Source organism: Sphingomonas aurantiaca (assembly GCF_003050705.1).
Classification (GTDB): Bacteria; Pseudomonadota; Alphaproteobacteria; order Sphingomonadales; family Sphingomonadaceae; genus Sphingomonas; species Sphingomonas aurantiaca.
The window spans coordinates 454,342-510,662 of record NZ_QAOG01000003.1 but is presented as its reverse complement, the minus strand read 5'-3'; the positions used below and the strand labels follow the sequence as shown (position 1 = coordinate 510,662).

At 67.6% G+C, this 56,321-nt stretch carries 52 protein-coding genes, 1 tRNA gene and 1 pseudogene (1 of these 54 running past the window's edge); 23 read left to right on the top strand and 31 right to left on the bottom strand.

Annotated features, from left to right (window positions below; translation table 11 throughout):
• Positions 1-41: 41 nt before the first annotated feature.
• The 4 genes and pseudogenes from C8J26_RS11305 to C8J26_RS11295 form a co-directional block, all read right to left on the bottom strand.
• Positions 42-635: pseudogene (locus tag C8J26_RS11305) on the bottom strand (M23 family metallopeptidase); the annotation flags it as partial.
• 295 nt (positions 636-930) lie between these two features.
• Positions 931-1,083 carry a hypothetical protein gene (locus C8J26_RS20465; RefSeq protein ID WP_167398824.1) on the bottom strand — a complete coding sequence of 51 codons (153 nt, stop codon included), beginning with the start codon at positions 1,081-1,083 and terminating at the stop codon, positions 931-933.
• Positions 1,084-1,100: 17 nt separating this feature from the next.
• Entirely contained in the window at positions 1,101-1,553 is a 453-nt protein-coding gene (locus tag C8J26_RS11300) for a peroxiredoxin (protein ID WP_107958041.1), read from the bottom strand.
• On the bottom strand, positions 1,546-4,221 hold the full coding sequence (locus C8J26_RS11295; protein ID WP_244185260.1) for a [protein-PII] uridylyltransferase family protein: 2,676 nt from the start codon (positions 4,219-4,221) through the stop codon (positions 1,546-1,548). The genes C8J26_RS11300 and C8J26_RS11295 overlap by 8 nt, the downstream gene beginning before the upstream one ends.
• Positions 4,222-4,306: 85 nt before the next feature.
• Here C8J26_RS11295 and C8J26_RS20460 point away from each other — a divergent pair, with 85 nt between their 5' ends.
• A complete protein-coding gene (locus tag C8J26_RS20460) occupies positions 4,307-4,480 on the top strand; it encodes a hypothetical protein (protein ID WP_167398823.1) in 174 nt (57 codons plus the stop codon).
• A 60-nt stretch (positions 4,481-4,540) separates the two neighbouring features.
• Here the strand turns inward: C8J26_RS20460 and C8J26_RS11290 are convergent, their stop codons facing one another.
• From C8J26_RS11290 to C8J26_RS11285, 3 genes are all read right to left on the bottom strand, one after another.
• Positions 4,541-5,194: a sigma-70 family RNA polymerase sigma factor gene (locus C8J26_RS11290; protein WP_056417352.1), complete on the bottom strand. Its 654-nt coding sequence runs from the start codon at positions 5,192-5,194 to the stop codon at positions 4,541-4,543.
• 130 nt (positions 5,195-5,324) lie between these two features.
• On the bottom strand, positions 5,325-5,462 hold the full coding sequence (locus C8J26_RS20455) for a hypothetical protein (RefSeq protein ID WP_167398822.1): 138 nt from the start codon (positions 5,460-5,462) through the stop codon (positions 5,325-5,327).
• A gap of 120 nt (positions 5,463-5,582) precedes the next feature.
• On the bottom strand, positions 5,583-6,386 hold the full coding sequence (locus tag C8J26_RS11285; protein WP_056416999.1) for a response regulator: 804 nt from the start codon (positions 6,384-6,386) through the stop codon (positions 5,583-5,585).
• A gap of 329 nt (positions 6,387-6,715) precedes the next feature.
• On the opposite strand from C8J26_RS11285, the gene C8J26_RS21080 reads away from it, so the two are divergent.
• The 3 genes from C8J26_RS21080 to C8J26_RS11275 all read left to right on the top strand — a co-directional run bounded on the left by C8J26_RS21080 (position 6,716) and on the right by C8J26_RS11275 (position 8,949).
• Complete coding sequence (locus C8J26_RS21080; RefSeq protein ID WP_279628943.1) at positions 6,716-6,850, top strand: NepR family anti-sigma factor; 135 nt, start codon at positions 6,716-6,718, stop codon at positions 6,848-6,850.
• A gap of 107 nt (positions 6,851-6,957) precedes the next feature.
• Positions 6,958-8,487, top strand: a complete 1,530-nt coding sequence (locus C8J26_RS11280; protein ID WP_167398821.1) for a sensor histidine kinase — start codon at positions 6,958-6,960, stop codon at positions 8,485-8,487.
• A gap of 327 nt (positions 8,488-8,814) precedes the next feature.
• Positions 8,815-8,949, top strand: a complete 135-nt coding sequence (locus tag C8J26_RS11275) for an entericidin A/B family lipoprotein (protein WP_056055798.1) — start codon at positions 8,815-8,817, stop codon at positions 8,947-8,949.
• Between the two features lie 63 nt (positions 8,950-9,012).
• Here the strand turns inward: C8J26_RS11275 and tatC are convergent, their stop codons facing one another.
• Genes tatC through C8J26_RS11245 form a run of 6 tightly spaced genes read right to left on the bottom strand, consistent with a single transcriptional unit; the run spans position 9,013 to position 13,242 of the window.
• Positions 9,013-9,807: a twin-arginine translocase subunit TatC gene (tatC, locus tag C8J26_RS11270; RefSeq protein WP_107958037.1), complete on the bottom strand. Its 795-nt coding sequence runs from the start codon at positions 9,805-9,807 to the stop codon at positions 9,013-9,015.
• Between the two features lie 43 nt (positions 9,808-9,850).
• Positions 9,851-10,366 carry a Sec-independent protein translocase protein TatB gene (gene tatB / locus C8J26_RS11265; protein ID WP_107958035.1) on the bottom strand — a complete coding sequence of 172 codons (516 nt, stop codon included), beginning with the start codon at positions 10,364-10,366 and terminating at the stop codon, positions 9,851-9,853.
• A 38-nt stretch (positions 10,367-10,404) separates the two neighbouring features.
• On the bottom strand, positions 10,405-10,650 hold the full coding sequence (locus tag C8J26_RS11260) for a Sec-independent protein translocase subunit TatA (protein ID WP_056416986.1): 246 nt from the start codon (positions 10,648-10,650) through the stop codon (positions 10,405-10,407).
• A 35-nt stretch (positions 10,651-10,685) separates the two neighbouring features.
• Positions 10,686-11,276, bottom strand: coding sequence for an SMC-Scp complex subunit ScpB (gene scpB / locus C8J26_RS11255; protein ID WP_107958033.1), 591 nt, complete (start codon positions 11,274-11,276; stop codon positions 10,686-10,688).
• Positions 11,273-11,998 carry a segregation and condensation protein A gene (locus C8J26_RS11250; protein ID WP_107958208.1) on the bottom strand — a complete coding sequence of 242 codons (726 nt, stop codon included), beginning with the start codon at positions 11,996-11,998 and terminating at the stop codon, positions 11,273-11,275. Before C8J26_RS11250 ends, scpB begins: the two co-directional genes overlap by 4 nt.
• Before the next feature lie 56 nt (positions 11,999-12,054).
• Positions 12,055-13,242 (bottom strand): carbohydrate porin, encoded by a 1,188-nt coding sequence (locus C8J26_RS11245; RefSeq protein WP_244185269.1) that lies wholly within the window; start codon positions 13,240-13,242, stop codon positions 12,055-12,057.
• Between the two features lie 119 nt (positions 13,243-13,361).
• On the opposite strand from C8J26_RS11245, the gene C8J26_RS11240 reads away from it, so the two are divergent.
• Complete coding sequence (locus C8J26_RS11240; protein WP_244185259.1) at positions 13,362-15,221, top strand: methyl-accepting chemotaxis protein; 1,860 nt, start codon at positions 13,362-13,364, stop codon at positions 15,219-15,221.
• Between the two features lie 18 nt (positions 15,222-15,239).
• Here C8J26_RS11240 and C8J26_RS11235 read toward each other — a convergent pair whose 3' ends face one another.
• From C8J26_RS11235 to C8J26_RS11225, 3 genes are all read right to left on the bottom strand, one after another.
• The gene (locus C8J26_RS11235) at positions 15,240-16,250 is read right to left on the bottom strand and encodes a glycoside hydrolase family 3 N-terminal domain-containing protein (RefSeq protein WP_107958028.1); all 1,011 of its coding nucleotides are present in this window, start codon (positions 16,248-16,250) and stop codon (positions 15,240-15,242) included.
• A 191-nt stretch (positions 16,251-16,441) separates the two neighbouring features.
• On the bottom strand, positions 16,442-20,587 hold the full coding sequence (locus C8J26_RS11230; protein ID WP_107958026.1) for a translocation/assembly module TamB domain-containing protein: 4,146 nt from the start codon (positions 20,585-20,587) through the stop codon (positions 16,442-16,444).
• The gene (locus C8J26_RS11225; RefSeq protein WP_107958024.1) at positions 20,584-22,578 is read right to left on the bottom strand and encodes an autotransporter assembly complex protein TamA; all 1,995 of its coding nucleotides are present in this window, start codon (positions 22,576-22,578) and stop codon (positions 20,584-20,586) included. Before C8J26_RS11225 ends, C8J26_RS11230 begins: the two co-directional genes overlap by 4 nt.
• A gap of 144 nt (positions 22,579-22,722) precedes the next feature.
• Here C8J26_RS11225 and C8J26_RS11220 point away from each other — a divergent pair, with 144 nt between their 5' ends.
• The gene (locus C8J26_RS11220; protein WP_107958204.1) at positions 22,723-22,920 is read left to right on the top strand and encodes a hypothetical protein; all 198 of its coding nucleotides are present in this window, start codon (positions 22,723-22,725) and stop codon (positions 22,918-22,920) included.
• Between the two features lie 180 nt (positions 22,921-23,100).
• On the opposite strand, the gene C8J26_RS11215 is transcribed toward C8J26_RS11220, so the two are convergent.
• On the bottom strand, positions 23,101-23,733 hold the full coding sequence (locus tag C8J26_RS11215; RefSeq protein ID WP_244185258.1) for a S24 family peptidase: 633 nt from the start codon (positions 23,731-23,733) through the stop codon (positions 23,101-23,103).
• 91 nt (positions 23,734-23,824) lie between these two features.
• On the opposite strand from C8J26_RS11215, the gene C8J26_RS20445 reads away from it, so the two are divergent.
• The 4 genes from C8J26_RS20445 to C8J26_RS11200 all read left to right on the top strand — a co-directional run bounded on the left by C8J26_RS20445 (position 23,825) and on the right by C8J26_RS11200 (position 26,866).
• The gene (locus tag C8J26_RS20445) at positions 23,825-24,001 is read left to right on the top strand and encodes a hypothetical protein (protein ID WP_165391799.1); all 177 of its coding nucleotides are present in this window, start codon (positions 23,825-23,827) and stop codon (positions 23,999-24,001) included.
• Positions 23,998-24,324, top strand: a complete 327-nt coding sequence (locus C8J26_RS11210; protein WP_208631378.1) for a hypothetical protein — start codon at positions 23,998-24,000, stop codon at positions 24,322-24,324. Before C8J26_RS20445 ends, C8J26_RS11210 begins: the two co-directional genes overlap by 4 nt.
• Before the next feature lie 78 nt (positions 24,325-24,402).
• Entirely contained in the window at positions 24,403-25,587 is a 1,185-nt protein-coding gene (locus C8J26_RS11205; RefSeq protein ID WP_107958020.1) for an acyl-CoA dehydrogenase, read from the top strand.
• 136 nt (positions 25,588-25,723) lie between these two features.
• Positions 25,724-26,866, top strand: coding sequence for a CaiB/BaiF CoA transferase family protein (locus C8J26_RS11200; RefSeq protein WP_208631377.1), 1,143 nt, complete (start codon positions 25,724-25,726; stop codon positions 26,864-26,866).
• Between the two features lie 78 nt (positions 26,867-26,944).
• Here C8J26_RS11200 and C8J26_RS11195 read toward each other — a convergent pair whose 3' ends face one another.
• Complete coding sequence (locus C8J26_RS11195) at positions 26,945-28,240, bottom strand: sugar MFS transporter (protein WP_107958200.1); 1,296 nt, start codon at positions 28,238-28,240, stop codon at positions 26,945-26,947.
• Between the two features lie 104 nt (positions 28,241-28,344).
• On the opposite strand from C8J26_RS11195, the gene C8J26_RS11190 reads away from it, so the two are divergent.
• The 5 genes from C8J26_RS11190 (at position 28,345) to C8J26_RS11170 (ending at position 33,307) form a co-directional block, all read left to right on the top strand.
• The gene (locus tag C8J26_RS11190) at positions 28,345-28,890 is read left to right on the top strand and encodes a (2Fe-2S)-binding protein (RefSeq protein WP_107958016.1); all 546 of its coding nucleotides are present in this window, start codon (positions 28,345-28,347) and stop codon (positions 28,888-28,890) included.
• 412 nt (positions 28,891-29,302) lie between these two features.
• Complete coding sequence (locus C8J26_RS11185) at positions 29,303-30,298, top strand: RcnB family protein (RefSeq protein WP_107958198.1); 996 nt, start codon at positions 29,303-29,305, stop codon at positions 30,296-30,298.
• Positions 30,299-30,438: 140 nt separating this feature from the next.
• On the top strand, positions 30,439-31,083 hold the full coding sequence (locus tag C8J26_RS11180; protein WP_107958014.1) for a prolyl hydroxylase family protein: 645 nt from the start codon (positions 30,439-30,441) through the stop codon (positions 31,081-31,083).
• A gap of 336 nt (positions 31,084-31,419) precedes the next feature.
• The gene (gene recJ / locus C8J26_RS11175; RefSeq protein ID WP_107958012.1) at positions 31,420-33,171 is read left to right on the top strand and encodes a single-stranded-DNA-specific exonuclease RecJ; all 1,752 of its coding nucleotides are present in this window, start codon (positions 31,420-31,422) and stop codon (positions 33,169-33,171) included.
• A gap of 61 nt (positions 33,172-33,232) precedes the next feature.
• Positions 33,233-33,307, top strand: a tRNA-Glu gene (locus C8J26_RS11170).
• Positions 33,308-33,452: 145 nt separating this feature from the next.
• Here C8J26_RS11170 and C8J26_RS11165 read toward each other — a convergent pair.
• The 6 genes from C8J26_RS11165 to C8J26_RS11140 are packed head-to-tail and all read right to left on the bottom strand — an operon-like array spanning position 33,453 to position 39,717.
• Positions 33,453-34,304 (bottom strand): HpcH/HpaI aldolase/citrate lyase family protein, encoded by an 852-nt coding sequence (locus C8J26_RS11165; protein ID WP_107958011.1) that lies wholly within the window; start codon positions 34,302-34,304, stop codon positions 33,453-33,455.
• A complete protein-coding gene (locus C8J26_RS11160; protein ID WP_107958195.1) occupies positions 34,301-34,753 on the bottom strand; it encodes a MaoC family dehydratase in 453 nt (150 codons plus the stop codon). The genes C8J26_RS11165 and C8J26_RS11160 overlap by 4 nt, the downstream gene beginning before the upstream one ends.
• Positions 34,753-36,642, bottom strand: coding sequence for an acetyl/propionyl/methylcrotonyl-CoA carboxylase subunit alpha (locus C8J26_RS11155; protein ID WP_107958010.1), 1,890 nt, complete (start codon positions 36,640-36,642; stop codon positions 34,753-34,755). The genes C8J26_RS11160 and C8J26_RS11155 overlap by 1 nt, the downstream gene beginning before the upstream one ends.
• Before the next feature lie 2 nt (positions 36,643-36,644).
• Positions 36,645-36,920, bottom strand: coding sequence for a barstar family protein (locus C8J26_RS11150; RefSeq protein ID WP_146168815.1), 276 nt, complete (start codon positions 36,918-36,920; stop codon positions 36,645-36,647).
• Positions 36,921-36,925: 5 nt separating this feature from the next.
• Positions 36,926-38,548 carry a carboxyl transferase domain-containing protein gene (locus C8J26_RS11145; RefSeq protein WP_107958008.1) on the bottom strand — a complete coding sequence of 541 codons (1,623 nt, stop codon included), beginning with the start codon at positions 38,546-38,548 and terminating at the stop codon, positions 36,926-36,928.
• Positions 38,548-39,717, bottom strand: a complete 1,170-nt coding sequence (locus tag C8J26_RS11140) for an isovaleryl-CoA dehydrogenase (protein WP_208631376.1) — start codon at positions 39,715-39,717, stop codon at positions 38,548-38,550. Before C8J26_RS11140 ends, C8J26_RS11145 begins: the two co-directional genes overlap by 1 nt.
• 93 nt (positions 39,718-39,810) lie before the next feature.
• On the opposite strand from C8J26_RS11140, the gene C8J26_RS11135 reads away from it, so the two are divergent.
• Positions 39,811-40,689: a LysR family transcriptional regulator gene (locus tag C8J26_RS11135; protein WP_107958007.1), complete on the top strand. Its 879-nt coding sequence runs from the start codon at positions 39,811-39,813 to the stop codon at positions 40,687-40,689.
• A gap of 33 nt (positions 40,690-40,722) precedes the next feature.
• Here the strand turns inward: C8J26_RS11135 and C8J26_RS11130 are convergent, their stop codons facing one another.
• Positions 40,723-42,012 (bottom strand): MFS transporter, encoded by a 1,290-nt coding sequence (locus C8J26_RS11130; protein ID WP_107958006.1) that lies wholly within the window; start codon positions 42,010-42,012, stop codon positions 40,723-40,725.
• Between the two features lie 261 nt (positions 42,013-42,273).
• Between C8J26_RS11130 and C8J26_RS11125 the strand changes: the two genes are divergently transcribed.
• Positions 42,274-43,431, top strand: a complete 1,158-nt coding sequence (locus tag C8J26_RS11125; RefSeq protein ID WP_107958004.1) for a metallophosphoesterase family protein — start codon at positions 42,274-42,276, stop codon at positions 43,429-43,431.
• A 91-nt stretch (positions 43,432-43,522) separates the two neighbouring features.
• On the top strand, positions 43,523-44,773 hold the full coding sequence (locus C8J26_RS11120) for an arsenic transporter (protein WP_107958191.1): 1,251 nt from the start codon (positions 43,523-43,525) through the stop codon (positions 44,771-44,773).
• A gap of 45 nt (positions 44,774-44,818) precedes the next feature.
• Here C8J26_RS11120 and wrbA read toward each other — a convergent pair whose 3' ends face one another.
• Together wrbA and C8J26_RS11110 are read right to left on the bottom strand one after the other, a co-directional pair.
• Positions 44,819-45,421, bottom strand: coding sequence for an NAD(P)H:quinone oxidoreductase (wrbA, locus tag C8J26_RS11115; RefSeq protein WP_056416931.1), 603 nt, complete (start codon positions 45,419-45,421; stop codon positions 44,819-44,821).
• Positions 45,422-45,540: 119 nt separating this feature from the next.
• Entirely contained in the window at positions 45,541-46,260 is a 720-nt protein-coding gene (locus C8J26_RS11110) for a pirin family protein (RefSeq protein WP_056416928.1), read from the bottom strand.
• Positions 46,261-46,381: 121 nt separating this feature from the next.
• Between C8J26_RS11110 and C8J26_RS11105 the strand changes: the two genes are divergently transcribed.
• The 3 genes from C8J26_RS11105 (at position 46,382) to ctrA (ending at position 48,516) form a co-directional block, all read left to right on the top strand.
• A complete protein-coding gene (locus tag C8J26_RS11105) occupies positions 46,382-47,281 on the top strand; it encodes a LysR family transcriptional regulator (RefSeq protein ID WP_107958002.1) in 900 nt (299 codons plus the stop codon).
• 178 nt (positions 47,282-47,459) lie between these two features.
• The gene (locus tag C8J26_RS11100) at positions 47,460-47,639 is read left to right on the top strand and encodes a hypothetical protein (RefSeq protein ID WP_107958000.1); all 180 of its coding nucleotides are present in this window, start codon (positions 47,460-47,462) and stop codon (positions 47,637-47,639) included.
• Between the two features lie 175 nt (positions 47,640-47,814).
• Positions 47,815-48,516: a response regulator transcription factor CtrA gene (gene ctrA / locus C8J26_RS11095; protein ID WP_056416917.1), complete on the top strand. Its 702-nt coding sequence runs from the start codon at positions 47,815-47,817 to the stop codon at positions 48,514-48,516.
• Between the two features lie 69 nt (positions 48,517-48,585).
• On the opposite strand, the gene C8J26_RS11090 is transcribed toward ctrA, so the two are convergent.
• Positions 48,586-50,013 (bottom strand): phospholipase D-like domain-containing protein, encoded by a 1,428-nt coding sequence (locus C8J26_RS11090; protein WP_107957999.1) that lies wholly within the window; start codon positions 50,011-50,013, stop codon positions 48,586-48,588.
• Between the two features lie 100 nt (positions 50,014-50,113).
• Here C8J26_RS11090 and dinB point away from each other — a divergent pair, with 100 nt between their 5' ends.
• A complete protein-coding gene (gene dinB, locus C8J26_RS11085) occupies positions 50,114-51,196 on the top strand; it encodes a DNA polymerase IV (protein ID WP_107957998.1) in 1,083 nt (360 codons plus the stop codon).
• A 24-nt stretch (positions 51,197-51,220) separates the two neighbouring features.
• On the opposite strand, the gene C8J26_RS11080 is transcribed toward dinB, so the two are convergent.
• The 3 genes from C8J26_RS11080 to C8J26_RS11070 form a co-directional block, all read right to left on the bottom strand.
• Positions 51,221-53,104, bottom strand: a complete 1,884-nt coding sequence (locus tag C8J26_RS11080) for a CHASE4 domain-containing protein (protein WP_244185257.1) — start codon at positions 53,102-53,104, stop codon at positions 51,221-51,223.
• Positions 53,105-53,129: 25 nt separating this feature from the next.
• Positions 53,130-55,031 carry a putative bifunctional diguanylate cyclase/phosphodiesterase gene (locus tag C8J26_RS11075; protein ID WP_056416906.1) on the bottom strand — a complete coding sequence of 634 codons (1,902 nt, stop codon included), beginning with the start codon at positions 55,029-55,031 and terminating at the stop codon, positions 53,130-53,132.
• 92 nt (positions 55,032-55,123) lie between these two features.
• On the bottom strand, positions 55,124-56,038 hold the full coding sequence (locus C8J26_RS11070; RefSeq protein ID WP_107957997.1) for an ROK family protein: 915 nt from the start codon (positions 56,036-56,038) through the stop codon (positions 55,124-55,126).
• A gap of 187 nt (positions 56,039-56,225) precedes the next feature.
• Between C8J26_RS11070 and C8J26_RS11065 the strand changes: the two genes are divergently transcribed.
• Positions 56,226-56,321 carry the beginning of a Dps family protein gene (locus C8J26_RS11065; protein WP_056416898.1) on the top strand. It continues 513 nt past the right edge of the window, so only the first 96 of its 609 coding nucleotides appear in the window; the start codon lies at positions 56,226-56,228; its stop codon lies beyond the right edge, outside the window.

Below are 56,321 nucleotides of genomic sequence, written 5' to 3'. Positions count from 1 at the left end.
ACGGGTCGGGCTTGGGGTGATTGGCTGGGCTTGTGCCCGTATCAGTCCTGCGCGGCGGGGCCGCCGGTCGAGACCGGGATCGCGTTGACCGAGCGATCCTGTGCCGCGAGCAGGTAATCCGCGGTCGTCAGGAACGGGATCGGGTTGACGGCGTGGCCGTCGATGCGGACTTCGTAGTGAAGATGCGAACCGGTCGAGCGGCCGGTCGAGCCCATCAATGCGATCAATTGCCCGCGGGTGACGCGCGTATTGTCGGCGACCAGGATCTTCGAGAGATGGCCGTAACGGGTGGCGATGCCCTTGCCGTGGCTCAGCTCGACCATGTTGCCATAGCCGCCCTGGCGACCCGCATGCGCCACGACGCCGTCGGCGGTCGCGTAGATCGGCGTGCCGATCGGGCCGGGAATGTCGACGCCGGCATGCATCGCCGCGGTGCCGCGGAACGGATCCGAGCGAATGCCGAAATTGCTGGTGAACGAGAGCGAGTGAACCGGCTGCACCGACGGGATCGCGATCACGCCCTGCTGCGTGGCGTCAAGCTTCTTCCAGGTCTGGAACAAGGTGCGGAACTGCGCATCGGCGCGCAGATCGGCGCTCGCCTCTTCGGTGTTGGCGGCGATCATCGGGCCACCCTTGCCCGTCTCGACCGTGCGGTACGCGAGCTTTTCCGCGGTGGCGTGCGGCGCGACCTGCGCCTCGGCCGTGGCGCCGAAAGCGGCCAGACCCATCACCGTCGCGGCCATTGCCAACCGGCGACCCGTAAACGCCTTATACACCACGATCACGCCCTTGAGACGGGTCACGATCGCTGCACCGGTAAAATCGACCATTGGTCCCCGACAAAAAAATGCAGGGCCGTTCGCTCTTGAAGCGGACGGCTCCGAAACTCTCTCCTGACTCGCAGCCCCTCCGCGCACCAGACATTGTGGGTTAGGCCGGATCCCACTGCCCCGAGCAATAGCATTGCGCCATCCGCGCGGCGGAGCGGCAGGTTGTTGCGGCGAGTTGAAGCGAATCGATACGATCGCTGTGGAACAGGATGAGACCGCGGATCTTCGGCGCGAAATGTCGGCGAATCTCCACGTGTTACTACCTAGTCTTCAGAGTGCCTTTGCGGCTGCCAGAACCGCCTCCGCATGGCCGGTAACGCGAACCTTGCGCCACGCCTTTACCAGCGTCCCGTCGGTGCCGAACAGGAAGGTCGCGCGCTCGATCCCCATATATTTGCGGCCGTACATCGCCTTCTCGACCCAGACGCCGAACGCCTCGCACGCGGCGCCCTCGACATCGCTGCCCAAGCGTACGGAAAGGCCATGCTTGGCGGTGAACTTCGCATGCGACGCGGGCGTATCCTTCGAGATTCCGACGACCGTCACGCCCGCGGCCCCGAACGCATCGGCCAGCGCGGAAAAGTCCTTCGCCTCAGTCGTGCAGCCCGCAGTGTCGTCCTTCGGATAGAAATACACCACCAACGGCCGGCCAAGCGTCGCCAGCGACAAGGCCGCATCGTCGATCGTCACCGTCACGTCGGGTATCGTCGACCCTTCATCCATCCTGCTCTCCCGTCGCCTGCATCCAGAAACCGCGAACCTCCTGCCGGGTCGATCCGAGCGTGGCAATAACCGCCGCCCAATCCGCCACGCCAATCGCGCGCGCGATCAACGCTTCGGTCGCATGGCCCGGCGGCGTCGCATCGGGCGCGACCAGCCGCAGCGTGACCAAAAGGCGGGTCAGCACGTCATGCGCGGCACGTAGTGCAGGCGGGGCCAGCCCCTGCTCGACCAGACGATCGATCGCAGCCCCCAGATTTGGGTCGAACCCGGTCCGGTTCACAAGCTGGACGACGTGCACCGCAAATTCGAGATCGACCAGGCCGCCCGGAAGCAGCTTGGCATCGAGCGGTCCCGCGGGCGCCTTGTGCGCGGCCATCTCGGCGCGCATCGACCTGGCATCGGCGACCACGTCCCGCACCGGCCGCTCCCCTTCAAGCACGCCGCGGATGATCGCAGCCACCGCGTCCCGCGCACCGGTCGATCCGAACACCGGACGCGCGCGGGTGAGCGCCATATGCTCCCACGTCCACGCATCGTCGCGCTGGTAGCGCGCAAAGCTGTCGAGCGTCACGACGAGCGGCCCCTGCCCGCCCGACGGCCGCAGCCGCGTGTCAATCTGATAAAGCGGGCCTGCCGCGGTCGCGACCGACAGCGCGGCGGTCACGCGCTGCGCGAGGCGGTTGTAATAGAGCGTCGCGCCGAGCGGTTTGGGACCATCCGATTCCGCGGCGAAATCGCCCGTAAACAGATAGATGAGATCCAGGTCGGACGCGTGCGTGAGCATCGCGCCGCCCATCCGGCCAAGCGCCAGGATGACGAGTTCGCTGCCCGGCACCGTCCCGTGCGCCTTGGCGAATTCAGCAATCGTAGCGCCCGCGAGCACGCCGATCGCCGCCTCCGCGACGCGCGCATAGCCGGCCGCGACGTGCAGCGGATCGGAGGCGCCCGCCACAATCTGTGCCCCGAGAGCGAACCGCAACTCGCCGACAACCCGGCGCACGTGATCAAGCCGCGCCTGGTAATCGCTGCCCGCATCGTCCGCACGCATTGCGGTCTCCAGCGCCGCGATATCGCCGACCGGCGCGAATGCGGTCGCATCGATCAGCCCGTCGAGCAACGTCGGGCGGCGCCCCAGATCATCGGCGAGCGTCGGCGCATGGCTGAGAATCGCGGCGAGCAAGGTCGCTAGTCCCGGCCGCGCTTCGAGCAGGCGGAAGATGTTGATCGCGCTGGGCAGACGTTCGAGCAACGCATCGAGCCGCAGCAGCGCCGATTGCGGAACGGGCGCGGTGGCAAAGGCTGTCACCAGCGTCGGCAGCACCGCCTCCAGCGCCTCGCGGGCAGCGGGACTGCGCAGGGCAGGATAGGCGCCGGCGCGCCACGCCTCGATCCGTTGCCGCGCAGGCTCGGGCGCATCGAACCCCGCAGCGGCGAGATCCGCCTCCAGCGTCACCGGATCATGCGAGAAGGCGGGCCGGACTGTGTCGTCGAGCGCATCGTAGATCCGCCCTGTCGCCGCCACCCGCGGCGCCAGCAGCGCGAGCAACGCGCCCGCATCCTCCACGCCGTGCAGCTTCGCCACGCGGTCGAGCGCGTCGCCTGTCGGCAGCGCATGCGTCTGCCGGTCGTCGATCATCTGGACCCGGTGCTCGATCGTCCGCAACAGCGTGTAGCCATCGGTCAGCGCACGCGCTTCGTCGCCGCCGATCCACCCCGCCTCCGCCAGCCGGGCAAGTGCGTCGCGCGTCGCGGGCGCTCGGACCGTCGGATCACGACCGCCATGGATCAGTTGGTGGATCTGCGCAAAGAACTCCGCCTCGCGAATACCGCCCCGCCCGCGCTTGAGGTCGTAGCCGGCGCCAAAGGCCTGGCCCTGCAGATGGTGATCACGGATACGCGCGGAGATCCCGCGAATCTCGCGGATCGCGCCGAAATCGAGCGTGCGCCGCCACACGAACGGCCGGATCGCATCGAGAAACCCCTGCCCGAACGCGATGTCGCCGGCAGCCGCGCGGGCGCGAATGAACGCCGCGCGCTCCCAGGGCAGCGCCTGCGCCTCGTAATAGCCGATCGCCGCCTCGACCGGCAGGACGATCGGCGTGATTTCGGGCGAGGGCCGCAGCCGCAGGTCGACGCGCAGTACATAGCCGTCGCCATCGCGCGCCTGGAGCAGTTCGACGACACGCTTGCCGATCCGCACCGCGGCCTGTTCGGGCTCTTCGCGCGGCTTGCGCGGCAGAGTCAGCGGATCGAACAGCAGGATCGGATCGATGTCGGACGAGTAATTGAGCTCGCCGCTCCCCTGTTTGCCGAGCGCGATCGCGGTGAAGCCGACCGGTTCTGCGCCCGGCGTCCGCTCATCGATCGCAGTCCGGATCGCGGTGTCGAGCGCATAGTCGGCAAAGCGCGTCAGCGCGCCGGTCACCGCGGTGAGATCGAGGATTCCCGCAAGGTCGCCGATCGCGACGTTGAGCGCCATCGCGCGGCGTTCGAGCCTCAGCCGCTTGGGAACCGGCATGTCGGGGGTCGCGCTCGACAGCGTCAAATCGAGCTGCCCGTCGGACAACGCCGAGGCCAGCGCGGTCTCGCGATCGAGAATCATCGACAGGAAGGGCGACCATTGCCGGGCGCGATCCACGGCGCTGTTTATCGCCTGTTCAGTATTCATGCCGGTCATTGCAGAATAGTATCGCAGTCAAGTGTTACTTGACATATGAAAGCAACGAATTCGCCATGAGCTCGTTATTAGCGGCATGACGTACTCGTTCCTCACCATCAAACCCGACACGGGCGGCCAACAGGTCGTTGGTCGTCCTCGTCCGACCGACGTCATCGGCCATTCGCTGCGCGACGCCTTCGGCCAGAGCGCGCGCTTGCCGCAGGATATCGACCGCTTGCTGCGCTCGCTTGACGGCGTCGCGCACTAGAACCGCGCGGTTACCTCACTAGTTGTAGCCAATCGGCGAGACGAGTGCTGCGCTAACAGATCAGCGACCGCGGCTCAGATGCTCGACGTCACCCATAATCGAATCAAGCGCCGTCTTGCTCGTATCCGTCTCATGATCACGACGCGACGGCAGTGACCCATCCGTAAGGATAGTCTCGAGCGCGACACGACCACGCGCGACACGGCTCTTGATCGTGCCGACCGCCACGTTGCAGATCTCGGCTGCCTCTTCATAGGCGAAGCCGCCTGCCCCGACGAGGATTAGCGCCTCGCGCTGCGGCTGCGGCAGGTGCATCAGCGCACGCTGCATATCACCGAGCTCGACATGACGATCCTGGCTCGCCGGTGCGGCGAGAATGCGATCGGCGACGAGATCGTCCCATTCGCCCTTGAAGCGCGCACGGCGCATCTGCGAGAGATACAGGTTGCGCAGGATGATGAAGGTCCATGCGCGCATGTTCGTGCCTGCCTGGAAGCGCAACCGCGCCGCCCAGGCCTTCAGCAACGTCTCCTGCACCAGATCGTCGGCAAGATCGCGGCTACCGGAGAGCGAGCGCCCGAACGCACGCAGATGCGGGATGACCTGCGCCAGCTGGACCTTGAACTCGGCGTCGGACAGCGAGACATGCTCCACCGGTGCGACGACTTCGTCGATATCGTCCTCGCCATCGGTATGGGGAGCAGGCTGAACCATGAAAATCCTGTCAGTTTCGATCATGATCTCGACGACATACCGTCAGGCATGGCCTCGATCACGCGTCGCCTTGTGTGGGCGAACATAAGCACTCGCGACGCCGAACCTATACGCCGGCGCTTAACTTATGTCAGCGTATAATAAGAAAGCCCAAAATCGCGATGATCAGCACGAGCGAGATGACGAGAATGTATCGCGTCATGTGCGGCGTCGAACCTGCGCGGGCCTCTTCGGTCGAGATATGAATACGTTCGTTCGGGTCAGCCATGTCGAGTTAAACCCCCGAAAACCGTTTTGGGTCCGCAACCATTTACGGAAGCGAACCCAAGATGCAGTGTTATGGCCGCGCGATCAACCCATTGGTTTCGCGAGGCAAGCCGCGCTGCGATCAGACGACGGGAACGGTCGCCTGATCGAAGAACAGCGCCTGGCTGATCGCGGCCTTCACCGTGGACCGCTGGAACGGCTTGGTGATCAGGAACGTCGGCTCGGGGCGCTCGCCGGTCAGTAGGCGCTCGGGGAACGCGGTGATGAAGATCACCGGGACCTCGAACTCGGCAAGGATGTCCTTGACCGCGTCGATACCCGAGCTGTCGTCGGCAAGCTGGATATCGGCGAGCACGAGGCCCGGGCGCGTTTCCATCGCCAGCGCGACTGCCTCGTCGCGCGTGACGGCAACGCCGGTAACGTCATGACCCAGGTCGCGAACGATCGTCTCGATATCCATCGCGATGATCGGCTCGTCCTCGATGATGAGGACCTTTGCGCGCGTCTGGCTTTCGATTTCCGATAGTGCCTCGGCGACCAAATCGTCGACTTCGCTCGAGTCCACCTCGATCAGATAGGCGGCGTCCTCAGGCGTGAAGCCTTCCATTGCGGTCAGCAGCAGCGCCTGGCGCGACAGCGGCGTCATACGGGCGAGACGCGCACGGGCAACCGCCTCGTGACCGCCCGACTCCTGAACACTCTCGTCGGCGACCTCGTCGAAATTGGCCGAGTTCCAGATGACCTGGAACATGCGGTACAGACCGAGCCGGGGATCGACGTCGCGCGGAAATTCTTCCGGTGCGGCTACGATCGCCTCGAGCGTCGCGCGCACATATTTGTCACCGTGCATCTGACTGCCGGTCAGGGCCCGGCCGTAGCGCCGCAAGAAGGGAAGATGCGGTGCGAGTTGCTGTCCAAGCGACATGGGTAACGAATACTCCCTGATCCTACGCGGCCCCTCATGTGTCGGGTGGCTCGCGTCATTGCAATGGCGGTAGCCGAAAAAGCACCCCCGCACCCGCTGCGCCGGCGGGTTGCGCGCGTCGTCGGAGTACGAAGGTTCGATTTTCGCTTGTACATGGAACTAACGAGAGCGAGTTTGGTTTCACCGACATCATTGGCGAATCCGCAACCAGTCAGACCTTTGTCTGGACAGGCGAGGATTTCGCCTATTTGTGACATGGTATACCAGATGATCAGCGTTGCGTCGTGCAGGGGGAAGTTTTGAGTTTGGGCCACGACACGGAAAAGACGGTGCCTGCCTCCAAGTCCGCCAAGGTGCCGGACAAGGATCAGCAAATGGGCTCGGCTCTTCGCTCGGTTTATCAGAAGACCGTCGATGAGGCGATTCCGGACGATCTGCTCGACCTCCTCGGCAAGCTCGACTGAGCGCGGGCCGGATGGCCTCGTCGCACACTCAAGAACCCGTCCCGATCCCCGCGACAGACGCCGACGGCACCCCCGTCGGATCTGCCGAGCCACGCCTGATCTCGGCGATGGGACGGCTGCCCACCGGCGCCAAGCTGTTCCTGATCCTGAGCGCAGCCCTGCTGCCGCTGGCGTTGATCGCCGTCTTCGCGACATTCCAGACGACCCGGCTTGCCGATACCGAGGCGCGTGCGCGCCTGCGCGTGACCGCTAACGAAAGCGCACGCGCGATCGCGATCGAACTCGTCGGCGACATGACCGCGCTTCGCGTGGCGGTAAACGCTTTGGGCAACGATCCTGCCGACGCGCCGAGTTGCGCACGCGCGCAAGGCGTGTTCGCGCAACAATCCTCCGCGGGCACGCGGTTCGTGATCACCGACCGCGAAGGCGCCGTCCTCTGCGGTACGCCGATCCCCATGTCCGCGGCGTTCCGCCAGGTGGACATGCCGATCACCGCGGACATCATCCCGCATCGCGGCCTCGTGCTCGCAATCTCGGGGCCGAGCGGCGACACCTTTGCCCGCGCCTATTTCCCTCAGTCCTTTCTCCGCAACATCGGTCGCCCCTCCAGCCGCGCGCTGACGTTCAGCAGCGCATTGGTGCTCGACGAGGACGCGCTGACGCTCGAGACGATCCCCGACGAACGCCCGCTCGATCGCATGGAGACGATGCGCACCGATCTCGGCGTCGCCGGGATCGGTCTGCGCACGAGCATTCGCAGCGCACCGGTAACCTCGTCGCTCGTGGTCGCGATGCTGCTCCCGCTGCTGATGTGGATCGCTGCGGCGAGCATCGCGTGGTTCGTGGTCGACCGCCTGCTGATCCGTCCTCTGCGTCGCCTGCGCGGTGCGGTCGCCGCGTTCACGCCCGGCGAGGCGCTCGATCTCGGCGCGGTCCGTACGCTGCCTGCGCAGGAGATTCGCGATCTCGGCGAGACCTTCCAGGCGATCAGCCAGACCGTTGCGCTCCACGAAGCCGGGCTGGCCGAAGGGCTGGTCCGCCAGACCAAGCTCACCCGCGAAGTCCATCACCGGGTGAAGAACAACCTGCAGGTCATCTCCAGCCTCATCAATTTTCACGCGCGCAGCGCACCAAGCGCGGACGCGACCGCGGCCTATGCGTCGATCCAGCGCCGCGTCGACGCGCTCGCGGTGGTCCATCGCAACCATTTCGCCGAGCTGGAGGAAAATCGCGGGCTCAACCTGCGGACGATGATCGGCGAATTGTCCGCGAACATTCGCGCGACCGCATCGGATCGCTCGCACGGACTTGGCATAACGCTCGATATCGACCCGTATCTGGTCAACCAGGACGTCGCCGTGGCGATCGCGTTCCTTGCGACCGAGACGATCGAGCTGGCGATGTCGTGCGACCCCGCGGCGCAGATCCGGATCGTGGTGAAGCCCGCCGACACGCCCGACCGCGCGCTGTTGCGCGTCGTCTCACGCGCGCTGGTCGAGAGCGACGCCCTGCGCGAAGCGGCAACGCGGTATGGCCGCGTCATGGAGGGCCTGTCACGCCAGTTGCGCTCGCCGCTGCATCACGATCCGCTAGTCGGGGCGTACGAGATCGCATTTGCCATCAAGGGTCGCGATTGATCTAGAGCAGGCGAATTACAGTTACTGTTTGTTTGACTCTAGTTTTTTTCAAATGATCATCGGAACCCCGGAACACTTTGACGCGATCGCCGTTGGATGTTTCGGACAGCGACTTTATGCCCCCCCGCTCTCGCTGTCCAAGTCATAGGCCCAGACGCATCACCCTTCCCCCCCCCGGTGATACGTCTGGGCCTTTATCGTTTCGTTGGCATTGCCGGGCGCCCTGCGCCGCAGCCACCGGAAATTGTGGCGGTTTGTCAGGAACGAACTGCTATCCCGATCATTTCACCCCCGGTGGCATTCGTGCCTTTTCTAGGAGGAATTATCATGCGTAAGTTGGTTGGTCTGGCGATTGTGGCCAGCGCTCTGATGGTGTCGGCATGCAACACGGTCGAGGGTGCAGGCAAGGACGTGGCTTCGGCAGGCAAGACTGTCGCCAAGACCGCGGATAACGCCAAGTAAGCCATTTGCGCTATTGGTAAGGACACGGGGTCCGGTGCACGCGCACCGGACCCCGTTTTCGTATCAGCGTTCGACGAGGTCGGTGGAGTCGCTCTCGCCGTCACCCTCATCGGCCTTGGCCTTGGCGCGGCTGCGTTCGGTGAACCAGATCCCGATCAGGGCGAGCTCGTACAGGATCACCAGCGGGATCGCGAGCAGCAGCTGCGAGCCGATATCGGGCGGCGTCAGCACCGCGGCAATCGCGAACGCCGCGACGATCGCATAGCGCCGCGCGCCGATCAGCTGCTTGCGCGTGACGATCCCGGCCCGCTCGAGCAGCATCAGCAGGACGGGCAGCAGGAACGATATGCCGAAGCCGAACAGGAACTGCATCGTGAACGACAGATAATTGCCAATCCCTGGCAGCGCCTCGCGGTGGATGCCGCCGACCATCCCGTCGAACCCGAGCAGGAAGTGCAGCGCCATCGGGATCGCGACGTAATAGGCCATTGCCGCGCCGGTCAGGAACAGCACCGGCGTTGCGAGGATGAACGGCAGGAGCGCGCGCTTCTCCTTCTTGTACAAACCGGGCGCGACGAACTGCCAAAGCTGGTTCGCGATCACCGGGAAGGACAGCATCATCGCGGCGAAGAACGCGACCTTGATCTGGACGAAGAACGCCTCGAAGATCTCGGTATAGATGACCTTGTTCTGCCCCGCCGCAAGCAGCGGGTGGACGAGGAAGCCGAAGATATCTTCGGCAAAGTACATCGCGATCCCGAACGTCACGACCAGCGCGGCGATGCAATAGAGCAATCGCCGCCGCAGCTCGATCAGATGGTCGAGCAACGGTGCCCGGCTTTCGTCGATCTCGCTCATGCTGTGCTTTCGGCGCTATGGGGGGCAATCACGCGGGGAGCGCTCACGATGACGCTACGTCGGATTTGCCGGTCTTGTCGTCGGGATGGGGTGCTGCCGGGGCAGCCGCCGGTGCCTCGACCGGGTCGGGACCGCGATCGCCGACGGACGTTTCCGCCGCCGCCGGCGATGCGTGCGTCGGTGCCGGGGCGACCACAGGCTTCTCGACCAACACCGGCTCGCTCGTATGATCGTCGACCTCGTCGATCGAGCGATAATCGCGGCGATGCTCCTCCGTCTCTGGCGAATGCACGACCTGCGTGGTGTCCACGGCCGCGCCCGTCTGCGGATGCTCACGCATGATGCGTTCGTTTTCCGACGCCCAGCGCTTTTCCATTTCCTCGAGTTCGGCCTCGCGGACCATCGAATCAAAACCCGAACGGAACTGCCGCGCGACGCCACGCGCCTTGCCGACCCAATAGCCGACCACGCGCATCGCCTTTGGCAGATCCTTCGGGCCGATCACGACCAACGCGACGAAAGCCACGAGCAGAAACTCGGAGGGCGCGATATCGAACATTCAGCCGCGCCTATCTAAAGTCTTCAAGTCCGCCGGCTTCAGGCAGGACGGTCGTCACGGACGCGATTGCCGTCGCGGTCGAACGCGGGATCGGCCGACTTCTGCGCTTCGATCCGTGCCGAAGGCTTGGCCGGCGTCTCGTCGTCGTTCTCGGACATGCCCTTCTTGAAGTTCTTCACGCCCTTGGCGACGTCGCCCATCAGGTTCGAGAATCGGCCACCGCCGAGAAGGAGGATCGCGACGACCGCGAGCACAAGCAAGTGAATCGGGCTAAAACCGCCCATGGCAATTCTCCTGGAAACTGAACCCTATCTAAGCCTCATCCCGCCGCATTGCCAGCCACCTCGCCATCTTCACCGTCGTCGAGCCGATCGAAGGCGAGATCGACCGGATCGAGCAGCCCCGCGGCGCGCAGATCGTCGATCCCCGGCAGGTCGCGGCGGCTGGTCAGCCCAAAATGGACGAGGAATTCGGGCGTCGTCGCGAACATCAGCGGTCGCCCCGGGACTTCGCGACGCCCTGCCGGTTTCGCCCAGCCCGCCTCCATCAGCACGTCGAGCGTCCCCTTCGAGATCTGCACCCCGCGAATCGCCTCGATCTCGGCGCGCGTCACCGGCTCGTGATAGGCGATGATCGCCAGCGTCTCGATCCCCGCGCGACTGAGCCGGCGCGGTTCCTCGCGGTCGCGGCGCAGCATGTGCGCCATGTCGGCTGCGGTCTGGAACTGCCACCGCTCGCCGCGCTGGACGATGACGATCCCGCGGCCCGCATAGTCGTCCGCCAGCCGGTTCAGCGCGGCGCGGACGTCCCCCGCCCCGACATGCGCGCGGATAGAGTCGATGGTGAGCGGCGTATCGGCGGCGAACAGCACCGCCTCGACCGCGCGGGTGAAGGCGTCGGGCGGAGTCACGACGCGCAGGCCCGCAGATAGAGCGGCGCGAACGGCGCGGCCTGGCGCAGCTCGATCCGGCCCTGCCGCGCGAGTTCGAGCGCCGCGACGAAGCTCGACGCGAGCGCCGAGCGTCGCAGCCTTTCGCCTGCCTCGGGCAGGAAACTCTCGATCACGCTCCAGTCGATCCGCGTGCCGACCAGCGTCGAGACGCGGTCGAGCGCCGCCTCCAGCGTCATCACCTCGCGATCGGCGACGACATGCATCACCGGCCGAGTCCGCGCCGAGATCCGGCCATAGGCGGCGATCAGGTCGAAGATCTCGGCCTGCCACACCGCCTTGCGCACCGTCCGCAAGCCCTCGGGTGCGCCGCGCGCGAACACGTCGCGGCCGCTGCGATCGCGCGCCATCAACCGCGCGCCGGCTTCACGCATCGCGCTCAGCCGCTCGAGCCGCCGTTGCAGCCTGAACGCCAGCGCCTCCGGATCGGGTTCGGCCAGCGGATCGCGGGGCAGCAGCAACGCCGATTTCAGATAGGCCAGCCACGCCGCCATCACGAGATAATCGGCGGCCAGCTCCAGCTTGAGCGCGCGCGCGGACTCGACATAGCCCAGATACTGCTCGACCAGCGCCAGGATCGAGATCCGCCGCAGATCCACCTTCTGCCCGCGCGCCAGCGTCAGCAACAGGTCGAGCGGCCCCTCCCACCCGTCCAGGTCCAGCGTCAATTGTGCGTCGTCCATCGCCCGACGGTACAGCATCGCACCCGATTGGGCAGCGGCGGATGTCGGCGCGATCGTCAGCGGGAAAAGGCAGCGATCAGGCGCAATCCGGCCACCAGGGTCGACTTGCGCCCACCATCGGCGAAGGCGCGACGGATATACTGGGCGTCGGGCTGGACCGACAGGAACGGCGCCACCTTGTCCTGATAGGTGAGTTCGACTCCCGTCTCGGCGGCATCGGCGGACTCACCCGAATCGCGGAGCATACGGCGGAACGCATTCGACAACCGGCCCTGCGCAAGACCGACCGACAGCTGGCCGTCGGGGCGCCCCGGAACCAGCCCGTTTGCGAGCAGCCCCAGCTGGAATCCGCCGCGGAACGGCGTCGTCCGCCCTTCCGACACGCCTGCGCGAAAGAACAGATCAATGCCGTGGTGCTCGTCGCCCGACAGATGCTGGTCGATCAGGACATAGGCCCCGGTCGCGGTCCGCCGGAGGGGCACGCCGCTGCCGTCGCACGCGGCCATGTCGTCCTGGTGCCGCGTATAGCGCCAGCCGCCGATCGCCAGCTTGCCGTTCGTGCGCGTCCCCGCCTCGGCGATCAGCAGCGCGCCGTCATGCATCCCGAAATCGATTCCCGCGGCATCGCCCAGCACGCCCGCACGCGCATTCACGACCGCCGCGCGGACATAGCCCAAGCTGGCGATCGCCACGTTTAGCCGCAGCGTCAACGCGGTCGAGGGAAAGATTGACGGTCCGTTGGGGCCTGTCGCCGCGAGTTCAGACCCGATGCCGAACGCCGGCGCGACCAACAGCCCCGCCGAATCATTCTGGTAGAAATCGACGTTCAGGTCGGACAGTCCGACCAGCAACGCCGCACGACCACCGGCAATGTCCTGCTCGACCCACGCCTCGTACAGTTTGGCGCGTCCCTTGGCGACTTCGATATTGTCGACGCCCTGCAACGTCCCCGCCAGCGTGTTGATCGCCCCGCCATGATTGCCCAGCAGATGCAGATGCGCGCGCGCGCCGCGCCAGCCCGCCAGCCGGTCCAGATCGCCGTCCGCGGTCAGCTCGGCATTGCCCAGCACGCGTGCGCCGCGCTTGTCCCCACCGGCGACGTTGCCCATGAGATCAAGGACGTACCGCCCCTCGACCGTGACGGCGCGGGGCGCGGATTCGGGTGCGCCGGACTGCGCGGCAGCAAGATGGGTCCAAGCCGCAGACAGTAAAAGTGCCGGCAGGGCAAATCGAGACACTGCCATAATATTCACGCGCCATCCTCCGGCCAATCGGCTTGTCCTATTATAGGAATGTAATTTTGCCCGAGTCCGGAAGAGGTCGCCGAAACATGTCACACTCAAAGTCCAGAGCGCGCGATGCGATGTCGCTGAACCGTGCCATCCGTATCGCAGGCGCGGCTCTGTTCGCGCTGATGCTGCTCTGCGGCGCGACCGGCATCGCCGCCGCCTGGATGCAGACCGCCGCGCAACACCGCCAGACGGCGGCGGCAGCGCTCTTCGCCAACCACGAAGGCGCGGACATGATGCACGACGCCATCCGCAGCGACGTGCTGGCTTCGTTCCAGGCCGCGGAGCCGGGCAGCACGCTCAAGAGCAGCGATATCCAGAACGACTTCCGCGGCCATCTCGCCGAGCTGCGCAAGGGCATAGCGGCGGACTCGGCCTATACCGGCGACGCCTCGGTCGCCGCGGTAACCTCGAAGCTGGCGGCGCCGATGGAGGCCTATGTCCAGTCCGCCGAACGGCTGATCGATCGCATCGGCACCGATCCCGGCGCCGCGCGCGCGATGCTGCCGGGATTCTTCGATCAGTTCCGCGGCCTCGAGGTCGCGATGGGTGCCGCGTCGGACGCGATCGAGGCGAATTCGCACCGGTCCGCGGACGATGCCGAGCGGGTCGGGCAGATCGCGATGATCCTTCTCGTCATCACGCTGGGGATCGGCATCGCAGGGACGATCGCGTTCGTGACGCTGGCCGTGCGCCGGGTCGTCAAGCCGATCATCGTGTTGGCGGAAACGATGCGCGAGCTCGGCGACGGGAATCTCGACGCCGAAGTGACGGGGGCGGATCGCGGCGACGAGCTGGGCGACATCGCCAAGGCGATGCTGGCGTTCCGCAACCAGCTACAGGCGGCCGAGGCGGCGAAACAGGCGCAGGCGGCGCTGATCGTCGACAGCCTGGGCACGGGCCTCACCGCGCTGGCGGATGGTGATTTGACCGCCAAGATCGATGCCGATCTCCACGCGCCGTTCACCGGACTCAAGGATAATTTCAACAGCGCTATCGACAGCCTGCGCGGATTGATCGGATCGGTCGCGCAAGGGACCACGATGATCAGCACCGGATCGCAGGAGATCGCGCAGGCGAGCGAGGATCTCGCCCGCCGCACCGAGGGCAATGCCGCCAGCCTGGAGGAGACCGCCGCCGCGATCGCGCAGATGGACCAGCGCCTGCAGGCGACCGCGGTCGCCGCCGGACGGACGGTCGAGCGCGCGGACGGCGCGATCACCACGGTCGCCGGCGGCCGCGAGATTGCCGACGAGGCGGTCCAGGCGATGACCCGGGTCAGCGAGAGTGCAAAGGGCATCGACAGCGTAATCGAGGGGCTCGACAAGATCGCGTTCCAGACGCGCGTGCTGGCGATGAACGCCGCGGTCGAGGCGGGGCGTGCAGGCGAGGCGGGACGCGGGTTCGCGGTCGTCGCCGACCTCGTATCCGCGCTGGCGATGCGCGCCGAGGAAGAGGCGGGGCGCGCGCGCGACCAACTGACCGCGACGCAGGCCGATATCGGCACCGCGGTGGAACGCGTGCAGCGCGTCGACGGTGCCTTGTCGGCGATCTCGGCGGATGTCCGCGGCGTGCACACGCTGCTCGCCGAGATCGCCGGCGACAACCGCGCGCAGTCGACCGCGATCACCGATATCAGCACCGCGGTCACCGCGATGGATCAGGCGACTCAGCAGAATGCAGCGATGGTCGAGCAGACCTCGGCCGCCGCGCGCAACCTCACCTCGGAGGTCGCTGCACTGACCGAACAGGCGGCGAAGTTCCGCATCGGCGCGCCGTCGGGACAGGCGGGCCGGTTCGCGAGCGGGTACGGGGGCGGCCGGGCCGCGCTTCGAGCGAACTCACCGCAGCGTGAGGCTCGGATGTCGACGGCGAAGGTCCCCGCCATGGCGGATGCCGGCGCGTTCGACGACGACGGGTTCGAGTCCTTCTAACGCCGCCCCGGCCGCCCGCTACGCCGCGCCCGACGCCTCTAGCAAGGCGTCGCGCGTGGCGATCAGCGCCGCGAGATCGCCGGTGGCGGTGCCGACCGACGCCATCGCGCGATCGAGCCGCGCGCGCGACACGGCGGACATCGGCGCGAGCCGGTCGGCGATCTCCACCATCTCGTCCATGCGCGCCCAGCAATCGAGCACCACGTCGCACCCCGCGGCGATCGCGCCGGCCGCCTTGTCGCCCGCCGTGCCCGACAGCGCCTTCATGTCGATATCGTCGGTCATCAACAGCCCGTCGAACCCGATCCGCTCGCGAATGATCCGATCGATCACGATCGGCGACAAGGTCGCGGGGCGATCGGCATCCCAGGCATCGAACACGATGTGCGACGTCATCCCCATCGGCGCCTGATTGAGCGTGCGGAACGGTTCGAGGTCGACCGCGAGCTCAGCATCGGTCGCGGTGACGGTCGGCAAGTGGTGATGCGTGTCGACCTTCGCACGACCATGGCCGGGCATGTGCTTGACGATCCCGACGACACCGCCCTCGGCCAGCCCCTCCAGCATAGCCCGCCCCAGTGCCGCGACGCGCATCGGGTCCGACCCGTAGGTGCGACAGGACACCGCCTCGGTCGTATCAGGCTGCGACACGTCGAGCAGCGGCGCGCAGTCGACGGTAATGCCGACCTCGCTGAGCATCACCCCCAGCGCCTGCCCGTTCGCGCGCGCCGCCTGGATAGCGGTCATCGGCGCGCGCTCATAAGCGGCATCGAACACCGGCCCCGCCGGAAACGCCGGCCATTCGGGCGGGCCCATCCGCGCGACGCGGCCGCCCTCCTGGTCGATCAGGATCGCCAGATCGTCGCGACCCGCCAATGCGCGCAGCGAATCCGTCAGCGCGCGAACCTGCGCGCGGTCGACGATGTTGCGCTTGAACAGGATATAGCCCGCGGGCTCGCAGTCGGCGAAGAACGCGCGCTCGGCGGCGGTAAGGACGGGGCCGGACAGGCCGAAGATGACGGGCTTCATGACTGGGTCCTAAACCGAAAGCCTGCCCTTACCGTGCAGCCGGGCAAGGGTCACCTCCCCGGCGCAGGCCGGGGCCCAGTTGGGGGACGAAAAAAACGAAGGATCGTCCGCCGTCACGACGGCCTTGCCACCTGGACCCCGGCCTTCGCCGGGGCGGCTTTGGCTCGCAGGCATAGGATCCGGGATATCGCTCAATAATCCTTCGACACGCGCACGTTCGCGCTCTGCCGCCCCAACGTCGAGATGCTCGACAGCAGCGACAGCCAGCGCGTGACCTGGAACTCGACCTGAGTCGCCGAATAGCCCTGCCCGTCGGTGACGATCTCCGCATACAGCCGGCGCGTGACGTATTTGCCCGCCGCGATCGACGTGCCCTGCCCAGTCTGCGGATCGGCGGGCAGGATTCGCAGCCGGTCGAGCCCGGCGGCGCGGCGCACCGCGTTGATCGGGTTCAGGCCGTTGCCGCCGCCCTGCAACGCCGCCACCGCCGCCGCCAGCTGCAACGCCTCGGGCGCGGACAGATTGGTGATCGAGGTGCCGAACAACAGCCGCGAGAGCAGCTCGTCCTCGGGCAGCGCGGGCGTGCTGGTGAAGCCGATCTCGGGTTTGAGCGCATAGCCCGTCACCCGGATTGACGCGCTCAGCCCCGTCGAATCCGCATTCGCCTCGATATCGAGCGCGGGGTTGGCGGGCACTTGCCCGTCGAAGCGGATGACGCCGCGCGCGAGTTCGAACTGGCGGCCGGCAAACTCGTAATCGCCGCGGATCAGCGTGGCGCGGCCGGTGATCGCGGGGTTTTCGGGCTGGCCAGCGATCTGGAGGTTGGCGGACCATTCGCTGGTCAGCCCCAAGCCGCTGACCATCACCTGGTTCGGCGCGCGCGCCTTGATCGCGAGTGCCCAGGGCTTGGCGGGCGTCGCGACTTCCTCGCCGCCGTCGGGCAGGTTGATCTCACGGATGTTGAGCTGCGGCACCGCGCTGGCGGCGGTCGCCTGGCCGAGGCGATAGCGGCTCTTGTTCAGCACCACGTCACCCGCAATCGTGCCGCCCGAGCCGTTCGACCTGAACGTCAGCGGCCCCGAGACGGTCGCGCCGATATCGTCGCGGTTGATCATCACCGCCTTGTCGGCCTGCAGCGTCAGGTCGAGCCCGATCCCCGCGGCGGCGGCGAATTCGAACTGGCCGCTGCCGGTGACTCGCCCGCCCTTGCCCGCGTCCGCGCCGAACCGGTCGATCACGAGCCGCGATCCGCCGAACCGGCCCGTTGCCTGCACGTTGGTGAGGACGGTGCCCGTGGTCGCGCTCTCGATCCGCGCGCCGTTCGCCTGGACGACCCCGCGCAGCGTCGGGTTGGCGAGCGTGCCAACGACGTCCGCGCCAATCGCGATCGGGCCGGACAGGTCAAACAATTCGACCCCGGTTAGGCGCCAAAGCGTGTCCGCCGGGCCGCTGTAGCGGAGTTGGCCGAACAACCGCGCGTTGCTGATGCGGGACGCAAAGTCCCCCTGACCGAGCGGCGCGAGCTGGGCCTGCGCGCGCCCGATCGTCTTGCCGCCCGACGCGATCACCGCGCGCAGGCCGAGCTTGTCGGGCGAGAGCACCGCCGCGACGCCGACGTCGATCGGTCGCGACGACAGGACGAGGCCGGCGCGCGCAAGACCGCGGATCGTCAGGTCGGCTTTGCCGGTCGGTGCCGCGCCGTTCGTGGTGGCAAGGTTAAACCGCCCCGACGCCGACCCGCTGAGCCCCAATCCGGGATAACCGATGTCGAGCACCGCGAGCGGCATCCGCGTCAGGCTCGCGTCGATCGCGGTGCTAGTCGCGGTGAAGCGGCCGCCGACCTGCGCCTCGCCGCCGCCGAAACTGAGCCTGGTCGGTGCGAGATGCCAGCCATCCTCCGCCTGGGTGACGACAGCCGGCGTCAGCAGCTTGAGCGGGCGACCATCCAGCGTGCCTTGCGCCGCGATCGCATAGCTGGTCGCGGTGACCTGCGTGACGCTCTGGATATCGAACGCGCGCCCGCGCGACCCCGCGATCGACGCGCGGATCGTGCCGACGCCGCCGCGCAGCGAGGCGCTGCCGTTGAAACGCGCAAGGCTGAGCGGACCGCGCCGCAGCCCAAGCCCCGTCGCGGTCGCCTCGATCGACGTGCCGGCAGGGTCGAGCAAGGTGACGAAATCGAGCTTGCCCTGGCGCAGCGCGACGGTGTCGAGCGTCGCGCTTTTGGCGGCGAGATGCCCCTCGATCCGCTGGATCTGGCCGACCGGGCGGAACAGGAGTTCGCCCGAGAGCCCCCCCCCGGAAACCACCAGCTGCCCGTTGAAGCCGCCATTGACGACCGCGACGCTGCCGCTCGCGCGCGTGCCGGCGACGTTCAGCGCGGCGATCTGGATCGTCGCCCCCGCGCCCGGTGGCAGCAGGATCGCGCCGTTGCTGGTGAACGGTCCAAGCCGCGATCCGCCCGCCGCGGTGAACGCGAAGCCCTGCGGCGTCGGGTCGAGATGCGCGCGGACGTTCGACAGCCCGAGCGTCGCGTTGGGGCTCGCGAACAGGAGGTCGAGCGTCGGCTTATCGATCTGGCCATCGAGCTTGAGCGTCACCGGACCGTAGGTGGCCTGCCGCCCGCCGCCCTCGAAGTGGAACGTCCCGTCACGACGGCGATAGCCGTTGCCGGTCAGCCGGATCTGCGGCGCGGTCAGCACCAGATTGGTGAAGTGCAGCACGCCGTCGGTCGTGCGTTCGAGATTGGTGGTGATCCGCGGCAACCCGCCCGCCAGGCTGCGGAAGAACGCGTTGTCGAGCCGCACCATCTGCGCGCTGCCCTGGCCGATCACGCGCGTGCCCTTGCGGTTTGGGCCTGGCACGACGCGCAACGTCGATTTCACGTCGACGATGCCGAGCCCGGGGATCAAATACCGGCCGAGCCCGCCATTGATGCCCACCTCGAACTGGCCGTTGCGCAGATCGACGATCAGGTTGATGCTGCCGGTGAGCTTGTCGGACCGCAGACGGAGCGCGTCGCCAGTGAGCAGCGTCGGCGTCACGCGAAGCCGCCCGTCGACCGACAGGTTGCGCAGGATCCCGCCCGCGACCGCGCCGACCCCGGTCACGCGCGCGGCGGTGAAGCGGATCGGCACCGTCACCGGCGCGGCGGACAGGCGCCCCTTGCCCGCGGCATGCGCATCCTCGAACCCGGTCTGGTCGAAGGCGAAACGGCGCGCGTCGATCCGGTAGTCGAACGCCGCGGTCGCGAACGGCCCGTCGAGGATCGCGCGGAGTTCGACCATCGCCCCGCTCATATTGTCGAACAGCGCGGGCGGCTTCAGCAACCGCGCCTTGATCCGCACCTCGCGATACGCGTTCGCCCCCAGGTCGACGATGCCCGTCGTATCGACCGCCAGCGCGGGCGTGCGCAGCGACAGCTGCCCCTCGAGCCGGCGGCTGGCGAACGTCGCGCTGCCCGCGACCAGCACGCGCGGTGCGGTCAGCCGCTGCAGCCGCCCTTTCAGCAGCGACGACGGCGCGAGCGTGCCCGACAGCGTGTAGCGCCCGGCGACCTGCGCCAGCGCGAGATCGACGACCCGGGTCGTGCCGATCATGCCGTTGGCGCGTCCGGTCCATTTGGCCCAGCTGCCATCGCCGGTCACCGCCAGCGCGACCGGGCCCTTGGCTTTGACCATCCGCGCGAGCACGCCGTTCGCGGCCCCGCGCGCCGCGACGTCGATATCGAAGCGATCGCGCGCCGGCTCGGCATCGATCCGCAGCTTCAGATCGTCGCTGCCCGCAACGCGCGCCTTCAGATCGACCAGAGCGCGACCCGAGCGGATGTCCGCGCGCCCCGCGACCTGCGCGACCCGCTCGGTCCCCAACACGCGCTTGGCCAGCGTCAGCCGCCCGACCGACAGCGTGCCGATATGGATGTCGAACTCGGGCAGGATGGGTCCGCGCGTCTTCGACGGCCGGGTGCGCGGCGTGTGCGTCAACACCGCGCGATCGACGATCAGCCGGCGGATCTCGAGCCGGTTCGAGAACCAGTCGAACGGCGACCAGTCGAGCGTGACGTTGGGCGCCGCAAACACGAGCCCCTCGAGATCATACACGCGCAGATCGACCAGCCGCGTATCGCCGTACAGCGATCCGTCGATCCGCCCGACCGTGAAGCGCAGCCCGTTGGCGGTCCTGATCGCCGCGATCCGGTCCGCGACGAAGCGGTGCCCGATATCGGTATCGACGATCAGCAGCGCCGCGCCCAGAATCGCGACCAGCCCCGCGACCGCGCCGACGATCCAGCGCCACCACCGCACGCCACGCTTGGGGGCGGGTGCCGCCTCGGTCAAAACGCCTGCCCCAGCGACACGTACACCGCGATACGGCTGTCGCCCGGCTGCGGATTGATTGGCGTGCCGACGTCGAGGCGGATCGGCCCGAAGTTCGAGTAATAGCGCACGCCGATCCCGGTGCCATATTGCAGCCCGGTGAACTTGGGCAGCGGCGAGGTATAGATGTTGCCCGCGTCGAGGAACGGCACGATGCCGAAATTGCCGAACGCCTTGATCCGCGCCTCGATCGAGAATTCGGTCAGGCTGCGGCCGCCGATCGGGTCGTTGTTGGGATCGCGCGGGCCGATCGACTGATAGCCATAGCCGCGCACCGACGCGCCGCCGCCCGCATAGAAGCGCCGCGACGGTGCCACCTGGTCGCGCGGCGCGCCGACGATCGTGCCGAGCCGGGTCCGCGCAGCGAGCACCACGCTGTCGCCGAACGGCTGGTAGACGCTGCCGTCGAACTGCGTGCGCGTATAGCCAAACACCGCGCCCTGCAGCGACACCTCGGGGCTGAGCCGCCCCCCGAGCCGGAAGCCCTTGGTCGGATTGAGCAGGTCGTCCGACCCGTCATAGTTCAGGCTGGTCGGCAACGCGCCGATAAAGAACGTCCGCCGCCGCGGATCGCCCGTCGACACGATGACGTCGCGCTCGTCCGACGCGATCAGCTCGGCCCCCGCCGACCAGGTCCAAGTCTTCTGGAAGAAGATGTTGGTCTGGCGCTCCAGGCTGCCGGCGAGCGAGAAGGTCTTGGCGTCATACGCATCGCGATTCGTGTGCACCCCCGACGCCTGGAGCGTGAGGACCCGGTCGCGCGCGTGGAAGTTGTTGCGCCGGAACACGATCGAGCCGAGCTGCTCCTGCGTCCCCAGCACGCCGCGCACCGTCAGCGCGCCCTCGGGCGGGAACAGGTTGCGGTGCGTCCAGCTGAGTTCCGCGCGCGCGCCCTCGCCGGTGCCATAGCCGAGCTCGCCCGCGACGGTATGCGGCGGCGCCCTGTCGAGCTTCACCGCGACATCGACGGTATCGGGCGTCGCGCCCTGCACCGGCTTCAGGTCGACCGCGGAGACGAGGCTGGTCTGGATCAGCGCGCGGCGAAGATCGTCGAGCTTGGCCGCATCATAGACGTCGCCGGGCGAGAAGCGCGCGATCTCCGCGACATGGTCCGCGCCGAACACGCGGTTGCCGGGCAGCGCGACGACCTGCCCGAACTTGCGCTGGCCGCCGGGCTGTACCGACAGGTCGAGCGTCGCGGTGCGAGTGGCGTGATCGACGACGATCGCCGGATCGCCGACCTTGGCGAACGGAAACCCCTCGCGGCCGATCTGCGTCGTCAGCTTGGCCTGCCCCGCGACGATCGCATCCGAATTGACCGGATCTGCGGGCTTCACGCCGAACGCGGTCACCAGCCCCGGCGCCTTGTCCCCCGCCGCGGCGATGCCGTCGATCGTCACGCCCTTGAAGGTGTAGAGCGTGCCCGGGCTCGCCGCGAGCACGACCATCGGTTTGGCGCCCGGCTCGACCCGCGTGACGACGGTGGCGTCGTAATAGCCCTCGGCGCGCAGCAGGCTGTTGAGCAGATCGGCATCCTCGCGCGCGCGGCGATCGAGTTGCGCGGCGTTGGCAGGCTGGCGATCGTTCGCGTCGAGCGTCGACAGCGCGGCAAAGCGCTGGCGCAGCAGCGTGTCGTTGATCCCGTCGATCCCGTCGATCCGCCACGCATAGCGGCTTTCGGTATTGGCATCGACCGCGGCGACCGTGGCGGCGGGATCGATCGGCGCAGACGCGAGATCGGGCCAGTCGACGCCGATATCGGGCAGCGCGGCGAGCGGCGAATTGGGGTCGAGCGACATCGGCGTGTCGGTGGGTGTGCGTGCCGGAGTCTGTGCCACCGCAGGCGCGGTTTGCGCGCCCGCGTCCGGAACGCCAACCGAGGACACGGCCCCGGCTGTTGTCAGAACGAAAAAGGCGGCGGCCGGCCCGGCTCGCCCGACGCGGAACACCATGTCCGGCTCCTAGCCGGGCTTGTCGTGGCGGAACAGTATGTAACGCCGTATTTCCGCCACGTTTCGTCGGCGCGACCGATTGCGCGCAGCAGGCGCCGATGGGTGTGGCTGGCATCGCAGGGTCGCCCGTGGCAGGACATGCCGATGGCCGATCCCACTTCCCGCGACACCCTCCCCCCCCACAAGGATCCCAGCGCCGCGGGCGGGTTCCTCGTCGCGCTCGGCATGCTGGGCGGCGTCGGCGTCGGCTTCGCGATCGGCCAGGCGACGCCGGGGTTCCTAATCGGGACCGCGATCGGCGTCGCGGCGGCGGTCTTGGTGTGGCTGAAGGATCGGCGGTAGGCCCCGGTACCTCCGCCCCCAGCCGTTCGTCCTGAGTAGCCGTCGAGTAGTCGCCGCAGGCGGCGTATCGAGACGGCGTATCGAAGGACAGGTTGGCGCATGAAACGCATGCTTCGATACGCGTCTTCGCAGCTACTCGGTCACTACTCAGCACGAACGGCGTGGGCTTAAGCCGCGGCCCTAACGCGGCTCGCGCATCTGCCAGACGACTCGGCCGATCACGACGATAGGCCCGTCGGGAACCGGCCCCGCCGCGCGATTGTCACTCGTCGCCACCAGCGTCCTGCCCGAGAGCGCCACCCGCTTCACCATCACCGCATCGTCAATCCGGATCACGTAAAGCCCGCCCTTGCTACGTGGCGTCCGGTCCGCCGTGTCGACCACGATGTGGTCGCCGTCGAACAGCCCTGGCTCCATCGACGTGCCGCGGACCCGGATGATCGCCGCCTGTCCGTCCTTCAGCCCGAGCCTGCGCGCGAGGCCGGGGTCGAGCGTATCGGTCCCCAGCACGATCTCGCCATCGACCTGCGCGCCCGGCCCCGCGGACGCCACGACGTCGAGCTTGCGGATCCGGAACGCTGCCACGCGATCGACCGGCGCGCCGAGAACGCCCTCGCTCACCCCGAGATACGCGGACAATAGTCGCCGATCGCGCTCGCCGAGCACCCGCGGCGACCCCCGCCGAACATATTGCTGGAGATAGGCGGCGTTGCGCCCGAGCATCGCCGACAGCGCCGCCAGACTGTCGCCGCGCGCCGCCGCCAGCGCGGCGAGCGCGGTTCTCGGATCGGGATCGGATGCGGTTTTCGACACCGCCGGATCGTAGCGTAGGAAATTTCCTAGACAAGTAGGATTTTCGGGAACAGATCAGGAACGCGAGACACAAGACTCGGGAGGAGCGACCGTGACGATTCTGGTGAAGATCGATCGATATCTGCGGCAGACAGGCATGCCGATGACCAAGTTCGGACGGCTGTCCGTCGGCGATCCGCGACTCGTCCACGATCTGCGCCGCGGCCGCCAGGCGCGCGCGCCGATGGTCGCGCGGATCGAATCGTTCATCGAAGGCACCGGAGCATGAGGATGGATACGCTCCGCGGCCCCGACGCCGGCACGCTGCTGATCCGCGGCCTGCGCGGCCATGCAGGCGCGGCCGGCGTGACGATGAACGTCGCGACGATCGCGTGCACGCCATGGGCGAGCGCGACGTTCGTCGGTACGCAGCACCAGCTGACAATCGTCGCCGAACCCGTACCCGGTCTTCGAGACTGGATCGGTTCGCTCCCCGATGCCGAGTTCTTACTACGCGGGCACATCGTCGCCGATCTGGCGATCGACCGCGTCGAGTCGATCGACGGCCGGCAGCATGCGACCCTCGCGATACTGACGCTGATCGATACGTAAACCGCTCGCGCGCTCGCCGTGGGGGGTGGACTTTCGACCGCAGAGACACGAAGTCGGCGGTCAACGAAGGAGATGACGATGGCCGGGATGGGCAAGTTCGACTGGGCAGATCCGTTCCTGCTCGACGATCAGTTGAGCGAGGACGAGCGGATGATCCGTGACAGCGCGAAGGCCTATGCCGACGACAAGCTCGCGCCACGGATCATCGACGCGTTCCAGCACGAGCATACCGATCCCGCGATTTTCCGCGAGATGGGCGCGCTCGGGTTGCTCGGGCCGACCATCCCCGAGGAATATGGCGGCGTCGGCGCGTCGTACGTGGCCTATGGTCTGGTCGCGCGCGAGGTGGAGCGGATCGACTCGGGCTATCGCTCGATGATGTCGGTGCAGTCGAGCCTCGTCATGTACCCGATCAACGCGTTCGGCTCCGAGGCGCAGAAGAAGAAATACCTGCCCAAGCTGGCGACCGGCGAGTGGATCGGCTGTTTCGGGCTGACCGAGCCCGATGCCGGCTCCGATCCGGGTGGCATGACGACGCGCGCGAAGAAGACGGCCAATGGCTATGTCATCTCGGGCGCCAAGACGTGGATTTCGAACTCGCCGATCGCCGACGTGTTCGTGATCTGGGCGAAGTCCGACGAGCATGGCGGCGGCATCCGCGGCTTCATTCTCGAACGCGGCATGAAGGGGCTGGAGACGCCCAAGATCGAGGGCAAGCTGTCGCTGCGCGCATCGATCACCGGCATGGTGATGATGGACGAGGTCGAGGTTGGCGAGGATGCGCTGCTCCCCGACGTGCAGGGGTTGAAGGGGCCGTTCGGCTGTCTCAACCGTGCGCGCTACGGGATTTCGTGGGGCGCACTCGGCGCCGCCGAATTCTGTTTCCACGCCGCGCGCCAATATGGCCTCGATCGCAACCAGTTCGGCACGCCACTCGCCGGACGCCAGCTGTTCCAGAAGAAGCTGGCAGACATGGAGACCGAGATCGCGCTCGGGTTGCAGGCAAGCTTGCGCGTCGGGCGGCTGATGGACGAGGGCCGGTTCGCGCCCGAGATGGTCTCGATCGTGAAACGCAACAACGTCGGCAAGGCGCTCGATATCGCGCGGATGAGCCGCGACATGCACGGCGGCAACGGCATTTCGGGCGAGTATCAGGTGATGCGCCACCTGATGAACCTCGAGACGGTCAACACCTACGAGGGCGCGCACGACGTCCACGCGCTGATCCTCGGCCGCGCGATCACGGGTATCGCGGCGTTCTAGTGATAGGCCGCCTGCTGGCTCACCACCCCGGCGAAGGCCGGGGCCCAATTGGGGGACGCACCTTGGCTGGTGCTGCGTCCAGTTACGCCGACCTTCCCAATTGGGCCCCGGCCTTCGCCGGGGTGGTGGTGTAATCGTGGAACGGAAGCCCACCCCCCTCGCCGGCCTCAAGGTCGTCGAACTAGCGCGCATCCTCGCCGGCCCCTGGGCGGGTCAAGTCCTCGCCGATCTCGGTGCCGACGTCGTCAAGATCGAGAGCCCCGCCGGCGACGACACGCGCAGCTGGGGCCCGCCGTTCATCGACAACCCCGACGGCACCCGCGACGCCGCCTATTTCCACGCTGCCAACCGCGGCAAGCGCTCGGTCGTCGCCGACTTCACCACCCCCGAAGGCCAGGCGATCGTCCGCGACCTGATCGCCGACGCAGACGTCGTCATCGAGAATTTCAAGGTCGGCGGGCTCGCCAAATACGGGCTCGACTACGCCAGCCTCGCCGCGCTCAACCCGCGCCTCGTCTATTGCTCGATCACCGGCTTCGGCCAAGACGGCCCCTATGCCCCCCGCGCCGGCTACGACTTCATCGTCCAAGGCATGAGCGGGATCATGGACCTAACCGGCGAGCCCGACGGCGCACCGCAGAAGATCGGCGTCGCCTTCGCCGACATCATGACCGGGCTCTATTCGGTGATTGCGATCCAGGCCGCGCTGGCGATGCGCAAACGCACCGGCCGCGGACAGCAGATCGACATGGCGCTGCTCGACACGATGACAGGCGTGCTTGCCAACCAGGCGATGAACTGGTTCGCCAGCGGCGTCTCGCCGACCCGCGTCGGCAACGCCCACATGAACGTGTGCCCCTACGCCGTCTTCCCGACCAGCGACGGCTGGTTCATCCTCGCGGTCGGCAATGACGGCCAGTTCCGCCGCTTCTGCGACGCGATGGACCTGCCCGACATGCGCGACGATCCGCGCTTTGCGACCAATGCCGGACGCCTCGCCTTCAAGGACATATTGTTCGCGGGGATCGAGGCGGCAACCTCGCAAGTGCCCAAGCTTGCGTTGCTCGCGCGGCTGGAGGCGGTCGGCGTGCCCGCCGGACCGATCAACACCGTCGCGCAGGCATTCGACGATCCGCAAGTGATTGCGCGAGGGATGCGGATAGATCCGGAGCGTCCGGATGGGTCAAGCGTGCCCGGCCTCCGCACGCCGATCCGCTTCTCCGACGCCGACCTCGCGACCGGCCGCGCGGCGCCGACCCTTCCGCGTCCGTCATCCTGACGAAAGTCAGGATCCAGAGCCACGAGCGTCATCCGCCGTGGCTCTGGATCCTGGGTCTATCCTAGGATGACGGAGGGTTCAGGCGACCGCTTCAGTCACCGGCTTCCGCGCATACAGCCCATAGGCCAGGATCAGCGCATAGCAGATCGCCGGGAGCAGCAGCGCGAAGTGCAGGCTGCCCGACGTATCCGCCAGCATCCCCGTCAGATACGGGATGATCGCACCACCGACGATCGCCGTGGCGATCACGCCCGACCCTTCGGCCGCGCGCTTGCCGAGGCCTTCGGACGCCAGCGAGAAGATCGTCGGGAACATCACCGCGTTCATCAGACCGATCGCCAGCAACGCCCAGCCCGAGATCGCACCCTCGGTGTTCGCCGAGATCAGGATCAGCGCGAGCGTCCCCGTCGCGACGCCCGCCAGCACCTTGCCCGGCGAGACCTTGTTCAGCACATACGCGCCGATGAACCGGCCGACGAGCGCGCCGCCCCAGTAGAACGGCACGTGCTTGCCCGCCGCGACGTCGCTCAGGCCCATCACGCTTGGCTGCATCAGATAGTTCACGATCAGCGATCCGACCGCGACCTCGGCCCCGACGTACAGGAAGATGCACGCCGCCCCCATCGCGAACCGCGGGCGTTTCAGCAGCGTGAACGCGTGGAAGATGCTGCCGGTCTGGTCCTGCTCCTCGTTGAGCCGGTTCCGCCTCGTCCACACGACCGCCGCGACGATCAGCAGCGCGATCGCGAGGCCGATATAGGTGTGCACCACGGTGCTCGACGATTCGCTGCGATACGCGTCGAGCGCGGCACCGTTGAGCTTGGACGAATCGACCGTGGCCAGCCCGCCGAGGATCAGTGCCGAGCCGACATACGGGAAGATCGTCGTGCCGAGCGAGTTGAACGCCTGCGCGAACGTCAGCCGGCTCGAGGCGGACTTGGGATGACCAAGCGCGGAGATCAGCGGGTTTGCGACCACCTGCACGACGGTGATCCCGGCACCGAGCACGAACAGCGCGAACAGGAACATGCCGAAGCTCGCCTGCCCGGCGGCGGGAATGAACAACAGACACCCCGCGGTCATCGTCACGAGGCCGATCGACGCGGTACGCATATAGCCCGCCTTGCGCACGATCGCCGCCGCGGGAATCGAGAACAGCGCATAGGCGAGGAAAAACGCCGACTGGACCAGCATCGCGGTCGCGTGGTCGAGCGTGAACAGCTCCTTCATCTTCGGAATGATGATGTCGTTGAGCGAGGTGATGCCACCGAAGATGAAGAACAGCGCGAACACGAACACGCGCAGATCGGGCGCGTCATAGCCGTGGCTGGCATCGCCCCCGGCTGCTGCGGTGGATTTGGTATCGACGTGCATCGTGTAGCGCCCTCTCGCGGTATTTGCGCGCGACATAAGCCGGGGTGGCGACGCGTGGCAATGCCGCGTGGTGCGATCCCGCCCCGCGGGCTAGGACGGCCGCCATGAGCCGCCTCACCGTCAACGACGAACCGATCGACTATAAGCTTGATCCCGACACGCCCCTGTTATGGGCGCTGCGGGACGCATCGAACCTGACCGGCACCAAATATGGCTGCGGCACCGGCCAGTGCGGCGCGTGCACGGTCGATATCGACGGTCACGCTGCGCGCAGTTGCCGAGTCCCGATCGGCTCGATCGAGGGCACCTACGTCACGACGATCGAGGGGCTGTCGCGCGAGCGCAATCATCCCGTGCAGCTCGCCTTCATCGCGGAGGCCGTCCCGCAATGCGGGTTCTGCATCCCCGGCATGGTCATGGCGGCCGCGGCGTTGCTGGCGCGGAATTCCGACCCAAGCGAGGAGCTGATCCGCGCGCAGATCACCAATTTGTGCCGGTGCGGCGTGTATCCGCGCGTCGTCGAGGCGATCCAGCGCGCCGGACGTGCGATGCGCGGGGAGGAAGTCATCCCCGCAGGACCGCGGCCGGGAATCGATCCGGCGGACTCCGCGCGACTGGTCCCAGCACTGGTGCCGCCACCTGCGCGGTAGCGCACGTAGTAGCGGGCGCCGCTCCGAACCAAGCCTGTTCTCCCGCGAAGGCGGGAGTGCAGTCTGGGCTCCCGCCTTCGCGGGAGAACAAGGAAGCACCGTCCGACGCGTTGCGCTGGGTACCACACCCGACTGCCACCAACGTACCCGGCGCCTCCACCGCCTTACCACCCCGGCGAAGGCCGGGGCCCAATTGGAACGTCCGCAGTCATGAATCGCGCGCGTCGTTACCTATCATCCCCAATTGGACCCCGGCCTTCGCCGTGGTGGATATTTTTGAACGGGTGCCAAGCATCCCAACCAAACCTGTCTGATCGCTGACGACCCCATTCAGCCTTCCCACACACCGCTTCGCCTAGACCGAACCCATCATAGGAGCCGGCTCGTGCGCCGGCAGTCGAGGACGACGGCGATGACGGGGAAGTTTCTCAAACTCTTGATGGCAGCGTCGGCATTGGTGCCGGCAACCACGATGGCGACCGCCGCCACCGCGCAGCAAATCGACCAGGATCGCGGCGATCGCGGCGACCGCGGTGACCGCGGCGGTAACGACGGTCCGCGTCAGGATCGCGGCCAGCGCCCCGATCGCGGACCGCGACCGGACGGCCAGGGCTTCCAGCAGCAGCGCCCGGACCGTCCCGCCGCGCCCAACGAAGGCCTGCGCCCGCAACGCGCCGATCTCGGCACGCAGCCGCAAGTCCGCAGCGGAGGCCCCGATGGCCACGGCCGTCCCGACTGGAACGGCCAGCGCGGCGACCGCCAGGGCTGGAACGGCCAGACGCGCGCCGATCGGCAGGCAGGCCAGCCGCGCAGCGACTGGAACCGCGGCCCGGGCCGCCCCGGCCCCGATCGCCCGGGTTTCGATCGCCCCGACTCAGGCCGCCCCGGTTTCGATCGTGGCGACCAGCAGGCGGATCGCGGCCGGTTCGATCGCGACGGCGACCGTTCGGATCCGCGCGGCAACGGATGGGACGGACGGGGCCGCGACAGCTACCAGAACCGCCAGCCCAACCGCGCCTATGGCAATGTCCAGGGCTATGGCCGCGGTGGCTATGACCAGGGCGGCTACGAGCAGCCCCGCTACAACCAGGGCGGCGCGTGGAATCGCGGCTGGCGCACCGACAACCGCTACGCGTGGAGCAACTACCGCGCGTCGAACCGGGGCGCCTATCGCCTCCCGCGCTACTATGCCCCGAGCGGCTGGGGGTCGGGCTATCGCCGCTTCGGGGTTGGCTTCTCGCTGAACCGGATCCTCTACAACCAGAATTACTGGATCCAGGACCCGTACACCTATCGCCTGCCCGAGGCGTACGGCCCGTATCGCTGGGTTCGCTATTACAACGACGCGTTGCTGGTCGATCTCGACAGCGGCCGCGTGGTCGACACGGTGTACGACATCTTCTGGTAGGCGCCGGCCTGCCCGTCACGCAGTAACAGGGGAGAGCCCCGCGGCGATACACTCGCCGCGGGGCTCTTGCGTTTCGGGCCCAGTTCGCCAAATCCTGCGGCGTGGGTATCTTTTCAAAAGCCAAGAAGGTCGATCCGGCCATGGCACTCCGCCAGGCCGCCGGATCGCAGGTCGCCGCCCGGCTCGACGCCAACCCGGCGGTGCAACGCATCGCGATGGCGACGGTCCAATTCTATTACCAGGCCGACTTCCTCGATCCCAAGACCTGCAAGCAGCTGATCGCGATGATCGATTCGAAGCGGCGGCCGTCGACCTTGCTGTCGGATCGGCCCAACAGCAGCTTCCGCACGTCGGAAAGCTGCGACATGGATCGCTGGTCCCCCGAGGTGCAGCCGACCGACGAGGCGATCGCGACCTTGCTCGGGATCGACTTGCTCCACGGCGAGACGATGCAGGGCCAGCGCTACGCCCCCGGCCAGCAATTCCGCGCGCATCACGACTATTTCCACGAGTCCGAAAGCTATTGGGCCAAGATGCAGGAGCAGGGCGGCCAGCGCACCTGGACCGCGATGGTGTTCCTCAACGACGTCCCCGAAGGCGGCGCGACCTGGTTCCCGCAGGCAGGCATCAAGATCGCCCCAAAGCGCGGCATGCTGCTCGCGTGGAACAACATGAACCCCGACGGCACCCCCAACGGCCTGACGCTGCACGAGGGCATGCCCGTCATGGAGGGCGTGAAGTACATCGTGACCAAGTGGTTCCGCGAGCGACCCTGGATCAAGTGACGTCCCCCTGATCCTCCCCCTGGCGGAGGAGGATCACGCCAGCGAATCCGTGGACCCGCTCCACACTTCCCCACCTACCCCGTTCGTCCTGAGTAGCCGTCGAGCAGCTGCAAAGCAGCGTATCGAGACGGCGTATCGAAGGACAGGTTGGCGCGTGGAACCCTGCTTCGATACGCGCCCTCGATACGCTTCTACGAAGCTACTCGGCCGCTACTCAGCACGAACGGGATTTGGGGACATGCCCTCTTCCGCCACCCTGTTCCCGCTCCGCCCCCACCCCCACGCTCCGCCGCCACCAAGGTCGACAAACCCAACACAACCACTACGTCAGGCCCCATGACAGTTCTCGGCGTAACCTCGTCCATCCTCGGCCAGTCCTGGCGCTGGCGCGCACTCGCCGCAGACGGGCGCGATGGCTTTACCGGCGACGACCTCGTCACCACGCTCCTGCTCGCCCGCGGCTGCCCGCGCGACGCACTAGACGCGCACCGCACGCCGTCGATCCGCGCGTTCATGCCCGACCCGTCGATCTTCCGCGACATGGACCGCGCCGCAGAGCGCCTCGCTGATGCGGTGCAGGCGGGCGAACAGATCGCGATCTTCGGCGATTACGACGTCGACGGCGCCACCTCCGCCGCGCTGATGATCCTCACCTTACGCGATCTCGGGATCGAGGCGCGCCCCTACATCCCCGACCGCCTGCTCGAAGGCTATGGCCCGTCGGGCGAAGCGCTCGTCCGGCTCGCCGCCGAGGGTGCCTCGCTGATCGTCACGGTCGATTGCGGCGCGCAGGCGTTCGACGCGCTCGACGCCGCGCGCGACGCGAAGGTCGACGTGATCGTCATCGACCACCACAAATGCTCGACCGCACTCCCGCACGCGCTCGCGCTCGTGAACCCCAACCGCCTCGACGAGACCGAGGGCGCCGCGCACGGCCATCTCGCCGCGGTCGGCATGTGCTTCCTCGCCGCCGCCGCACTCGTCCGCACACTGCGCACGCGCGGCTTCTTCAAGGACCGCGCCGAGCCGAAACTGATCGACCTGCTCGACATCGTTGCACTCGGCACCGTCGCCGACGTGGCACAACTCCGCGGGCTCAACCGCGCGTTCGTGGCGCAGGGCCTGAAAGTCATGGGCGCGCGCAAGAATATCGGCGTCGCCGCACTGATCGAGGCCTCGCGCCTGACCCGCAATCCGACCTGCACCGATCTCGGCTTCGCGCTCGGGCCGCGCATCAACGCCGGCGGCCGCGTCGGGCGCGCCGATCTCGGCGTCCGCCTGCTCACCACCCAAGATCCCGACGAAGCGCGCGAGATCGCCACCGAACTCGACCGCCTCAACGAGGAACGCCGTGCGATCGAGACAGCCGTACAGGAAGCCGCAGACCTGCTCGCCAGCCGCGACCGCGCGGTCGCGGTCGTCGCCGGCCATGGCTGGCACCCGGGTGTCATCGGCATCGTCGCCGGCCGGCTGAAGGAAAAGCTCGGCCGCCCCGCGATCGTCATCGCCATCGACGAGAACGGCATCGGCAAGGGCTCGGGCCGCTCGATCCCCGGCGTCGACCTCGGCGCGGCGGTGATGGCCGCGCGCGAGCACGGCCTGCTCGTCGCGGGCGGGGGCCATGCGATGGCCGCCGGCCTGACGATCAGCGAGGCGGCGATCCCCGCCTTCACCGACTTCCTCGAAGAGCGCCTCGCCGACGCGGTGGAGCGCTCGAACGGCGACCGCGCGCTGCTGCTCGACGCGGTGCTGGCGGCGGGCGGGGTCAACCCCGGCCTCGTCGAATCGATGGAAGCGGGCGGCCCCTACGGCATGGGCTGGCCCGCGCCGCGCGTCGCGATGGGCCCGGTGCGCGTGATCAAGGCCGATATCGTCGGCAATGGCCATGTCCGCACGATCGTCGCAGGCGACGACGGCCGCAGCATCAAGGCGATGGCGTTCCGCGCGGCGGAAACCCCGCTAGGCCAGGCACTGCTGGGCGCCCCGCCCCACCGCAAGCTCTGGCTCGCCGGTCGCGCGAAGATCGACGACTGGTCCTCGCGCCCCTCGGCCGAACTTCATGTCGAGGATGCGGCATGGGCCGACTAAATTCTTGTACCGAAACGCTTGACGCACCGCCCCCTTCCCCTTAGTCGGCCTCCACCACGCAGGCCCCTTCGTCTAGCGGTTAGGACGCGGCCCTTTCACGGCTGAAGCACGGGTTCGATTCCCGTAGGGGTCACCATCATCGAAACCAACTGGTTATCATGATGGTGCAGAGTCTGCCTGCCCCCCCCCCTCGGGGCTTGATTTTCTTGTCATCTAAACAGCGTTGCGCAACGATCCCTCAGACGTCGTAGCGCTTTGTCACTAACAGGCGACGGCCGTAATCACGGCGCCTCGCCAGCACGGTCCAATATTCCGCGCGCCTGTTTGAGATGCGGGGCGTCCACCATCCGGCCGTCGACCTGCAACGCGCCCGCATCCGGCTGGGCGGCGAAGGCGGCTACGATCGCGTGCGCCTGCGCGACCTGCGCGGCGTCGGGCGTGAAGGCGGCGTTGATCGTCGCCACCTGCGCCGGGTGGATCGCCATCATCCCCGTAAAGCCGTCGCGCGCCGCGCGCCGTGCATAGGCCGCCAGACCCACCTCGTCGCGAAACGCCGGATAGACCGTCTCGATCGCCGGCACCCCGGCGGCATGCGCGCCGAACAGCGCCAGCGAACGCACCATCTCATAGGGCGGGGTATAGCGGCCATCGTCCTCGCGCGACGTCGCCGCGCCGATCGCGGCTGGCAGATCCTCCGCCCCCCAGGTCAATCCGGCCAGCCGCACGCCCGCCCCGGCATAGCTGCCGAGCTGGAAGATCGCGGCCGGCGTCTCGGTCGCGATCGGCAGGATCGGCGAGTCGATCCCCGCCGCCGCCAGCCGTTCGGCGAGCAGGCGGACGCTCGCCGCGCCGTCCGCCTTCGGCAGCACGATCGCGTCCGGCGTCAGGCCGTGCAAGCCAGCAAGGTCCGCCACGCTCAGATCGGTATCGAGCGGGTTGATCCGCACGAACACCGCGACGTCGCCGCGCACGGCCCGCAGGCGGGCCGCGACCGCCGCCCGGGCGCTATCTTTGGCGGACGCCGCCACCGAATCCTCCAGGTCGAGGATCAGCGCGTCCGCACCGCTGGCGGCGGCCTTGTCGAACCGCTCGGGTCGGTCGCCCGGCACGAACAGCAGCGATCGCAGCCTCATGCCGCGGATCGCTTGATCAGCGCGCTGCGCAGGCACTGGCAGACGATCTCGTCGCGCTGGTTGTGCAGGCGGTGCGCGAAGGTGACGATCCCCGCATCGGGTCTCGACCGGCTGTCCTTGAGCGCATGGACCTCGGTCTCGGCGCGCAGCGTGTCGCCGATGAACACGGGCTTGGGCATCACGAGTTTGTCGTAGCCCAGATTGGCGACCAGCGTGCCGAGCGTGGTGTCGCCGACCGACAGCCCGACCATCAGCGCGAAGGTAAAGGTCCCGTTGACCAGGATCTGCCCGAACTCGCTCGCGCGCGCCGCCTCGGCGTCGAGGTGCAGCGGCTGCGGGTTGTGCGTCATCACCGTGAACAGCAGATTGTCCGTCTCGGTCACGGTGCGGCGTATCTCGTGGACGATCGTGTCGCCGACCGTCCAGTCGTCATAGAAACGCCCGGCCATCATTCGCTCTCCCTGTTGGTCGTCGCCGGGGCGTCGATCGCCACGGGCTTCTCGATCCGCGCCAGCATCGTGCCCTCGGCGACCTGCGCGCCTTCGCTGACCTTGAGCGCGGCGACGACGCCGTCGAACGGCGCCAGCAACGCCTGCTCCATCTTCATCGCCTCCAGCACCAGCATCCGCTGGCCCTTGGTGACCGCCTGCCCGGATTCGACCAGCACGGCGATCACGCGACCCGGCATCGGCGCCAGGATCGCGCCGTCGCCCTCGCCCGCGCCGGCGATATGGTCGGCGCGGCGTGGACCGAACGGCCAGGCCTCGCCGTCCAGAAACAGCACGCCGTCCGCGACGACGGCCGCCGACCCCGGCTGCTCGGTGACGAGATACGGCTTGCCCGCAACCTCGACCTCGATCCGGCGCGACGCCTCGGCGTTGGCGCGGAACCCGCGCAGGCTGGTCCACGGATCGCCCGCCGCCTCCGGCAGGATCGCCGCCGCCGCCGCCGCGAGCACCGCCGGCGAAGGCTCGGCCGGCGGGATCAGCGTCTCGGCATGCCGTTCGATGAACCCGGTATCCACGCGCCCCGCGACGAAGTCCGGATGCGCGGCGGCGCGCGCCAGGAACGCGGCATTGGTCCTGACCGGCCAGACCTGCGTCCCGCGTGCCGCCGCCGCCAGCCTAGCCGCAGCCTCGTTTCGCGTCGCGCCATGGACGATCAGCTTGGCGATCATCGGATCATAATAAGGCGTGACCGCGCCGCCTTCCTCGACGCCGCTGTCGATGCGGACGCCGGCGGGAAAGCGCAGCCGGTCGAGCGGCCCGGTCGACGGCAGGAACCCGGTGCTCGGATTCTCGGCATAGAGCCGCGCCTCCATCGCCCAGCCGGTGATCGACAGCGCCTCCTGCGCGCAGGGCAGCCGCTCGCCCGACGCGACGCGCAGCTGCCATTCGACCAGGTCCTGCCCCGTGATCGCCTCGGTCACAGGATGCTCGACCTGCAGCCGGGTGTTCATCTCCATGAACCAGATGCGGTCGGCGCGCAGCCCCTCCGATCCGTCGGCGATGAACTCGATCGTCCCCGCGCCGACATAGTCGACCGCGCGCGCGGCCTTGACCGCCGCCTCGCACACCGCGGCGCGAGTCGCCGAGTCCATGCCGGGCGCGGGCGCTTCTTCGATCACCTTCTGGTGGCGGCGTTGCAGCGAACAGTCGCGCTCGAACAGATGGACCGCGCCGCCATGCGTGTCGCCGAACACCTGCACCTCGATATGGCGCGGCGAAAGGATGTATTTCTCGATCAGCACCTGCGTGTTGCCGAACGATGCCGCGGCCTCGCGCTTGCAGCTTTCGAGCATCTCGGCGAAGTCGGCGGCCGCGTCGACCTTGCGCATGCCCTTGCCGCCGCCGCCCGCCACCGCCTTGATCAGCACCGGATAGCCGATCGCGTCAGCCTCCGCCTGCAGCCGCTCGGGCGACTGGTCCGCGCCGAAATAGCCCGGCGTCACCGGCACCCCCGCGGCGATCATCCGTCGCTTGGCGGCGTCCTTCAGCCCCATCGCGCGGATCGCGGCGGGCGGCGCACCGACCCAACCGAGCCCGGCGTCGATCACGCGCTCGGCGAACTCGGCATTTTCCGACAGGAAGCCATAGCCCGGGTGGATCGCCGCCGCGCCGGTAGCGCGCGCCGCCTCCAGCAGGCGATCCTGCCGCAGATAGCTGTCGGTCGCGGGCGCGGTGCCGATGCACACTGCTTCGTCGGCCTCGCGGACGAACGGCATGCCGGCATCGACGTCGGAATGGACCGCGATCGTGCGGATGCCCAGCCGCCGCGCGGTGCGGATGATACGACGGGCGATCTCGCCGCGATTGGCGATGAGGAGACTCTGGATCATGCTTAGCTCTCCAGGTGCAGCGCGACGGCGGCGGTGCCGCGTTCGGCGACCGCGTCCATGATGACGGTGACGATGCGATCGAACCGCGCGCCGATCGTCGCGCGCGCCGCTGCTGCGTTGACGATGTGCAGGCGGATCGGCGGCGCGACGACCGCGACGAGCAGGTCGAACAGCGCATCGAGGCTGCCGCCATACCAGTCCACCCCCGATGCCTCGCGGATCAGCGCATGGAAGGCGGCTTCGTCGGGGATCGTCGCGCCGTCGATGGTCAGGTCCATGCCGCTCACATCCGGAACAGGCCGAACTGCGCGCGCTCGGGGATCGGCGCGTTCAGCGTGGCGGCAAAAGCGAGGCCGAGGACGTCGCGGGTCTGCGCCGGGTCGATGATCCCGTCGTCCCACAGCCGAGCGGTCGCGTGATAGGGATTGCCCTCGTCCTCGTATTTTTGGCGGACCGGCGCCTTGAAGGCCTCGGCCTCCTCCGGCGTCCAGCGATCCGCGTCGCGGTGGACGGTCGCCAGCACGCTCGCCGCCTGCTCGCCGCCCATCACCGAAATCCGCGCATTGGGCCAGGTAAACAGGAAGCGCGGGGCAAAGGCCCGGCCGCACATGCCGTAATTGCCCGCCCCGAAGCTGCCGCCGATCAGCACGGTGATCTTGGGGACCGACGCGGTCGCCACCGCGGTCACCAGCTTGGCCCCGTTCTTGGCGATCCCCTCGGCCTCGTATTTGCCGCCGACCATGAAGCCCGAGATGTTCTGGAGAAACAGCAGCGGCACGCGGCGCTGGCACGCCAGTTCGATGAAATGCGCGCCCTTCAGCGCGGATTCGGAGAACAGCACGCCGTTATTGGCGAGGATCGCGACGGGCATCCCCCAGATCCGCGCAAAGCCGCAGACCAACGTCGTGCCGTACAGCGCCTTGAACTCGTGGAACTCGGACCCGTCGACGATCCGCCCGATCACCTCGCGCACGTCATAGGGCGCGCGGACGTCCTGCGGCACGATGCCGTACAGCTCCGCCGGATCGAGTTTCGGCGCGCGCGGTGCAGTGATCTCGATATCGACGGCCCCCGGTCGCTTGGGGGCTCGGTTGAGCGTCGCTACGATATCGCGGACGATCAGCAGCGCGTGCTCGTCATTCTCCGCGACATGGTCGACCACGCCCGACTTGCGGCCATGCGTGTCCGCCCCGCCCAGTTCCTCGGCCGAGATCACCTCGCCCGTCGCCGCCTTCACCAGCGGCGGGCCGGCGAGGAAGATCGTGCCCTGGTTGCGGACGATCACGCTCTCGTCCGACATCGCGGGCACATAGGCGCCGCCCGCGGTGCAGCTGCCCATCACGCAGGCGATCTGCGCGATCCCCTCAGCGGACATCTGCGCCTGGTTGAAGAAGATCCGGCCGAAGTGATCGCGGTCGGGAAACACCTCCGCCTGGTGCGGCAGGTTGGCGCCGCCGCTGTCGACCAGGTAGATGCAGGGAAGCCGGTTCTCGCGCGCGATCTCCTGCGCGCGCAGATGCTTCTTCACGGTCATCGGGAAATAGGCGCCACCCTTCACGGTGGGATCGTTCGCGACGATCATGCACTCGCGCCCCGACACGCGGCCGATCCCGGCGATCATCCCCGCGCCGGGCGCACCGCCCTGCCCGTCCTTGTCCAGGTACATGCCGTTCGAGGCGAGCGCGCCGATCTCGAGGAAAGGCGATCCCGGGTCGAGCAACCGCTCGACCCGGTCGCGCGGCAACAGCTTGCCCCGCGCGACGTGGCGCGCCCGATGCTGCTCCGACCCGCCGAGCGCGGTCGTCACGACGGTCGCGCGCAGCGACTCCGCCAGCGCCCGGTTATGCGCGGCGTTCGCGCGGAAGCCCTCGGACGTCGCATCGGCCTGCGTCGTGAGCGTCGGCATTACTGGGCCTTCGGCGCATCGTGGCCGATCAGCTCGCGCCCGACCAGCATCCGCCGGACCTCGTTCGTCCCCGCACCGATATCGAGCAGCTTGGCGTCGCGCCAATAGCGCTCGACCGGCCAGTCCTTGGTATAGCCGGCGCCGCCCAGCGCCTGGATCGCCTGGTTGGCGACCTTCACGGCGTTCTCGGAGGCCAGCAGGATGCACCCCGCCGCGTCGAACCGCGTCGTCTGGCCTGCGTCGCAGGCCTTGGCGACCGCATAGACATAAGCGCGCGACGAATTGAGCGCGACGTACATGTCCGCGACCTTCGCCTGCATCAGCTGGAACTCGCCGATCGGCCGGCCGAACTGCCTGCGCTCGCGAACATAGGGCAGCACGACGTCGAGGCAGGCCTGCATGATCCCCAGCTGGATCCCCGACAGCACCACGCGCTCGTAATCCAGCCCCGACATCAGCACCCCGACGCCGCCGTGAAGCGGCCCCATCACCTGCGCATCCGACACGAAACAATCGTCGAACACCAGCTCGGCGGTCGGCGACCCGCGCATCCCGAGCTTGTCGATCTTCTGCCCGATCGAGAAGCCGGCAAAGTCCTTTTCGATCAGGAACGCGGTGATCCCCCTCGATCCGGCATCGGGGATCGTCTTGGCGTACACGACGAGCGTGTCGGCATAGGTCGCGTTGGTGATCCAGAACTTGGTGCCGTTCAGCCGCCAGCCGCCATCGACCTTGTCCGCGCGCAGCTTCATCGACACGACGTCCGACCCTGCGCCCGCTTCCGACATCGCAAGGCTGCCGACATGATCGCCGGAGATCAGCTTGGGCAGATATTTCGCCTTCTGCTCGGGCGTGCCCCAGCGGCGGATCTGGTTGACGCACAGGTTCGAATGCGCGCCATAGCTCAGCCCGACCGATGCGGACGACCGGCTGATCTCCTCGCACGCGATCAGATGCTCGAGATAGCCGAGCCCCAGGCCGCCATCGGCTTCCTCGACGGTGATGCCGTGCAGCCCCAGCGCGCCCATTTCGGGCCACAGCTCGCGCGGAAAACTGTCCTCCGCATCGATGCGCGCCGCGATCGGCTCGATCCGGTCGAGCGCAAACCGCCGCGTCGTCTCGCGGATCGTGTCGGCCATCTCGCCAAGCGCGAAATTCAGGTCTGCCATCATCATCTCCTGTCGGTCTTTTGCCGGCCTTGTACGGGAACCCCCGATCGCTGGAAAATTGAAAGTTCGCGATCAACGCTATAGATAAAAGCTATGATCGATCGCTATCATCTCAGGTATTTCCTGTCGGTCATCGACACCGGCAATTTCTCCCGCGCAGCGGCTGCGTGCAACGTGTCGCAACCTACGCTTTCGGTCGGGATCGCCAAGCTCGAAACCGCGCTGGGCCACGCGCTGTTCAACCGCACCAACCGACGCGTCGCGCTGACCGATGCGGGCGCGCGGCTGGTATCGCATGCGCGCACGATCGAGGCGACCTTCGCCGCCGCCGAGCGCGAGGTGATCGGTACGCCGACGCAGCAGACGCTGCGGCTCGGCGTGCTGGCGACGACGCCGCGCCGCTGGATCGAGGATTTCCTGCGCGAGCATCGGTCGCGCGGCGCGGGCAACCAGATCGAGATCGTCGAGGGCAAGGAGCGCGACCTGCGCGAGCGCCTCGCGCGCGGCCGGATCGACGTGGCGCTGATGCTGCTGCGCGACGGCGACGACTACGCCAGCCAGCGCCTCTTTACTGAGGGGTACAGCCTCGCGCTCGGCACCGCACACCCGCTGGCGGGTCGCGACGTGATCCGCGTGGAGGAACTCGGCAACGATCCGATGATAGTGCGCCGCCACTGCGAGCTGCTGCCCGAGACCAGCCGCTTCTTCACCACGCGCGGCGTCCGCCCGGTCTTCGCGTCGCGCACCACCAGCGACGACAAGGCGCTCAGCTATGTCCGCGCAGGGCTTGGCGTCACCGTGATGCCCGATTGCTTCGGCGAGCCCGGCGTCGTGCGCGCGCATCTCGAAGGCTTCGACTTCACCCGCGACATCGGCCTCGTCTTCGCCCCGCACGCCGACCCGCAGGAGCTCGCGCAATCGCCGACGATCGCCGCGCTGGTTACCGCGGTCGGCCCCGACGAGATCGCCTGATCAGGCGTCCGTCGGGCCGACGCACGGGGCTGTCTACTTCTTGTCCTTGGTTTCCGGCATCGCCAGCACGTACAGCCCCAGCCCAAGCGCCGCGATCGTCGCCAGCGTCAGGAAGCTGGCGGTATAGCCAGCCCAGACGATGATCCCGCCCGCGAGCGTCGCCGACAGCGCGGCGCCCAGCCCCTGCGCGCTGGCCACCGCACCCTGGCTGACGTTGAACCGCCCGGTGCCCTTGGTCAGGTCGGCGATCACGACCGGGAACAGCGCCCCAAAGATCCCCGCGCCCACGCCGTCCATCGCCTGCACGCCGACCAGCCACCACGGATTGTCCGATACGGTGTACAGCGCACCGCGTGCTGCGAGGAAGGCGAAGGCGACCAGGAACAGCGGCTTGGTCCCCCAGCGATCGGTATTGCGCCCGACGACGATCGCCACCGGCACCATCACCAGCTGCGCCGCGACGATGCACGCCGCGGTCAGCGACGTCGCCTGATCCTTGCCCACCGTCCGCGCGAGCAGCTGGCTGACCGACGTCAGCATCGCCGCGTTGGCGAGATGGAACAGGAAGGCCGTGACCGCGAAGATCATCAGCGGCTTGTTCTCGAGCAGCGTCTTCCAGCCGCTCGGTTCCTCGCAGGCCTCGTCCCCGTCCTCGGGTTCGCAGTCGAGCCCGCGCGCGACCGCATTGTCGATATCGTCGTTCTTCAGCCGCGACGCGGTGACGATGCTCGCGACGGTCAGCCCGCCCATCAGCCAGAACACCACGACCGGCCCGAACTTCCATGCCAGTACGCCGGCCAGCGCCGCCGACACCGCGTTGCCCGCATGGTTGAACGCCTCGTTGCGACCGACTCGCTTGGCGAACAGCTTGGGCCCGACCAGCCCGAGCGTGATCGCCGAGATGGCGGGGGCGAACACCGCGCCGGCGACTGCTGCAATCGACTGCGTGACGGCCACAGCGGTAAAGCCGCTGACGATCGGCAGCGAGATGCTGCTGAGCGTGACGAGCAGGGCCGCGATCATCACGATCCGCGGCTTGTTCTTGCCGCGGTCGATCAGGCTGCCGGCGGGCGTCTGCGAGATCAGCCCGACGATCCCGGCTATCGTCAGGATCGCACCGACGGTCGCCTCGTTCCAGCCCTGCGCCGGTCCGCGCACCGCGATCAGGTAGATGGCGAGATACGGCCCGAGCCCGTCGCGGACATCGGCGAGGAAGAAGTTGAGCGCGTCCAGAGTCCGCGTCGGCACCTTGCTCGCGGGTCCGTCGCCGCGTCGGGATTGTGCCCCGCTATCGCCCGCCTTGCTGTCGGTAAGTGTTGCCATGGCCGGTCCCTCTCGTCGGTTGCACTCGACCGGCGCGCATCGTGGCGGGGCGATATCGGTCGAGCGCTAAAGACTTCGCAGTCGGCAAAGTTTCAGGCCGGTCCAAATATAGTTGATCGGATAATCTCCAACGATCCCGATAAGTTAAACCGAAACTGAACAGCCTCGTTAAGCCTCGCATCATGAACATTATGTCACGGAACGATTGCGGCACCTTCTCGCTTTTGAGCGATCGCTACGCTCGAGTTGAAAGCAATTATAATGGCAGGGTGCCTTACCTGGATTCACTTTGGCGACCTGCATGTCGATGAGGCAGATGGGTACGAAGGACTGTCGCGCTTTCGCGAACTCGCGGCGATCGCGCAGCACCACTTGGGCAATCCCGGTCCGGACAGCGCAGGCGGCAACGTCGACTTCGCCTTCCTGCCGGGCGACAACGCCAACCACGGCACCGACGCGCAATATGCCGGGATCGCCGATGCGATGCGCGGCCTGACTCTCCCGTGGCATGTGCTGGCGGGCGATCATGATTTCGAGCCCGGCGACCTGACCGCGATGCGCGCCATCACGTCCCGGCTCGCCCCCTACGCGGTCACGCTCAACGGGTATCGCTGCCTGTTCCTCGACATCGTATCGGCGGGCAAGGGCGGCCCCGATTTCCGTATCGCCCCCGACCAGCGCAGCTGGATCGAACGCGAACTGAGCGCTGCGACCGCCGCCGATCTGCGCAGCGTAGTCTTCATGCACGCCTATCCCGGCGACCTGCGCGACGATCCCGACGGGATCGCCGGGCTGTTCGCCGCGCACCGCGTTGCGTTCGTCGACACCGGGCACACGCATTACAACGAGCTGCTCAACGACGGCCGCGTCGTCTATGGCGCGACCCGCTCGACCGGCCAGATCGAGGAGGGCTCGCCCGGATTCTCGATCGTGACGCTCGACGACGGCGTGCCAAGCTGGCGGTTCCAGGCGATCGAGGATTCCTGGCCGCTCGTCCAGATCACCTCCCCCGCCGACCGTCGCCTGCTCACCGATCCCGACCGCGTCGATCATGTCCCAACCGACACCGTTGTCGTCCGTGCGAAGATATTCGGCCAGCCCGCCCCCGCCACGCCATCTGCACAACTCGACGACGGCGCCGCCGTCCCGATGACACCCAACGCGGCGGGCCTGTGGGAGGCGACGATAGAGAACGCCACCGACGGTCTGCACCGACTGACCGTGTCCAGCGGGAGCAGCGCGGACGTGATCGAAATCCTCGTCCGCGCGCCCCGCGCGCCCGACCGCCCGGGCCCGCCCCGACTGAAACGCAACGCCCCGACCGCACTCGGCCGCGACGTCACCGCGATCGGCGCTTGGCCCTCGCGCGGCATCGATGGCGCGCAACGTGGCCCCAACAAGAACGGCATGGACTGGTGAGCGGAATGACGAAGCGATCGGCCGACACGATCGGCGCCCCCCTGCAATGCAACGCCCCCGACCGAGCACCGCGCGCGTGACGAATCCCGACATGGTGGCCCGGTTCGCGATCTGGGCAATTTGCGGAATCGCGACGTTCGGCGTCATCTCGCGGCCCTTCAAGCTTCCGGAAGCGGTCTGGGCGGTGCTTGGCGCGGTGGTGCTCGTCGTATTCGGCCTGCTCCCGATCAGCGACGCCTGGCGCGCGGTACTCAAGGGCGGCGACGTCTATCTCTTCCTGATCGGCATGATGCTGCTGTCCGAGGTCGCGCGAGCCGAGGGGTTGTTCGACTGGGTCGCGGTCCATGCGGTGCGGCTGGCCAAGGGATCGACCAGCCGGTTGTTCGCACTCGTGTTCGGCGTCGGCATCGTCGTGACCACCTTCCTGTCGAACGATGCGACCGCGGTCGTGCTGACGCCCGCAGTCTATGCCGCGGCGAAGAAGGCGAAGGCAAATCCGCTGCCGATGCTGTTCGCCTGCGCACTGATCGCCAACGCGGCCAGCTTCGTGCTGCCGATTTCGAACCCCGCCAATCTCGTTCTGTACGGCGGCAAGATGCCGACGCTGGGCGCATGGATGGCGTCGTTCGCGCTGCCCTCGCTCATGGCGATCGGCGTCACGTTCCTGATGCTCCGCTGGATCGAGCGCGACCGGCTGTCCGGGCAATGCGAGACCGAGGTCGAGGCGATGACGCTGCCGCGCGGCGGCCTCGTCGCGCTGTGCGGCATCGTCGCCACCGCGGTGCTGCTGATCGGCGCGTCGGCGCGCGGCTATGATCTGGGACTGCCGACCTGCCTCGCCGGTATCGCGACCACCGCAGCGATCTGCATCGGCGGTCGCAAGTCGCCCGTCGAGACGATGCGGTCGGTATCCTGGGCGGTGCTGCCGCTTGTCGCCGGGCTGTTCGTGCTGGTCGAGGCGCTGGCGAGCACCGGCGTCATCGCGATGCTCGCGCGCTGGCTGGCCGAAGGCGCTGCCGCCTCGCCGACGGCCACCGCCGGGATCGCCGGCACGATCCTCGCGTTCGGATCGAACCTGATGAACAACCTGCCGGCCGGGTTGATCGCGAGCACGACGCTCGGTCAGGCGCATGTGCCGCAGATCGTCACCGATGGACTGTTGATCGGCGTCGACCTCGGACCGAACCTGTCGATCACGGGCTCGCTGGCGACGATCCTGTGGCTGACCGCGATCCGTCGCGAGGGCGAGGATGTCGGGTTCTGGCGCTTCCTGAAGGTCGGGGCGGCAGTGATGCCTCCCGCCCTGTTTGCCGCGCTAGGCGTGCGCCTGCTCATCGGCTGACGCACGCAAACGCGACGCGGGCTTTCACCCGCGTCGCACGTGCCCTCAGGCAGCCAGCTTGGCCGCAGTCTCGGCGATCCGCTTGCCCTGATAGCGCGCACCGTCGAGCTCGTCCTTGCTCGGCTGGCGGCTGCCATCGCCATCGGCGATCGTCGACGCGCCATAGGGCGTGCCACCCTTGACCGCATCGACACCCATCTGCGCCTGGAAGCCGTAGTCGAGGCCGACGATCGTCATGCCGTGATGCAGCAGGTTGGTGATGATCGAGAACAAAGTCGTTTCCTGGCCGCCATGCTGGCTCGCGGTCGCGGTGAACGCACCACCGACCTTGCCGACCAGCGCGCCCGAGAACCACTGCGCACCCGTCGTATCCCAGAACTGCGCCATCTGCGCGGGCATCCGGCCGAAGCGGGTCGGCGCGCCGACAATGATCGCGTCATAGTTCACGAGCGCGTCGGGGCCCTCGATCTCGGCATGCTTGGTGTCGGTCTTGAAATGCGCGGCCTCGACCACCGACTGCGGCGCGGTCTCGGCGACACGGCGGATGTCGACCTCGGCGCCGCCGGCGCGCGCGCCCTCGGCAACGGCATCCGCCATCTGCTCGATATGGCCGTAGGACGAGTAATAGAGCACGAGAACCTTGGTCATTGTCAGTCTCCAATTTGATTCCCCTCCCGCTTGCGGGAGGGGTTAGGGGCGGGCAGTTCCGGGCGAGGCGCGAGAAGGAAGCCCCTCCCCCGACCCCTCCCGCAAACGGGAGGGGAGTATTATTCCGAGTCTACCAGAACGATCTCGGCGTCCTCTTGAGCCGTGATCGTCACCGTCTGGCCGCCCAGCAGCGCCGCTCCGTCGCGCGCACCAAAGGCTTCGTCGCCGATCGTGATCGCACCGGTCGCGGGCACCAGATACACGTGACGACCATCGTCGATCGCATAGTCGACGCTGTCGCCGGCCTTCAGCGTCGCCGCCAGCACGCGGGCATTCGCGCGGATCGGCAAGGCGTCGACATCCCCGTCGAACCCGCTGGCCAGCGTCACGAACTGGCCCGAACGCTCGCCCTTTGGAAACGGCTTGGCGCCCCAGCTCGGCGAACCGCCCTTGCGCGACGGCTCGATCCAGATCTGGAAGATCGTCGTCGTCTCGGGCTCCAGATTATATTCCGCATGGCGCACACCGGTGCCCGCGCTCATCACCTGGACATCGCCCGCTTCGGTACGGCCCTTGTTGCCGAGCGAATCCTGGTGCGTGATCGCGCCGCTGCGGACATAGGTGATGATCTCCATGTCCTGGTGCGGATGCGGCGGGAAGCCCGAGTTCGCGGCGATCTGGTCGTCGTTCCACACGCGGATCGCGCCCCAGCCCATCCGTGCGGGGTCATAGTAGCTGGCGAACGAGAAATGATGCCGCGCGTTCAGCCAGCCGTGATCGGCATGGCCGAGGCTGGCGAAGGGGCGGCGGTCGATCTTGGTCATCGTCGTGGTCGTCATGAGAGGTCTCCACTGGTTGATCCCAAGATAGGCGCACCGATAGGAACGTAAATAGAAACGCTGGAAACCGATCGTTTCGGTGCTAGCGTTGCGATCGTCCCAAATCATCGCGGAGTTCATCATGCGCCTGCCCGACCTCGAAGCCTGGGCGATCTTTGCCAGCGTGGTCGAGCACAAGTCGTTCAGCGCGGCCGCGGACGCGATCGGGCTCAGCAAGGCGACCGTGTCGAAAGCGATCACGCGGCTCGAGGCGCATCTCGGCCAGTCGCTGTTCCACCGCACCTCGCGCCGCCTCGCGCTGACCGAGGCGGGCAAGCCGCTCGCCGAGCACGCCGCGCGCATCCTCACCGAAGCGCGACTCGCCGAGGAATCCGCCAACGACGCTGCCAGCGCGCCCACCGGCCGGGTCCGGCTGGCCGCCCCCATGAGCTTCGGGGTCAAGAACGTCGCGCCGCTACTCGCCGAATTCCTCGCCGCGCATCCCGGGATCGAGGTCGACCTGCATCTGTCCGATGCACGCGTCGATATCGTCGCCGAGGGGTTCGACATCGCGCTGCGCATCGCCGAGCTGCCGGACAGCTCGCTGCGCGCACGCCGGCTTTGCACGATCCGCACGCATATTGTCGCCGCCCCGCGCTATCTCGAGGCCAATGGCACGCCGACGCATCCCGCGCAGCTCGGCGAGCACAAGCTGTTCGGCTATTCCAACGTCGTCGGCCCCTGGCGCTTCCACGGGCCGGGCGGCGCGGAGGTTTCGGTGCGCGTGCACGGCCCGCTGACCGCCAATAGCGGCGAGGCGATCATGCCCGCGCTGGTCGCCGGGCTCGGTATCGCCCGGCTGCCCGATTTCATCATCGAGACGTGTCTTGCGAGCGGTGCGCTCACGACGATCCTGTGCGACTGGGCGCCCGCGCCGATCGGTCTGCACCTGCTCACGCCGCCAAGCCCGCTTCGCCCCGCGCGAGTCGAGGCGCTGATCGAGTTCCTCACGCGACGCCTCCGCGACCCGCTTCCGGCCTGACCCGCGTGGCGCTCGGCGGCGCATGTTTCGTACCGGCCCCGACTCATCCTGACGCGCCAGCGACTCGGCTCGGCGTCGCACGCGCATCCCTGGGACAGGAGGCACCGTTCCTGTTGCCGCTTCAACCCGGCGTCGTCGCACGACGTCCTGCACGCAACTGCCAACGATCGAGATCATCTTGCCCCCTACCGTTACCGCCGCCGACTGCGATCGGCTGGCCGATGCCGAGCTTAACGCCGCCGCCGCCGCCGAAACGCTGGATCAGCGCCGCGCGCATCTCGACCGGGCTTCGGTCTACGCGACCCGCAGCGAGAGGATTCGCCGCAAGCTCAGCCAGCAACCTGCGCGAAGCCATTGACCTCGCCGCAGTCTTTCCCGACGCCCGGTCATGGTCTGCGGTCGACCGGGTCGGTCTTCGTCGGCGAGCCTTAGTTCGAAATTAACCTTTTGCCTTCAGAAGTTGTGTGGTTAATGAATCGAAGTCGAGCTGCAGACATGGGGTGTCGAGCGGTCTCGCGACAAGGGGACGACGCATGCGGGTGCTGCTGATCGAGGACGAGCCGACCACGGCGAAGGCTATCGACTTGATGCTGACGACCGAGGGGTTCAACGTCTACATCACCGATCTCGGAGAAGAAGGCCTCGATCTGGGCAAGCTGTATGATTACGACATCATCCTGCTCGATCTGAACCTGCCCGACATGCACGGCTATGACGTGCTCAAGCGCCTCCGGGTCGCGCGCGTATCGACGCCGGTGCTGATCCTGTCGGGGGTCAACGAAATGGATTCGAAGGTGCGCAGCTTCGGCTTTGGCGCCGACGACTATGTCACCAAGCCGTTCCACCGCGAGGAACTCGTCGCGCGCATCCACGCCGTCGTCCGCCGCTCGAAGGGCCACAGCCAGTCGGTCATCCGCACGGGCAAGCTCGCGGTCAATCTCGACGCCAAGACGGTCGAGGTCGATGGCAGCCGCGTCCACCTGACCGGCAAGGAATATGCGATGCTCGAGCTGCTGTCGCTCCGCAAGGGCACGACGCTCACCAAGGAAATGTTCCTCAACCACCTCTATGGCGGGATGGACGAGCCCGAACTGAAGATCATCGACGTGTTCATCTGCAAGCTCCGCAAGAAGCTCAGCCTGGCGTGCGATGGCGAGAATTACATCGAGACCGTCTGGGGTCGCGGCTATGTGCTGCGCGAGCCCGACGAGGCACTCGAAGCCCAGGTCGCGTAACTCCCCAGTCTTTTGGGAGCGCTAAAGGCCGCGGTACCGGGGGGTGCCGCGGCCTTTTGCGTTCGCGACCTACTTCTTCCGCCGCAGCCGCCGGAACAGCCCGCGCTTGTCGAGCGACTCGAACATCTCCTCGGGCCCCTCGGGATCGAGCACCTCGTTGTCGGCCAGCCACTCCTCGACCGACGTCAGGTCGGGCACCTCATAGGGTTGCACCGTCTTGCCCTCGCCACGCAGCCGCTCGATCGTCTTGATCAGCGAGCCCGTGTCGGCGATCAGGTCGCTCACCACCTGCTGCTCGACGCCTAGATGCTCGGCGATCAGCCCGTCGCGGATCGCGGTGATCGCCGCCGACGTGGCATCGTCGGTCGATCGGATCGCGAGGTCACATTCGGTATCGAGCCGCAACGAGCGGTTGTTCATGTTCGACGAGCCCAGCCGGAACACGTCGTCATCGGCGATCAGGATCTTGGCATGGCAATAGATCGCCTCGCCGCCCTTCGTGAACGGATGATACATGCGCAACCGGTTGTGCGTGTCGCGCCGGTGCAGCGCCTCCATCAGCCGCGCGCGCGCGGTATCCATCGCGATCGGCTCGAGCCAGCCTTGCGCGGTCGTCGGGTTGATGATGACGATCTCGGGACCGTCCGCCTCGTCGAGCCGCTTGGCGACCGCCTCGGCGATCTTGCGCGACGCGAAATACTGGCTCTCGATGTACAGATGCTTCTTCGCCCGCGCGATCTGCCCGAGGAACAGCGCCTCGCTCTCGTACACGGGCTCCTGGTCGGACATTTCGGGTTCGCTGCGCGCGATCGCGACGTCGACATCATGGAAATCGACCTCCAACCCTTCAGGCCAGAACGTCCCGCCCGGCTGTCCGGCCGCCATCTTCTTGCCGCCCGCCAGATGCCAGCGCCGCCGGAACAGCTCGCCCAGCGCATGCGCGACGGGACCCTGTACCGCGCTGATCGCGTCGTGCCACGGCTTGTACGGCTTGCCCGACGGCTGGATACGGTGCGGATCGTCGTCGCGGTGATCGCGCGTGTCCCAGCGGTCGCCGGTCATGTCGATTCCGCCGCAGAACGCCAGCGCATCGTCGATGATGACGATCTTCTGGTGATGCGACGCCGCGGTCGGATGATGCCCGTCGAGCTTGGTGTGGATGCGCTTGTGCTTCATCCATTTCATCATCGTGAAGATCGTCGAGCCGCGGAACAGCGACTTGATCGCGCCGGTATCCCAGCGCAGCACGAACACCTCCAGATCGGGTTCGCGCTCGACCAGCCACAGCATGAAGTCGCCGAGCTTCTTGGGTTCGCCGGGGCGGTCGACGCCGGGCTCGAGTTCGATGCGCGCGTCGAAATCCCATCCGATCAGCAGGATGCGGCGTTTGGCGCCCATCATCGCGACTCGCGCGGTACGGAAATACTTCTCCGCATCGACGATCACCGCCATCTGTTCGGCGCGCTCGACCCGCCAGCATTCCTTACCGACCTGCATTCGCGTCCCTTTATTTACCCGTCGGCAGTACCCACAGCCGCGCGATTGGTTGCGGATGCACCCTGTATCGTCGCCGCCCGCACGCCTATCTAGGGCGCTGATGGTTCCTCCTACCCAGCCTCCCGCCCAGCGCAAGGTGATCCATGTCGACATGGATGCCTTCTATGCCTCGGTCGAGCAGCGCGACGATCCTTCGCTCAGGGGCAGGCCCGTGGCGGTCGGCGGGTCGCGCGCGCGCGGCGTCGTCGCAGCCGCTAGCTACGAGGCGCGCGCGTTCGGGGTGCGCAGCGCGATGCCGTCGGTCACCGCGATCCGCCGCTGCCCCGACCTCGTGTTCGTCCCCCCGCGCTTCGACGTCTACCGCGAGGTGTCCGACCGGATCCGCGCGATCTTCGCCGACTATACCGACCTGATCGAGCCGCTGTCGCTCGACGAAGCCTATCTCGACGTCACCGAGGATATTCGTGGGCTGGGCACCGCCGCTGCGATCGCCGAGGAGATCCGCGCGCGCATCAAGGCGGACACCGGCCTCACCGCGTCGGCGGGCGTCAGCTACAACAAGTTCATCGCCAAGCTCGCCTCGGACCAGAACAAGCCCGACGGGATCTGCATCATCACGCCGAAGCGCGGCGCGGCGTTCGTCCAGTCGCTGCCCGTCAAGCGCTTCCACGGCGTGGGCCCGGTGACCGCGCAGAAGATGGAGCGGCTCGGCATCCTCACCGGCGCGGACCTGTTCGGCCGGAGCCTCGCCTTCCTCCAGGCACATTTCGGCAGCTATGCCGAGTATCTCTACCGCGCCGCGCGCGGGATCGACGACCGCCCGGTGCGCGTCAACCGCGCGGCCAAGTCGGTCGGCGCGGAACGCACGTTCGAGACCAATCTCAGCACCGCCGAGGATCTTCGCGCCGCGCTGCACCGCGTGGCGGATGCGGCCTGGGTGCGAATCGAACGACACGGCACGCGCGGCCGCACGGTCACGCTCAAGCTGCGCCACGCCGATTTCCGCACGATCACGCGGGCCCGCTCGTCGCAGGCGGCGGTCACCGACAAGACGGCGTTCCTGGCGGCGGGGCTCGACCTGCTGATGGCACAATTGCCCGTGCCGGACGGCGTACGCCTGCTCGGCCTGACGCTGTCGGGAATCATGGGCGACGAGGACGAGGTGCAGCCGAGCCTGTTGTGACGGACGCCGTCCGAACCGGTAGCGCTACGCCGCCTTCGAGACCGCCGTATCCGCCGCATCCAGCGTCAGCGTCGCGACCGCGCCAAGCCCCGGGCCATCACTTTCCAGCCGCAGCGCGCCGAGCATCGCAGCCATCGAATTGGCGCACCAATGCAGCCCCAGCCCACCCGACTTGTGCGCCCGGGTCGAAAACCCGCGCTGGAACAGCAGCGCCCCGGCCTCGGCAGAAAAGCCCTCGCCATCGTCACGGATCGCAACGGTGACCCGGCCCTGCGACTGGCTGACCGTCGCCACGATCGATCCGCTGCCCGTGCCGCGCGCGACGATCGATTCGACCGCATTGCCGAACAGATTGCCGATCACCTGGCTCAGGATCACCCGGCTTGCCATCACCGGGCTCGGCCCCGCGGGAAAGCTGAACGCGATCGAGGTGCCCAGCGCATAGCGCGCGATCGTCGCGTTGCGCGCGATGATGTCGCTGACGTCGCACACCTCCAGCGCGGGGCGTTCGTGCGCGGCGCGCTGTTGCTGGCCGATGATCTCCAGGACGTCCGCCATCGCCTCGCGACCGACGACCATCTCGCGGCGCATGGCATCGCGATCGGCGCTCTCGGCCTCGACCGCGGCGGCGACGAACGCGGCGAGCTTGCGCCGGCGCGCCTCGGGCACGTCGCCCTGCGCCAGTTCGGCGATCGCGCGATCGATCGTCGCCCGGTCGATCGCGGCGGACTGCGCGATGCCCTGGCTCAGGATCGTGCTGATCGGGTTCAGCGCGTTGCGGACGTTGTGCATGACCGCGACCGCGCTCTCGCTCCGCCCCAGGTCGAACGACTGTGCCTCGATCTGCTCGCGTAGATCCTTCAACTGGCGCAGCATAGCGTTGAAGCTCCGCCCGAGCGAGCCGATCTCGTCGCGCCGCTCGTCCTCCTCCAGCAACGCCAGCGACCCCGACACGCGCACCCGCTGCATATGGCTTTCGACCCTGTGGAGCGGGCGCAGCACGAGCCGCTCGATCATCCGCCTGAGCATCACGAGGACCAGCAGCAAGAGCACCGTCGATCCTGCCACCGCGAGCAGCAATACGCGGCGCCCCAGCAGCGAAACGTCGCGTGGAATCGTGAACCGCGCGCCGGCGACCGCATGGCCGTCGGCGCCGATCAGCGGCACGACGAGAGTCAGCTTGGACGCCCCCGCGGTGACCGCGACGGCGTCGCCCTGCGCGGCGGTATCGATCCGCGCGCCGGCGGGGAGCAGCGTCGCCAGCTGCTGCGGCGTGATCACCCGCGCCATCAGGACATAGCCGCGCGGGATGCCGCTGCCGTCTGACCGCCGGACTCCCGCCACCCCGATCGCCGCGACCCTATCGCCGATACGCGCGTAGAACCGCCCCGAGCTCCGCCGCCCGAGCACCGCGGCAAGATCGGTCCGCGCGATCATCGCGGTCAGCCGCGCGCGCTCGACGCCGCCCTGCGCGCCGCGGACCGGATCGTGCCAGCGGGCGATCACGACCCGGCTCGCAGGACTGACATAGGCCATGCCGTTGATCCCGAGATCGGTCATCGTACGCGGCAACGGTGACGCACGTTCCGACCCGGCGCGAGGGTCGGCCATATAGGCGTAGCTGGCGTTCCAGTCGCCATAGTCGCGCACCGCGCTCTCGACGCCGGCGGCATAGTCGGACAGCGCGGTGCGCGCGCGCCCGACATGCCCGGCGATCGCCTTGCCCTCCAGCTTGGTGAAGCTCGGCGTGATGATCCCCGCGAGCAGCAGCGTGATCGCGATCGTCGCGACCAGCCCGACCGCAGTCATGATCGCCACCAGCTTGGCGCCGAGCGACGACCGTGTCCGCATCCGTCCGAACTGCCGCCCGAGGATGGGCGGCAGCCGACCCATCCCGGCCGACGGCATCAGCCGTGCATCCCTGCCCGCGGCATCAGCTGCGCATACCGAACGTCTGGCGGATCCGGTGATCGTCGGTCGAGACGTCGTCGCTGCCGCTGACCGTGCCCTTGCGCGCCATCTCCAGCGCGCGTTCGGCGTTTACCGGACGCGAGAAGAAATAGCCCTGCATATGGCTTGCCCCGGCAAGGCGCAGCGCCTGGACCTGCGCCTCGGTCTCGACGCCTTCCGCGATCACGCCCAGGCCGAGCGCCCGGCCGAGGTGGATGATCGAATGGACGATCGCCGCGCTCTCGCGCTCACGCCCCATGCCGTCGATGAACGACTTGTCGATCTTGAGGCAGTCGAGCGCGAACTTGCGGATATTGTACAGGCTCGAATAGCCGGTGCCGAAATCGTCGAGCGCGATCCGGAAGCCCATCTGGCGCAGTTTATACAGCGTCTCGGCAGCGCGTTCGGCATCGTCGAAGATCGCGGTCTCGGTGATCTCGATCTGCAATCGCGCCGGCGCGATCCCTGCCCGCTGGACACTTTCCATGATGTGGCCGACGAAATTGTGCCGGCGGAACTGGCGCGGGGAAAAGTTCACCGAGACATATTGCCCCGGCCATTGCTGCAACACGTCGAGCGCCTGCCCCAGCACCCAGTCGCCAAGCTCGTGGATCAGGTTCGATTCCTCGGCGATCGGAATGAAGGTCGCCGGGCTCATCAGTCCGTATTCCTGCGTGTTCCAGCGCACCAGCGCCTCGAACCCGACCACGTCGATCGCATCGCGCGACACGATCGGCTGATAGGCGAGGCTCAGCTCGCCCTTGGCGATCGCCTGGCTCAGGCCCGATTCGACCCGGCGGCGAAAGCGGATGCCCTCGTCCATGCTCTCGTCGAACACGCGCACGATGCCCCGCCCGCCGCGCTTGGCATCGTTCAGCGCAAGGTCGGACCGGCGCATCACGTCGACCGGGTCGCGGCCCTGTCCGCCGGGCGTCACGACCAGCCCGGCCGAAGCGCCGCCCTGCACCGAACTGCCGAACACCTGCAGGCTGACCGAGCAGGCCGCTACGATCAGCTCGCACGCCATCACCGCCGCCGCCTCGCCCGCGGTTTCGAACAGCACCCCGAACTCGTCGCCGCCAAGCCTTGCGACGAGCGCGCCATCGGGGGTCGACCGGTTGAGGATCACACAAATCTCGCGGATCAGCGCGTCGCCGGCGAGATGCCCGAGCGTGTCGTTGACCAGCTTGAACCGGTCGAGATCGATCATCACCGTCGCAAACAGCCCGTCATCGCGAGTCCGCGCCGCCAGCGCGCGCAGAAAGGCGAGCCGGTTGGGCGCGTCGGTCAGCGAATCATGCGTCGCCATGTGCAGCGCGCGGCTCTCGTTCGCGGCCAGCTCGGCCGCCTGCTCCTCGAGCTGCACCACCTGCGCCGCAAGCAGGTTGCGTGCGGTCGCCAGGTCGCAGTCGTTGCGCCAGCGCTGCGCGAGCGCGGTCGCGGTCTGCAGGATCTCGGCGACCTCGAACGGCTTGGCGATGTAGAAGATCTTGTCGGCGGGGCCTGCGACCTTGCTGATCTCGACCGGCGAGAAATCGGAGAAGCCGGTGACGATCACGATGTTGACGTCGGGATCGAGCGCGCGGATCCGCTTGGCGGTTTCGCGCCCGTCGATCCCCGGCGGCATCCGCACGTCGATGAACGCGACCGCGAACGGATCCGCATCGGCCAGCGCCTGCTCGACCGCGGCGATCGCCTCGAGCCCCTGCTCGCAATAGGTCAGCGCGAATGCGGGCGCGTCGGCGACGCTATTGTCCAGATCGTCGCCGAACAGCTCCGCCGCCATCGCGTCCAGCGCGGATCCGTCGCTCGATCGCGGCCCGGCGAAGCTGCGCCGGTAGCTGTCGTGCATCGGCGGCTCGTCGTCCACGATCAGAATACGCATTCGAACACCGCTCCCCGGGGGGCACGACCGTCGCCGTCCAGCGATGGCTTACGTGCCGTCAGTTCTCACAATCATGTGTTAGTGAGATGCGGTTAAGACGGCGTAAACGATGTTTCGAGTTGCTGGCCAAGTGCCTGTCCGCCCAGCACTATCGCCCCCAGCGGCCCGGCATTGTTGCCAAGCGCCGGCGGCACGATGAACGTGTCGGTCAGCGCCACCTCGGGCAGCGTGATATAGCCGCCCAGGCTGCGCGTCATCGCTGCCCGCACGCGCGGAAACAAATGCGACGCGCCCATCACGCCGCCGCCCATCACGATCCGCCGCGGGATGCCCGTCAGCACCAGCGTATGGCACAGCTGGCCCAGCGCATCCGCGACGCCGTCCCACACCGGATGGTCGGCGGGCGCTTCGTCCGCGGGATGGCCGATCCGCGCGGCGATCGCCGGGCCGGCGACCAGCCCTTCGATGCACGCGCCGTGGAACGGGCAGTTGCCGATCCAGTCGTCGCCATGGAACCGCGCAGGGCGGATATGGCCCAGTTCGGAATGCGTCAGCCCGTCGACCGGGCGGTTGTTCGCGATCATCCCCGCGCCGACGCCGGTGCCGACGGTGACATAGGCGATGTCGGGCAGGCCCTTTGCCGCTCCCCAAAACGCCTCGGCGAGCGCTGCGCCGACGACGTCGCTATGGAAGCCGGTCGGCACGCCGTAGCGCCGCTGCAACCGTCCCGCGATATCGGTGCCCGCCCAGCCCGGCTTGGGGGTCGAGGTGATGTGGCCATAATCGGCTGCGTGGCGATCGATCGAAACCGGACCGAAGCTTGCGATGCCGATCGCGACGAACCCGCTCCACCGATCGAGCACCGCCTCGATCGCGGCGAGCGTCTCGTCGGGGCGGGTGGTCGGGATACGCACGGTTTCCTCGATCTGATCGGGCCCGCGCGCAAGAATGCAGATGCATTTTGTCCCGCCGAGTTCGATCCCTGCGACCAGAGGTGCTTCCGTCATCCCAAACTCCCAACATTTTGCGCCCGCCCGCTTCCTTTGCCCGCGCGCTCCCGTCAAGAGGGACGCGCCGGGTCCCCGCGCGGCTGGGCGGCGCTGGCACTCACAGTGAACGACGATTTCGTCTGCCTCGATTTGCCCGATCGTGCGTTATGCCTGTCGAGTTCATCCAAACAGACAGGAATTTGCGATGGCGAAGAAGCCCACCAAGCCCACCGATCTCGCCGGCGCCGTCTCGGCCGAGGCACAGCCGCAGTACAAGGTCGAGTATCGCGAGATCCAGCCT

Excerpts from the sequence above, each read along its gene's own strand:
- C8J26_RS11300 (WP_107958041.1), bottom strand. The coding sequence starts at position 1,553 with ATGGATGAAGGGTCGACGATACCCGACGTGACGGTGACGATCGACGAT.
- C8J26_RS11295 (WP_244185260.1), bottom strand. The coding sequence starts at position 4,221 with ATGAATACTGAACAGGCGATAAACAGCGCCGTGGATCGCGCCCGGCAA.
- C8J26_RS20460 (WP_167398823.1), top strand. The coding sequence starts at position 4,307 with ATGACGTACTCGTTCCTCACCATCAAACCCGACACGGGCGGCCAACAG.
- C8J26_RS11290 (WP_056417352.1), bottom strand. The coding sequence starts at position 5,194 with ATGGTTCAGCCTGCTCCCCATACCGATGGCGAGGACGATATCGACGAA.
- C8J26_RS20455 (WP_167398822.1), bottom strand. The coding sequence starts at position 5,462 with ATGGCTGACCCGAACGAACGTATTCATATCTCGACCGAAGAGGCCCGC.
- C8J26_RS11285 (WP_056416999.1), bottom strand. The coding sequence starts at position 6,386 with ATGTCGCTTGGACAGCAACTCGCACCGCATCTTCCCTTCTTGCGGCGC.
- C8J26_RS11280 (WP_167398821.1), top strand. The coding sequence starts at position 6,958 with ATGGGACGGCTGCCCACCGGCGCCAAGCTGTTCCTGATCCTGAGCGCA.
- C8J26_RS11275 (WP_056055798.1), top strand. The coding sequence starts at position 8,815 with ATGCGTAAGTTGGTTGGTCTGGCGATTGTGGCCAGCGCTCTGATGGTG.
- tatC (WP_107958037.1), bottom strand. The coding sequence starts at position 9,807 with ATGAGCGAGATCGACGAAAGCCGGGCACCGTTGCTCGACCATCTGATC.
- tatB (WP_107958035.1), bottom strand. The coding sequence starts at position 10,366 with ATGTTCGATATCGCGCCCTCCGAGTTTCTGCTCGTGGCTTTCGTCGCG.
- C8J26_RS11260 (WP_056416986.1), bottom strand. The coding sequence starts at position 10,650 with ATGGGCGGTTTTAGCCCGATTCACTTGCTTGTGCTCGCGGTCGTCGCG.
- C8J26_RS11250 (WP_107958208.1), bottom strand. The coding sequence starts at position 11,998 with ATGGACGACGCACAATTGACGCTGGACCTGGACGGGTGGGAGGGGCCG.
- C8J26_RS11245 (WP_244185269.1), bottom strand. The coding sequence starts at position 13,242 with ATGGCAGTGTCTCGATTTGCCCTGCCGGCACTTTTACTGTCTGCGGCT.
- C8J26_RS11240 (WP_244185259.1), top strand. The coding sequence starts at position 13,362 with ATGTCGCTGAACCGTGCCATCCGTATCGCAGGCGCGGCTCTGTTCGCG.
- C8J26_RS11235 (WP_107958028.1), bottom strand. The coding sequence starts at position 16,250 with ATGAAGCCCGTCATCTTCGGCCTGTCCGGCCCCGTCCTTACCGCCGCC.
- C8J26_RS11225 (WP_107958024.1), bottom strand. The coding sequence starts at position 22,578 with ATGGTGTTCCGCGTCGGGCGAGCCGGGCCGGCCGCCGCCTTTTTCGTT.
- C8J26_RS11220 (WP_107958204.1), top strand. The coding sequence starts at position 22,723 with ATGGCCGATCCCACTTCCCGCGACACCCTCCCCCCCCACAAGGATCCC.
- C8J26_RS11210 (WP_208631378.1), top strand. The coding sequence starts at position 23,998 with ATGAGGATGGATACGCTCCGCGGCCCCGACGCCGGCACGCTGCTGATC.
- C8J26_RS11205 (WP_107958020.1), top strand. The coding sequence starts at position 24,403 with ATGGCCGGGATGGGCAAGTTCGACTGGGCAGATCCGTTCCTGCTCGAC.
- C8J26_RS11195 (WP_107958200.1), bottom strand. The coding sequence starts at position 28,240 with ATGCACGTCGATACCAAATCCACCGCAGCAGCCGGGGGCGATGCCAGC.
- C8J26_RS11190 (WP_107958016.1), top strand. The coding sequence starts at position 28,345 with ATGAGCCGCCTCACCGTCAACGACGAACCGATCGACTATAAGCTTGAT.
- C8J26_RS11185 (WP_107958198.1), top strand. The coding sequence starts at position 29,303 with ATGACGGGGAAGTTTCTCAAACTCTTGATGGCAGCGTCGGCATTGGTG.
- C8J26_RS11180 (WP_107958014.1), top strand. The coding sequence starts at position 30,439 with ATGGCACTCCGCCAGGCCGCCGGATCGCAGGTCGCCGCCCGGCTCGAC.
- recJ (WP_107958012.1), top strand. The coding sequence starts at position 31,420 with ATGACAGTTCTCGGCGTAACCTCGTCCATCCTCGGCCAGTCCTGGCGC.
- C8J26_RS11165 (WP_107958011.1), bottom strand. The coding sequence starts at position 34,304 with ATGAGGCTGCGATCGCTGCTGTTCGTGCCGGGCGACCGACCCGAGCGG.
- C8J26_RS11160 (WP_107958195.1), bottom strand. The coding sequence starts at position 34,753 with ATGGCCGGGCGTTTCTATGACGACTGGACGGTCGGCGACACGATCGTC.
- C8J26_RS11155 (WP_107958010.1), bottom strand. The coding sequence starts at position 36,642 with ATGATCCAGAGTCTCCTCATCGCCAATCGCGGCGAGATCGCCCGTCGT.
- C8J26_RS11150 (WP_146168815.1), bottom strand. The coding sequence starts at position 36,920 with ATGGACCTGACCATCGACGGCGCGACGATCCCCGACGAAGCCGCCTTC.
- C8J26_RS11145 (WP_107958008.1), bottom strand. The coding sequence starts at position 38,548 with ATGCCGACGCTCACGACGCAGGCCGATGCGACGTCCGAGGGCTTCCGC.
- C8J26_RS11140 (WP_208631376.1), bottom strand. The coding sequence starts at position 39,717 with ATGGCAGACCTGAATTTCGCGCTTGGCGAGATGGCCGACACGATCCGC.
- C8J26_RS11135 (WP_107958007.1), top strand. The coding sequence starts at position 39,811 with ATGATCGATCGCTATCATCTCAGGTATTTCCTGTCGGTCATCGACACC.
- C8J26_RS11130 (WP_107958006.1), bottom strand. The coding sequence starts at position 42,012 with ATGGCAACACTTACCGACAGCAAGGCGGGCGATAGCGGGGCACAATCC.
- C8J26_RS11125 (WP_107958004.1), top strand. The coding sequence starts at position 42,274 with ATGGCAGGGTGCCTTACCTGGATTCACTTTGGCGACCTGCATGTCGAT.
- C8J26_RS11120 (WP_107958191.1), top strand. The coding sequence starts at position 43,523 with ATGGTGGCCCGGTTCGCGATCTGGGCAATTTGCGGAATCGCGACGTTC.
- wrbA (WP_056416931.1), bottom strand. The coding sequence starts at position 45,421 with ATGACCAAGGTTCTCGTGCTCTATTACTCGTCCTACGGCCATATCGAG.
- C8J26_RS11110 (WP_056416928.1), bottom strand. The coding sequence starts at position 46,260 with ATGACGACCACGACGATGACCAAGATCGACCGCCGCCCCTTCGCCAGC.
- C8J26_RS11105 (WP_107958002.1), top strand. The coding sequence starts at position 46,382 with ATGCGCCTGCCCGACCTCGAAGCCTGGGCGATCTTTGCCAGCGTGGTC.
- ctrA (WP_056416917.1), top strand. The coding sequence starts at position 47,815 with ATGCGGGTGCTGCTGATCGAGGACGAGCCGACCACGGCGAAGGCTATC.
- C8J26_RS11090 (WP_107957999.1), bottom strand. The coding sequence starts at position 50,013 with ATGCAGGTCGGTAAGGAATGCTGGCGGGTCGAGCGCGCCGAACAGATG.
- dinB (WP_107957998.1), top strand. The coding sequence starts at position 50,114 with ATGGTTCCTCCTACCCAGCCTCCCGCCCAGCGCAAGGTGATCCATGTC.
- C8J26_RS11080 (WP_244185257.1), bottom strand. The coding sequence starts at position 53,104 with ATGCCGTCGGCCGGGATGGGTCGGCTGCCGCCCATCCTCGGGCGGCAG.
- C8J26_RS11075 (WP_056416906.1), bottom strand. The coding sequence starts at position 55,031 with ATGCGTATTCTGATCGTGGACGACGAGCCGCCGATGCACGACAGCTAC.
- C8J26_RS11070 (WP_107957997.1), bottom strand. The coding sequence starts at position 56,038 with ATGACGGAAGCACCTCTGGTCGCAGGGATCGAACTCGGCGGGACAAAA.